Origin of the sequence: Polymorphospora sp. NPDC051019, assembly GCF_040683055.1 — a bacterium.
Classification (GTDB): Bacteria; Actinomycetota; Actinomycetes; order Mycobacteriales; family Micromonosporaceae; genus Polymorphospora; species Polymorphospora lycopeni.
This window is the reverse complement of record NZ_JBFBCH010000008.1, coordinates 229711-286297: the sequence shown is the minus strand read 5'-3', so window position 1 is coordinate 286297 and position 56587 is coordinate 229711. Positions and strand designations below refer to the sequence as shown.

The 56587-nt window shown below is 72.6% G+C and carries 41 protein-coding genes and 3 pseudogenes; 22 read left to right on the top strand and 22 right to left on the bottom strand.

The window, feature by feature from the left end; all coding sequences use genetic code 11:
* Positions 1-84: 84 nt before the first annotated feature.
* The 4 genes and pseudogenes from AB0M79_RS17540 to AB0M79_RS17525 all read right to left on the bottom strand — a co-directional run bounded on the left by AB0M79_RS17540 (position 85) and on the right by AB0M79_RS17525 (position 4285).
* Positions 85-1215 (bottom strand): histidine kinase, encoded by a 1131-nt coding sequence (locus tag AB0M79_RS17540; protein ID WP_364214295.1) that lies wholly within the window; start codon positions 1213-1215, stop codon positions 85-87.
* Positions 1216-1413: 198 nt separating this feature from the next.
* Complete coding sequence (locus tag AB0M79_RS17535) at positions 1414-1968, bottom strand: GNAT family N-acetyltransferase (RefSeq protein WP_364214292.1); 555 nt, start codon at positions 1966-1968, stop codon at positions 1414-1416.
* Between the two features lie 167 nt (positions 1969-2135).
* Positions 2136-3608 (bottom strand): annotated as a pseudogene (locus tag AB0M79_RS17530) (APC family permease); the annotation flags it as partial.
* Between the two features lie 50 nt (positions 3609-3658).
* Entirely contained in the window at positions 3659-4285 is a 627-nt protein-coding gene (locus tag AB0M79_RS17525; RefSeq protein ID WP_364214246.1) for a GPP34 family phosphoprotein, read from the bottom strand.
* 169 nt (positions 4286-4454) lie between these two features.
* On the opposite strand from AB0M79_RS17525, the gene hrpB reads away from it, so the two are divergent.
* Positions 4455-7010, top strand: a complete 2556-nt coding sequence (gene hrpB, locus AB0M79_RS17520) for an ATP-dependent helicase HrpB (RefSeq protein WP_364214243.1) — start codon at positions 4455-4457, stop codon at positions 7008-7010.
* 28 nt (positions 7011-7038) lie between these two features.
* On the opposite strand, the gene AB0M79_RS17515 is transcribed toward hrpB, so the two are convergent.
* A complete protein-coding gene (locus AB0M79_RS17515; RefSeq protein ID WP_364214240.1) occupies positions 7039-7761 on the bottom strand; it encodes a protein phosphatase 2C domain-containing protein in 723 nt (240 codons plus the stop codon).
* A gap of 268 nt (positions 7762-8029) precedes the next feature.
* Between AB0M79_RS17515 and AB0M79_RS17510 the strand changes: the two genes are divergently transcribed.
* Complete coding sequence (locus tag AB0M79_RS17510; RefSeq protein WP_364214237.1) at positions 8030-10711, top strand: glycoside hydrolase family 9 protein; 2682 nt, start codon at positions 8030-8032, stop codon at positions 10709-10711.
* A 484-nt stretch (positions 10712-11195) separates the two neighbouring features.
* Here AB0M79_RS17510 and yidD read toward each other — a convergent pair whose 3' ends face one another.
* From yidD to AB0M79_RS17485, 5 genes are all read right to left on the bottom strand, one after another.
* The gene (gene yidD / locus AB0M79_RS17505; protein WP_364214289.1) at positions 11196-11444 is read right to left on the bottom strand and encodes a membrane protein insertion efficiency factor YidD; all 249 of its coding nucleotides are present in this window, start codon (positions 11442-11444) and stop codon (positions 11196-11198) included.
* A 332-nt stretch (positions 11445-11776) separates the two neighbouring features.
* Positions 11777-12034, bottom strand: coding sequence for a UBP-type zinc finger domain-containing protein (locus tag AB0M79_RS17500; RefSeq protein ID WP_364214234.1), 258 nt, complete (start codon positions 12032-12034; stop codon positions 11777-11779).
* On the bottom strand, positions 12034-13605 hold the full coding sequence (locus tag AB0M79_RS17495; RefSeq protein WP_364214231.1) for a Na+/H+ antiporter: 1572 nt from the start codon (positions 13603-13605) through the stop codon (positions 12034-12036). Before AB0M79_RS17495 ends, AB0M79_RS17500 begins: the two co-directional genes overlap by 1 nt.
* A gap of 54 nt (positions 13606-13659) precedes the next feature.
* Positions 13660-15075, bottom strand: coding sequence for an NADP-dependent succinic semialdehyde dehydrogenase (locus tag AB0M79_RS17490; protein WP_364214228.1), 1416 nt, complete (start codon positions 15073-15075; stop codon positions 13660-13662).
* 10 nt (positions 15076-15085) lie between these two features.
* Entirely contained in the window at positions 15086-15352 is a 267-nt protein-coding gene (locus AB0M79_RS17485) for a DUF6343 family protein (protein ID WP_364214225.1), read from the bottom strand.
* 120 nt (positions 15353-15472) lie between these two features.
* Between AB0M79_RS17485 and AB0M79_RS17480 the strand changes: the two genes are divergently transcribed.
* Genes AB0M79_RS17480 through AB0M79_RS17455 form a run of 6 tightly spaced genes read left to right on the top strand, consistent with a single transcriptional unit; the run spans position 15473 to position 21700 of the window.
* On the top strand, positions 15473-16504 hold the full coding sequence (locus tag AB0M79_RS17480) for a ketoacyl-ACP synthase III (protein ID WP_364214222.1): 1032 nt from the start codon (positions 15473-15475) through the stop codon (positions 16502-16504).
* Complete coding sequence (locus AB0M79_RS17475; protein WP_364214219.1) at positions 16501-17304, top strand: glycosyltransferase; 804 nt, start codon at positions 16501-16503, stop codon at positions 17302-17304. The genes AB0M79_RS17480 and AB0M79_RS17475 overlap by 4 nt, the downstream gene beginning before the upstream one ends.
* Positions 17304-18779, top strand: a complete 1476-nt coding sequence (locus tag AB0M79_RS17470; RefSeq protein WP_364214217.1) for a class I adenylate-forming enzyme family protein — start codon at positions 17304-17306, stop codon at positions 18777-18779. The genes AB0M79_RS17475 and AB0M79_RS17470 overlap by 1 nt, the downstream gene beginning before the upstream one ends.
* Positions 18776-19537 (top strand): glycosyltransferase family 2 protein, encoded by a 762-nt coding sequence (locus tag AB0M79_RS17465; protein WP_364214214.1) that lies wholly within the window; start codon positions 18776-18778, stop codon positions 19535-19537. Before AB0M79_RS17470 ends, AB0M79_RS17465 begins: the two co-directional genes overlap by 4 nt.
* Positions 19527-20756 (top strand): cytochrome P450, encoded by a 1230-nt coding sequence (locus tag AB0M79_RS17460; RefSeq protein ID WP_364214211.1) that lies wholly within the window; start codon positions 19527-19529, stop codon positions 20754-20756. Before AB0M79_RS17465 ends, AB0M79_RS17460 begins: the two co-directional genes overlap by 11 nt.
* Positions 20753-21700: an NAD-dependent epimerase/dehydratase family protein gene (locus AB0M79_RS17455; RefSeq protein ID WP_364214208.1), complete on the top strand. Its 948-nt coding sequence runs from the start codon at positions 20753-20755 to the stop codon at positions 21698-21700. The genes AB0M79_RS17460 and AB0M79_RS17455 overlap by 4 nt, the downstream gene beginning before the upstream one ends.
* Before the next feature lie 338 nt (positions 21701-22038).
* Here AB0M79_RS17455 and AB0M79_RS17450 read toward each other — a convergent pair whose 3' ends face one another.
* From AB0M79_RS17450 to AB0M79_RS17435, 4 genes and pseudogenes are all read right to left on the bottom strand, one after another.
* Complete coding sequence (locus AB0M79_RS17450) at positions 22039-22569, bottom strand: hypothetical protein (RefSeq protein WP_364214298.1); 531 nt, start codon at positions 22567-22569, stop codon at positions 22039-22041.
* A gap of 174 nt (positions 22570-22743) precedes the next feature.
* Positions 22744-22956: pseudogene (locus tag AB0M79_RS17445) on the bottom strand (hypothetical protein); the annotation flags it as partial.
* Between the two features lie 556 nt (positions 22957-23512).
* A complete protein-coding gene (locus tag AB0M79_RS17440; protein WP_364214205.1) occupies positions 23513-34288 on the bottom strand; it encodes a LamG-like jellyroll fold domain-containing protein in 10776 nt (3591 codons plus the stop codon).
* Positions 34289-34399: 111 nt separating this feature from the next.
* Positions 34400-34864 carry a hypothetical protein gene (locus tag AB0M79_RS17435; RefSeq protein WP_364214203.1) on the bottom strand — a complete coding sequence of 155 codons (465 nt, stop codon included), beginning with the start codon at positions 34862-34864 and terminating at the stop codon, positions 34400-34402.
* Between the two features lie 302 nt (positions 34865-35166).
* Here AB0M79_RS17435 and AB0M79_RS17430 point away from each other — a divergent pair, with 302 nt between their 5' ends.
* The 7 genes from AB0M79_RS17430 to AB0M79_RS17400 all read left to right on the top strand — a co-directional run bounded on the left by AB0M79_RS17430 (position 35167) and on the right by AB0M79_RS17400 (position 41079).
* Positions 35167-35529, top strand: a complete 363-nt coding sequence (locus AB0M79_RS17430; RefSeq protein ID WP_364214200.1) for a YciI family protein — start codon at positions 35167-35169, stop codon at positions 35527-35529.
* Positions 35526-36770, top strand: coding sequence for a DUF6596 domain-containing protein (locus AB0M79_RS17425; protein WP_364214197.1), 1245 nt, complete (start codon positions 35526-35528; stop codon positions 36768-36770). Before AB0M79_RS17430 ends, AB0M79_RS17425 begins: the two co-directional genes overlap by 4 nt.
* A gap of 57 nt (positions 36771-36827) precedes the next feature.
* Positions 36828-37142 (top strand): hypothetical protein, encoded by a 315-nt coding sequence (locus AB0M79_RS17420; RefSeq protein ID WP_364214194.1) that lies wholly within the window; start codon positions 36828-36830, stop codon positions 37140-37142.
* Entirely contained in the window at positions 37114-38568 is a 1455-nt protein-coding gene (locus AB0M79_RS17415) for a HAMP domain-containing sensor histidine kinase (protein ID WP_364214191.1), read from the top strand. The genes AB0M79_RS17420 and AB0M79_RS17415 overlap by 29 nt, the downstream gene beginning before the upstream one ends.
* A complete protein-coding gene (locus AB0M79_RS17410; protein WP_357537934.1) occupies positions 38565-39224 on the top strand; it encodes a response regulator transcription factor in 660 nt (219 codons plus the stop codon). The genes AB0M79_RS17415 and AB0M79_RS17410 overlap by 4 nt, the downstream gene beginning before the upstream one ends.
* Before the next feature lie 75 nt (positions 39225-39299).
* The gene (locus AB0M79_RS17405) at positions 39300-40559 is read left to right on the top strand and encodes a phosphotransferase (protein ID WP_364214188.1); all 1260 of its coding nucleotides are present in this window, start codon (positions 39300-39302) and stop codon (positions 40557-40559) included.
* A 49-nt stretch (positions 40560-40608) separates the two neighbouring features.
* A complete protein-coding gene (locus AB0M79_RS17400) occupies positions 40609-41079 on the top strand; it encodes a hypothetical protein (protein ID WP_364214185.1) in 471 nt (156 codons plus the stop codon).
* Between the two features lie 308 nt (positions 41080-41387).
* Here the strand turns inward: AB0M79_RS17400 and AB0M79_RS17395 are convergent, their stop codons facing one another.
* A complete protein-coding gene (locus AB0M79_RS17395; RefSeq protein WP_364214182.1) occupies positions 41388-41897 on the bottom strand; it encodes a GrpB family protein in 510 nt (169 codons plus the stop codon).
* Between the two features lie 118 nt (positions 41898-42015).
* Between AB0M79_RS17395 and AB0M79_RS17390 the strand changes: the two genes are divergently transcribed.
* Positions 42016-43152, top strand: a complete 1137-nt coding sequence (locus AB0M79_RS17390; protein ID WP_364214179.1) for a hypothetical protein — start codon at positions 42016-42018, stop codon at positions 43150-43152.
* A 39-nt stretch (positions 43153-43191) separates the two neighbouring features.
* On the opposite strand, the gene AB0M79_RS17385 is transcribed toward AB0M79_RS17390, so the two are convergent.
* The 3 genes from AB0M79_RS17385 to AB0M79_RS17375 all read right to left on the bottom strand — a co-directional run bounded on the left by AB0M79_RS17385 (position 43192) and on the right by AB0M79_RS17375 (position 46490).
* Positions 43192-43947, bottom strand: coding sequence for an SDR family NAD(P)-dependent oxidoreductase (locus AB0M79_RS17385; protein ID WP_364214176.1), 756 nt, complete (start codon positions 43945-43947; stop codon positions 43192-43194).
* 96 nt (positions 43948-44043) lie between these two features.
* Positions 44044-44865, bottom strand: a complete 822-nt coding sequence (locus AB0M79_RS17380) for an EcsC family protein (RefSeq protein ID WP_364214286.1) — start codon at positions 44863-44865, stop codon at positions 44044-44046.
* Between the two features lie 518 nt (positions 44866-45383).
* Positions 45384-46490: a hypothetical protein gene (locus AB0M79_RS17375; protein ID WP_364214173.1), complete on the bottom strand. Its 1107-nt coding sequence runs from the start codon at positions 46488-46490 to the stop codon at positions 45384-45386.
* Positions 46491-46993: 503 nt separating this feature from the next.
* Between AB0M79_RS17375 and AB0M79_RS17370 the strand changes: the two genes are divergently transcribed.
* The 3 genes from AB0M79_RS17370 to AB0M79_RS17360 are packed head-to-tail and all read left to right on the top strand — an operon-like array spanning position 46994 to position 49095.
* A complete protein-coding gene (locus tag AB0M79_RS17370; RefSeq protein ID WP_364214171.1) occupies positions 46994-47914 on the top strand; it encodes a PAC2 family protein in 921 nt (306 codons plus the stop codon).
* 41 nt (positions 47915-47955) lie between these two features.
* Positions 47956-48765, top strand: coding sequence for an exodeoxyribonuclease III (locus AB0M79_RS17365; RefSeq protein ID WP_364214168.1), 810 nt, complete (start codon positions 47956-47958; stop codon positions 48763-48765).
* Positions 48766-48786: 21 nt separating this feature from the next.
* A complete protein-coding gene (locus AB0M79_RS17360; RefSeq protein ID WP_357537948.1) occupies positions 48787-49095 on the top strand; it encodes an antibiotic biosynthesis monooxygenase in 309 nt (102 codons plus the stop codon).
* Between the two features lie 67 nt (positions 49096-49162).
* Here the strand turns inward: AB0M79_RS17360 and AB0M79_RS17355 are convergent, their stop codons facing one another.
* Both AB0M79_RS17355 and AB0M79_RS17350 read right to left on the bottom strand, forming a co-directional pair.
* Positions 49163-49774 carry a class F sortase gene (locus AB0M79_RS17355; RefSeq protein ID WP_364214165.1) on the bottom strand — a complete coding sequence of 204 codons (612 nt, stop codon included), beginning with the start codon at positions 49772-49774 and terminating at the stop codon, positions 49163-49165.
* Positions 49775-49779: 5 nt separating this feature from the next.
* Positions 49780-50331, bottom strand: coding sequence for a hypothetical protein (locus AB0M79_RS17350; RefSeq protein WP_357537950.1), 552 nt, complete (start codon positions 50329-50331; stop codon positions 49780-49782).
* Positions 50332-50581: 250 nt separating this feature from the next.
* Here AB0M79_RS17350 and trmB point away from each other — a divergent pair.
* Both trmB and AB0M79_RS17340 read left to right on the top strand, forming a co-directional pair.
* Positions 50582-51199: pseudogene (gene trmB, locus AB0M79_RS17345) on the top strand (tRNA (guanosine(46)-N7)-methyltransferase TrmB); the annotation flags it as partial.
* 77 nt (positions 51200-51276) lie between these two features.
* Positions 51277-53784, top strand: a complete 2508-nt coding sequence (locus AB0M79_RS17340) for a DUF3516 domain-containing protein (protein ID WP_364214162.1) — start codon at positions 51277-51279, stop codon at positions 53782-53784.
* 137 nt (positions 53785-53921) lie between these two features.
* On the opposite strand, the gene AB0M79_RS17335 is transcribed toward AB0M79_RS17340, so the two are convergent.
* Positions 53922-54428: a GNAT family N-acetyltransferase gene (locus AB0M79_RS17335; RefSeq protein ID WP_364214159.1), complete on the bottom strand. Its 507-nt coding sequence runs from the start codon at positions 54426-54428 to the stop codon at positions 53922-53924.
* Between the two features lie 274 nt (positions 54429-54702).
* Between AB0M79_RS17335 and AB0M79_RS17330 the strand changes: the two genes are divergently transcribed.
* Positions 54703-55347: a hypothetical protein gene (locus AB0M79_RS17330; protein ID WP_364214156.1), complete on the top strand. Its 645-nt coding sequence runs from the start codon at positions 54703-54705 to the stop codon at positions 55345-55347.
* Between the two features lie 85 nt (positions 55348-55432).
* On the opposite strand, the gene AB0M79_RS17325 is transcribed toward AB0M79_RS17330, so the two are convergent.
* Positions 55433-56266 (bottom strand): IclR family transcriptional regulator, encoded by an 834-nt coding sequence (locus AB0M79_RS17325; RefSeq protein WP_364214153.1) that lies wholly within the window; start codon positions 56264-56266, stop codon positions 55433-55435.
* Positions 56267-56587: the final 321 nt, after the last annotated feature.

The window sequence follows — 56587 nt, the reverse complement described above, 5'->3', positions numbered from 1 at the left end:
TCGTGCCGTTCCGCGACTACCTCGGCTGGCTCGCCGCCCAGGACCGCGCCGCCGCCCGCGAGGCGTGGCCGACATCCCCCGGCATCAGCCCGGCCAGGGAAGCCGGGCCGCCAACTGGAAGACGAGTTCGCCGTCCGGGGTACGGCGGACGCCGTGCTCGAGCCACCCGCCGCCCAGGCCGACCCGCTCGGACAGACCGGCCAGACCGACCCGGGCTCCCGGCACCACCGGCCCGCCGACGGGCACCAACCGGTTGCACATCCGTACGCGCAGTTCGCCGTCCGGAGCACGGTCCAGCCGTATCCGCACCTCGCTGCCGGGCGCGTGCTTGCGGGCGTTGGTCAGCCCCTCCTGCAGCACCCGGTACGCGGTCCGGCTCGCCGCCGCCGGCAGGGCCACGTCCGGCAGCAGGTTCTCGACCTCGACCACGGTGCCGGCGGCCCGGACGGCGGCGACGAGCCGGTCGAGATCGGCGAGGCCCGGCTGCGGACGCAGCCCGTCGGCGGTGTCGGGCGCGGCCCGCAGCACCCCGAGGATCTCGCGGAGGTCCTCCAGCGCCTCGTGCGCGCCGACCCGGATCGTCCGGGCCGCCCGGGCGATCTCCTCCGGTGACAGGTCCGACCGCACCTCCAGCGCACCGGCGTGCAGGCTGACCAGGGAGATCCGGTGGGCGAGAACGTCGTGCATCTCGCGGGCGATGCGCTCGCGCTCGAGCACGCGTACCCGGTCGAGGTGCAGCCGGGCCTCGGCCTCGGCCCGCTCCCGCAACACGGCGTCCTTCTCCCGCTGTGCCCGTACGACCGTGCCGACCGCCACCGCGATCGACAACAGCGCGACGTGGAGGGCGTTGGCACCGAGAATCCCCAGGTCCGGATCCGGCCGGTGGAGCGAGTACGGGACGAAGGCGACCACGTGCAGCCCGGCGACGGCGAGGCTGACCGGCCACCGCCGGTTCGCGGTGACGGTGTAGACCGCGATCAGGACCGCGGCGCCGACGAACTCGGTGATCGGCATGATCGCCGCGAGCAGCAGCGCGACCCCGACCGGCCAGCGGCGCCGCCACCACAGGGCGAGACAGCCGACCCCGGAGAGGACCAGCGCGAAGAAGAGCGTGGCGCCGGTCACGGTGCCCAGGATCTCGGCCGTACCCGCCGCCTCCATGGCGACCAGCGCGGCCACCCCGATCGCGGCGAGGTCGACGACCGCCTCGCGCAACGTGCGGCGGCGCCGGCGGCGCCCGCCGGGAGTCCGCGGCCCCTCCCCCGGCACGCCGGTCACGACCGTGCCGTCGCCCGTTTCCTCCACAGGCACGACGGTATGCCGGCCGCGCTGCCCGGAACAGTCGCCGAAAGTAGATCGGCCCGGCTCCGCAGGCGGCGGGACCGGGCCGATGCCGACGGGTGGCGCCGGTGGCTAGCGGGCCGGCGGTGGCTGCGGGCGCCGCCACATCGGCCAGAACGGGGTGCCGTCGGGCACCCGGAACGGCTCGCCGACCGCGTAGCCGTGCCGTAGGTAGAGGTCGCGGCTGCGGGCGCTGCTCGCCTCCAGGTAGGCGGGCATGCCCTTGGCGTCGAGCCGGGCGTGGTGGTGGCGCAGCAGCGCCGACCCGCTGCCGGTGCCCTGCCGGGCCGGCGCCACGGCGAGGAACGCCAGGTGGTGGTGTGCCTCGTGCGGGTGGTTGGCGTCGAACAGGTCGTCGAGGTGCAGGAACCGGTCGGTCCACTCCCCGCAGACCCGCTCCACCCGGACCTCGTAGTCGACCGGGGGTGGTGGCGGCTCGCCGTCGCGGGGGAACCACACCGCGACCGCCGACCGGTCGCCGGTGACGTACACCAGGCCGAAGGTCAGGGCGTACTCGACCAGGATCTCGAAGTTGCCGGCGAGCACCGCCCGGCGGGCGGCACGGTCGGGCACCAGCCAGTCGGAGACCGGTAGCGGCGCGAACGCCTCGGCGATCAGGGCGGCGATCGCGGGCGCCTCGTCGGCCGCGGGCCGTTCGGGGGCGGGGGCGCTCACCGCGTCGTCCCGCTGCTCGCCGGATCGTCGGTGCTCGCGGGTCCGTCGGTGCTCGCGGGTCCGACGGCCGGGGTGGTCCGGTCGCCCGGCGGTGCCCCGCCGCCGGCCCCCTGGAGCGGCAGCAGCGCGGTGGCGCGTTCGGCGCCGAGCCCGATGGTGGCGTACACGTCCGGCCGCCGGTTGCGCAGCGCCAGGCCCCAGCCGGTGCCGACCACGGCCGCGACCAGATAGACCGACGGGAAGATCCAGCGCAGCGGCGAGTCGGGGCCGACGCCGAGCAGGTCGGCGAAGTTGGCCAGCGCGGTGAGCGCGATGACGGCCAGCGCGACGGCGGCGAGGCCGGGCGCGAAGACGCGCCGCCACAGCGGCTCGCCGGACGGCTGCCGGACGAAGAACACCACCACCGACACCGAGGTCGCGGTGATCAGCAGCAGCAGGCCGAACCCGCCGACCGTGCCGCCCCAGAAGAAGAGCTGGACCAGCGGGTCCCATCCGGCGACGGCGTACATGAGGATGACGGCCAGCCCGAGCGCGGTCTGGGCCACCGAGCCGCCGCGCGGGGCGCCGGTACGCGGGGACGTCTGCCCGAAGACGGCCGGCAGGACCCGTTCGCGGCCGAGCGCGAAGGCGTACCGGGCGGTGGTGTTGTGGAACGAGATCATGGCGGCGAGCAGCGAGGTGAGGAACAGCGCATGTCCGATATGGACGATCGGTTCGCCGAGCCGGGCACCGGCCAGGTTGAAGATGACCTCGGTGCCCTCGGCCCGGGAGACCTCGACGATGCGGCCGGGGCCGGTCGCGACGGTCATCGCCCACGCCGACAGCGCGTAGAGGCCGCCGATGATCGCCACCGACAGGTACGTGGCGACCGGCACGGTCCGTCCGGGGTCCTTGCTCTCCTCGCTGAAGACGACCGCGGACTCGAAGCCGCTGAAGCCGGTGGTGGCCAGCACCAGGATCGCGCCGACGCCGGGGACGAGGAGGTTGCCGGGCGCGAGGGTGTCGAAGGTGAGCTGCCCGCCGGCCGGCCGGAGCAGGTTCGCGGCATCGAAGACGAGGATGATCGCGATCTCGGAGAGCAGCAGTACGGCGAGCACCATCCCGTTGACGTCGACCCGCAGCACGCCGAGCGCGCCGACGACGGCCCACGCGACGAGGGCGACGACCCACCACTCGGTCCGCAGTCCGAACCACTGGTCGATGACGGGTGCGGCGGCGGCGCCGATGGCGCCGTACAGGCCGACCTGCAGCGCGTTGTAGGCGATCAGGGCGACCCAGGCGGCGCCCACGCCGAAGGGCCGGCCGAGCCCACGGGCGATGTAGGCGTAGAAGGCGCCGGCGTTGGCGACCCGGCGGGCCATCGCGACGTAGCCGACCGAGAACAGGCCGAGGAGTACGGCGACGACGAGGAAGGCGAGCGGGATGCCGGTGACGCCGGTGACGGCGTACCCGGTGGTGACCAGGCCGGCGACCACGGTCAGCGGGGCGGCGGCGGACAGGACGAAGAAGATCACGGAGGGGATGCCCAGCCGGTTGCGGGCGAGGGCGGACGAGACGTTGCTCGGGCGGCTCCGGGTTGTGCTCAGGGTCATTGGACTGCTCCGTTTACGGGGGAGGACGGCGGATGTCCATCGCGGCGGATCTATTGGCGGTGGCTGAGCACCGCCGCTCCGACGGCCGCCTCGGTGTGCGCGACGAGTTCGCGCAGCGGCGGGGTCAGGTCGGTGAGCAACCGGTCGACGAGGCGCTGCGCCTCGGACCGGCCGTGCCAGAGCACCTCACGGGTGAGGTTGGTGGCGCCGACCAGGCCGAGCAGCGCCAGGTCCGCCTGGTCGGCGGCCTCGCCGCGGTCGACCAGGGCCCGCAGACGGGTCGCCGGCCACGCCGCGGCGTTGATGTCGACCGGCAGGTAGGCGGTCGTGGTACGCAGCAGCCGCCGGAACTCGTGGCGGCGTACGACGCCGGAGCGGGCGAGCCGCTCACCGACCGAGCCGGCCGCGCCGTGCCGCAGGAAGTCGATCCAGAGCCGGATCTGCCGGTGCTGTGCCTCGCCGGCCAACTGGTCGAGCACCGTGTGGGCGAGGGCGTCGGGCGGCGGGCGCCGGTCGACGATGGTCAACTCGCCGGACTCCACTGTGATCCGTCCGAAGAGGAGCAATTCGCCGAGGAGCGCGGCGGCCAGCCCGATCCCCGTGGCACCGGGGTTCAGGCGGGGTTTTCCGGTGGCGTCGTCGTGGACGATGAGGAAGAACTCATCGGCGAGTAGCACAGTTCTCCTCTCGATACGGTATGTCACGACCGGACGCCGCCAAGAAGGATGCATCCCATGTGGACAGATGTGCAAGCCCGGTAACCAGCTGGTTACATTCAGACCGGACTGACCTGGGGGTGCCCATAGCGTGGGAAGTGGCCGTATCGGCATCCGGGACAATGAACGGATGCTGAGCGCCCGGATGCCCGATCTGCCGGTCCGCGCGGTGCTGCCGGCCGTGACCGGGGCACTGGAGCGGGCCGGCAGCGCCGTGCTGGTCGCCCCGCCCGGCACCGGCAAGACGACCCTCGTGCCGCTGGCCCTGGCCGGTGCCGGCCGGGTCGTGGTCGCCGAACCGCGCCGGGTCGCCGCCCGCGCCGCCGCCCGCCGGATGGCCGACCTGCTCGGCGAACAGGTCGGCGACACCGTCGGCTACACCGTGCGCGGCGAGCGGCGGATCGGCCCGCGCACCCGGGTCGAGGTGGTCACCACCGGCGTCCTGGTACGCCGGCTGCAACGCGACCCCGAACTGCCCGGCACCGACGTCGTGCTGCTCGACGAGTGCCACGAGCGGCATCTGGACACCGACCTGGCGCTCGCGTTCACCGTCGACGTACGCGCCACGCTGCGGCCCGACCTGCGGCTGCTGGCGACCAGCGCGACCGCCGACGCCCGGCGGCTGTCCGCCGTGCTCGGCCCGGACCGGCCGGCCCCCGTGGTGGTGGCGGAGTCGGCACTCTTCCCGGTCGACGTGGTCTGGACACCGCCCGGCCCGGTCGACCCGCCGCACGGGCTGCGGGTCGACCCGCGCCTGCTCGACCACGTGGCCGCCACCGTCCGGGTGGCGCTGCGCGACGACACCGGGGACGTGCTCGTCTTCCTGCCCGGCACCGGCGAGATCGCGGCGGTCGCCGGCCGGCTCGGCGACCTGCGTGGCGACGTCGACGTGATCGCCCTGCACGGCCGGCAGTCCGGCCGCGAGCAGGACGCGGCGCTGCGGGCCGCTGCCCGCCGCCGGGTGATCCTGGCGACCGCCGTGGCCGAGAGCAGCCTGACCGTTCCCGGGGTCCGGGTCGTCGTCGACGCCGGGCTGGCCCGGGTGCCGCGTACCGACCACGCGCGGGGGCTCGGGGCGCTGGTGACCGTACCGGCGTCGCGGGCGGCGGCGACCCAGCGTGCCGGCCGGGCCGGTCGGGAGGCGCCCGGCCGGGTCTACCGCTGCTGGCCGGCCGCCACGCACGAGCGGCTGCCCGCGCACGCCGAGCCGGAGGTCGCGGTCGCCGACCTCACCGGGTTCGCGCTGCAACTCGCCTGCTGGGGCGCCCCGGACGGGACCGGGCTGGCCCTGCCCGACCCACCGCCGGAGGGCGCGCTGCGGGTCGCCACGGCCACCCTGGCCGCGCTCGGGGCGGTCGACGCCGACGGCCGGGTCACGCCGCGCGGGCGCTCGATCGCCGCCGCCGGTACGCATCCACGGCTGGCCCGGGCACTGCTCGACGGGGCCGGCACGATCGGCGCGCGGCGGGCCGCCGAGGTCGTCGCGCTGCTGTCCGACGAGGGTCCGGCCGGCTCCGGCGACGACCTGGTGACCGCCTGGCGGCGGCTGCGTACCGGCGCCGACCAGGCGGCGACGGCCCGGTGGCGCACCGAGGTACGCCGGTTGACCGCCGCGCTCGGGTCCGGCATACCGGACCCCGACAGCCCGGCCCCCGCATCCGCCGACGGTGGCCCGGCACGACCGAGCGGCGGCCCCGGCCCCGTACCCGACGATCTTGCCGCCGGGCTGCTGGTCGGGCTCGCGTACCCGGAACGGCTGGCCCGGCTGCGGCCGGGCGCCACCATGACGTACCTGATGGCCGGCGGCACCGCCGCGGACCTGCCGCCGGGGTCGGGCCTGGCCGGGACGCCATGGCTGGCGGTCGCGGTGGCCGACCGCTCCCCCGGGCGGGGCGGCGCCCGGATCCGGCTGGCCGCCGCCATCGACGAGGCGACCGCCCGGGAGGCCGGCGCGGCCCAACTGAGCCGGGAACGGGAGGTCGGCTGGGTGGACGGCGACGTGGTGGCCCGCGACGTGGAGCGGCTCGGCGCGATCGTGCTCGCCGACCGGCCGATCGCCCGGCCGGACCCGGCGGCGGTCGGCGCGGCGCTGCGCGGCGGGCTGGAGCGTGCGGGGCTGACGCTGCTGACCTGGACACCGGCCGCGCGGGCGCTGCGCGAACGGCTGGCGTTCTGCCGGCTGGCGCTGGGCGAGCCCTGGCCGGCGGTCGACGACGCGGCGCTGCTCGACCGGGTCGACGCCTGGCTGGGCCCGGAGCTGGCCGGTGCGGTCCGGCGGGCCGACCTGGCCCGGATCGACGTGGTCGCGGCGCTGCGCCGGCTGGTGCCCTGGCCGCAGGCGGCCCGGCTGGACGAGGTCGCGCCGGAGCGGCTGGCGGTGCCGAGCGGGTCACGGGTCCGGGTCGACTACACCGATCCGGCCGCACCGGTGCTCGCCGTCAAGCTCCAGGAGACGTTCGGCTGGGCCGACGCGCCCCGGCTGGCCGACGGCCGGGTTCCGGTGCTGCTGCACCTGTTGTCGCCGGCCGGCCGCCCGGTCGCGGTGACCCGTGACCTGGCGTCGTTCTGGCGCACCGGCTACCGGCAGGTGCGGGCCGAGTTGCGCGGCCGCTATCCGCGCCACCCGTGGCCGGAGGATCCGACCACGGCCGAGCCGACCGGGCGGACCCGCCCGCGCCGGGGCTGACCGGCGGTCCGTCCCCGGGGTCGAGGGGTCATTCGACGATGTCGGCGACGACCACGGTGATGTTGTCCGGGCCGCCGGCGCGCAGCGCCAGGTCGACGAGGCGGCGGGCGCACTCCTCCGGGTCGGGATAGCCGTTCAGGGTCTCCGCGAGGGTGCCCTCGCGGACGACGTTGGACAGTCCGTCGCTGCACAGCAGCCACCGGTCGCCGGCCCGGGGGGCGCTGACGGTGTAGGCGGGGACGACCGGATCACCCTGGAGGGCCTGGGTGACCACGGCCCGGCGCGGGTGGTTCATCGCCTCCTCCGGGGTGATCACGCCCTCGTCGACGAGCATCTGGACGAACGTGTCGTCCCTGGTCACCTGCTCCAGGACCCCGCCGCGCAGCAGGTAGGCGCGCGAGTCACCGACGTGCGCGAGGGCCAGGCCGGTGCCGGTCGCCGACATCAGCAGCGCGGTGAGGGTGGTGCCCATCCCCTCGCGCCCCGGGTCCTCGACCACCGCGGCCCGGATCCGTTCGCCGGCCAGCTCGACCGCCCCGCGCAACGCGTCGACGAGCCCGTCGTCGGGGGTGGGCACGTCCAGCGGCGTGACGGCGGCGATGGCGATCGCGCTGGCGAGGTCACCGGCCGCCATTCCGCCCATCCCGTCGGCGACGGTGACGAGGAACGGGCCGGCGTGGACGGAGTCCTGGTTTGCGCTCCGGATCAGTCCACGGTCGCTCACCGCCGCAGAACGCAGCTTCAGGGTCATGGCAGGCAGCCTGCCAGGAGGAGGGCCACCATGTCTCTAGTGAATCACCGTGCGTCTTGTCGATCGAGGACATCTCACATGTGAAATCGGACAAAACATCCCGCTCTCCCCTCGACGGGCGCACATCCAGTAACGTCGATTGACAGGTCGGAAATGCGCTGGCAACATCGGACCGAGGCTGGGAGCGCTCCCAGCTATCGCCGCCCGCAGCGCCGGCCGGGCCCGTCGGTGGCCGTCGCGGGCACCACCCGCCACCGGAAGGACCGCCGTGCCCCGCACCCGAAACCGTCCCCGAAGCCGCCCCCGGCGCACCGCCACGACCCTCGCCGGCACCGCCACCGCCGCCGCGCTCGTCCTCACCGTGGCCGCCGCCCCGGCCGGCGCCAGCCCCACCGCCCCGCACCCCGCCGGCCCGCCGCCCGGCACCGCCCAGGAGGAGCCGCCGGAGCAGATCGAGAACGGCGACTTCAGCAACGGCACCGCCGGCTGGTTCACGTACGGGACCACGTCGAGCGGGATCGTCGACGGGCGGCTGTGCGCCGACGCCCCCGGCGGACTGGTCAACCCGTGGGACGGCGGGATCGGGCAGAACGACGTACCGCTGATCGCCGGGGAGACGTACGCGCTGTCCTTCGAGGCGTCGGCCGACCCCGGCGCGACGGTACGGACGACCGTGCAGCTCGGCGGCGAACCGTACACGTCGTTCCTGGTCCGTGACGTGGCGCTGACCGCGCAGCCGCAGCGGTTCGAATACACCTTCACCGTCACCGAGGACACCGAACGCGGCCAGGTCGCCTTCCAGATCGGCGCCAACCCGCACGACTACACGGTGTGCCTCGACGACGTGTCGCTGCGCGGCGGCGAGGAGGAGCCGCCGTACGAGCCGGACACCGGCCCCCGCGTGCGGGTGAACCAGGTCGGCTACCTGCCCGGCGGCCCGAAGCACGCGACCCTGGTCACCGCCGCCACCGAGGCCCTGCCGTGGACGCTGGCCGACGCCGCCGGAACCGTGGTCGCGCAGGGCACCACCACCCCGCGCGGCGTCGACCAGGCGTCGGCGCAGAACGTGCACACCATCACGTTCACCGGCCACACCGCGCCCGGCACCGGCTACCGGCTGACCGCCGACGGCGAGACCAGCCACCCGTTCGACATCACCGGCGACCTCTACGACCAGCTGCGCTCCGACGCGCTGCAGTTCTTCTACGTCCAGCGCAGCGGCATCGAGATCGACGGCGACCTGGTCGGCGCCGAGTACGCCCGGCCGGCCGGGCACCTCGGTGTCGCCCCGAACCGCGGCGACATCGACGTGCCGTGCCAGCCCGGCGTCTGCGACTACCGGCTCGACGTACGCGGCGGCTGGTACGACGCCGGCGACCACGGCAAGTACGTCGTCAACGGCGGCCTGGCCACCTACCAGCTGCTGAGCGCCTTCGAGCGGACCAAGACGGCGGCCGGCGCCGGCGGTGGTGCCGCGCTCGGCGACGGCACGCTGCGGGTGCCCGAGCGCGGCAACGGCGTGCCGGACATCCTCGACGAGGCCCGCTGGGAGCTGGAGTTCCTGCTGCGCATGCAGGTACCGGCCGGCAAGCCGCTGGCCGGGATGGCCCATCACAAGATCCACGACCGGAACTGGACCGGGATGCCGCTGGCCCCCGAGGACGACCCCGAACTGCGCGAGCTGCACCCGCCGTCGACCGCGGCGACGCTCAACCTCGCCGCCACCGCCGCCCACGCCGGCCGGCTCTACGCCCCGTACGACGCGGCGTTCGCGGCCCGCGCGCTGACCGCGGCGAAGACGGCGTACGCGGCCGCCAAGGCCAACCCGACCCGCTACGCCGACCCGAACGACGGCAACGGCGGCGGCGCCTACAGCGACGGCGACGTCAGCGACGAGTTCTACTGGGCGGCGGCCCAGCTCTACCTGACCACCGGTGAGGCCGGCTACCTCGCCGACCTGACCGCGTCGCCGCACCACACCGGCGACGTGTTCGACGCCAACGGCTTCAGCTGGCCCTCGACGGCCGCGCTCGGCCGGCTCGACCTGGCCACCGTCCCCAGTGGACTTTCCAGCGCCGAGCGGGACCGGATCCGGGCCTCCGTGGTCGCCGCCGCCGACGCCCACCGCGCCACCCAGGCCGGCCAGGCGTACGGGCTGCCGCTGCCCGGCGCGGCCGGCAGCTACTTCTGGGGCGGCAACGGCAACATCCTCAACAACGGGGTCGTGCTGGCCACCGCGTACGACCTCACCGGCGACGTCGGATACCGCGACGCGGCCGTCCAGACGATCGACTACATCCTGGGCCGCAACGCGCTCAACCAGTCGTACGTCACCGGTTGGGGCGAGAAGGCGTCCCGCAACCAGCACAGCCGGATCTTCGGCAACCAGCTCGACCCGGCGTCGCCGAACCCGCCGGACGGATCGATCGCCGGCGGCGCCAACGCCAGCCTCGACGACCCGTTCGCGGCACAGTTGCTGGCCGGCTGCGCGCCGATGTTCTGCTACGTCGACGACATCGCCTCGTACGCCACCAACGAGGTCGCCATCAACTGGAACTCGGCGCTGGCCTGGATGGCGTCGTTCCTGGCCGACCAGGGCGCGGCGGAGCAGCCGGCGCCGAGCACGTGCCGGGTCAGCTACGTCAACTACGGCATCTGGCACGGTGGGGGCGGCTTCACCGCGCAGGTCACCATCACCAACACCGGTACGACGCCGGTCGACGGCTGGACCCTCGGCTTCGCCTTCAGCGGCGCGCAGAAGGTCCGGGAGGCGTGGATGGCCGGGGTGACCCAGCAGGGCGCCACGGTCACCGTCCGCAACGAGACCTACAACCGCCGCATCCCGCCCGGCGGCACGGTGACCTTCGGCTTCAACGCCACCACCACCCCCGCCCTCGCCAACCCGTCCCCCACCCTGTTCACCCTCAACGGCACCCCCTGCACCACCTGACCCCGTAACCCCGCCCGCCACACCACCCACCCGCCCCCGCGCCGCCCCGCCCCCGCGCCGCCCCGCCCACACGCGCCCCCGCCCCCGCACGCACCCAGCACCTGCACGCGCCCGGCACCCGCCCCGCACGCGCTCGCGCTCGCGCCGGCGCCGCGTTGATCAAGGACTGGTTGCCAGGATCGTGTCCTGGTTGGTCCCAAAGATCCCCTTGATCAACGCGGCGCGGCGGGGCGGGGCGGCGCCGGGGGCGGGGCGGCGCCGGGAGCGGGGCGGCGCCGGGAGCGGGGGGCAGGGCGGCACGGGGGCCGGGGAGCGGGGCGGTGCGGGGGCGAGGTGCTCCTATGGTGCGTGATCCGGCCGCCACCCCCGGCCCTTCGTGACGTGGCGGTGTGTGGTGATCGTTAGCTGTTCCGCTGCGTTCATGCGGCGTGTCGAACCGCTGGGCAACTGATGATCACAGGTGCCCTGGCGGGCCGCAGGCGGGTCAGCCGTAAGCCGGCGGGACCGGGTCGGGAGTGCCGTACGGCACGTCGGAACGGCACCGGCGGACCCGGGCCGCCGCCAGTTCGCCGCCCACCGCGAGTCCGAAGCGGTCGACTGCCTCCAGCCCGTACGCGCTGCACGTCGGGGTGAACCGGCAGCGGGTCGGCAGCCGGTGCGACAGCCACCGCCGGTAGCCGCGGATGGCGGCGAGGCCGGCCCGGTCGACCGCGCCGGGTCGGAAACCCGACACCGGAGCCGGTGACGTCCGCGCCGTGGTGGGCCTGCCCGGCCGCGCCGGGGTGGATGGGCCCGGCCGCACCGCCGCGGACGTACCCGGTCGGGCCGGGACGGGCGGGCGACGGCGGGTCCGGGTCGACCGGACCCGGCCGGCGACACCGGCGGTGGCCGAGCCGAGCAGGAGCAGGCCGGAGAAGAGGCCGAAATTGCAGGACGGGAAGTCGCAGCTACAGACGTCGCAGCCGTCGAGCCAGTCGCGCTTCCTGCGCCGCCGCCGGTTGTCGCGGCGTCGTACATGCATCATCGCGTCATGATGCGCCAGCGGCACAAGGGGGCGGCGGACAGCTACCCCAGCATCTGGTCGACGTAGCACCAGCGCCACGACTGGCCGGCCTCGAACGAGCGGATCACCGGGTGGCCGGACTCGTGGAAGTGCGCGGTCGCGTGCCGGTACGGCGACGAGTCGCAGCAGCCGACGTGCCCGCAGGTCAGGCAGAGCCGCAGGTGCACCCAGTCGGTGTTGCCGTCGCGCAGGCAGTCCTGGCAGCCCTGCGTGGTCTGCGGCCGCGGTGCGCCGGCCTCGGCCAGGTGGGCGCAGGTCATCACGGGGTCCTCTCGCGCAGCAGGGATTCTTCGAGGTCGAGGTCGCGCAGGGTACGGACGAGGACCTCCTCGGGAATCCGCCCCTCGTCGCGGGCGGCCCGGAAGACGTCCCGTTCGGCGGCGATCATCTCCTGCCGCAGTCGCCGGTACGCCGCCGACGGGGTCTCCCGGTCGCCGCCGCCGATACGTTCCCAGGCGGTGTTGGTGCGCTCGTCGACCAGCCCGCGCAGCCGGTCGACGACGCCCGCCGGGGCGCCGTCGGCGCAGGCGTCGAGGCGTTCCCGGGCGGCCTGGCCGGCATGGTTCTGCACCTCGGCCTCGACCAGCGCGTCCTTCGTCGGATCGTCGGGTTCGAGGCGGAGCCGGCGAGCGACGACCGGCAGGCTCGCCCCCTGGAGTACGACGGTCACCACGATGACGGTGAACGCGATCCAGATGAACAGCCCGCGCGGGTACGGCGCACCGCCGGCCAGGCTCATCGGCAGGGCGAGGGCGGCGGCCAGGGTGACCACGCCGCGCATGCCGGCCCACCCGATCAGGGTCGGCACCTTCGCGGGCGGCCGAGGGTCGCGGCGGCGGATCCGGGGCACCAGCCGGGCCACGTAGGTGGCCGGGTAGACCCAGACGAACCGGATGGCCAGCACGGCGGCCAGCACCGCCCCGGTGACCACGGTGGCGGTCACCGGTGCCGTGTCGATGTCCCGGACGATCTCCCGCAACTGGAGCCCGACGAGCAGGAAGACCAGGCCCTCGAGCAGGAAGTTGACCAGCCGCCAGAAGGCGTGCATCTGGAGCCGGGAGGCGGCCGAGAGCAGGACCGGCAGTTTGTGGCCGAGGGCCAGCCCGGCGACGACGACGGCGACGATGCCGGAGGCGTGCAACAGTTCGGCGATCAGCGCCACGCCCAGCGGGGTGAGCAGGGACAGCGCGTTGTCCAGCAGCGGGTCCTTGATCGCCCGGTGGACGCGGCCGATGAGAACGGCGGCGACCGCCCCGATCAGTACCCCGCCACCGGCGTCGCGGGCGACCTCGACGGCGATCTCGCCGACGGTGACGGCGGTGCCGGCCATCGCGGCGATCGAGACCCGCAGCAGCACCAGCGCGGAGGCGTCGTTGATCAGGCTCTCGCCCTCCAGGATCGTGACGATCCGCCGGGGCAGGCCGATCCGGCGGGCGACCGCGGTCGCGGCGACGGCGTCGGGCGGCGCGACGACCGCGCCGAGCGCCACGCAGGCCGCGAACGGTACGTCGGGCAGCAGGGCGTGCAGCACGAACCCGACGGTGAACGCGGTGACGACGACCAGGCCGATGGCGAGCAGCAGGATCGGGCGCAGGTTGTAGCGGAACGCCGGCACCGAGGTCTCCAGCGCGGCGACGTAGAGCAGCGGCGGCAGGATGCCGACGAGGACGAGTTCGGGGTCGAGTCGTACGTCGGGAAAGCCGGGCACGAAGGACAGGGCCAGCCCGAGGACGACGAGCAGGATCGGTGCGAGCACGCCGAGCCGGCGGGCCAGTGCCGCGCCCAGCACCGCGGTGCCGAGCAGCACGACGGCGTCGACGAGCACGTGCATGGGTGGAGCGTATTGCCCGAAACGCCCCGGTGGAGGCGAGTCGGCCGGGCCACCTCACTCGCTGTGTGCGCCCGCGCCGGCTCCGGCCGACTTCCCCTCGCCGACCCACACCGTCTTGACGTTGCAGAACTCGCGGATGCCGTGCGCGGACAGTTCGCGGCCGTACCCGGAGTTCTTGACCCCGCCGAACGGCAACTGCGGGTACGAGGTGGTCATGCCGTTGACGAAGACGCTGCCGGCGTCGAGGTCCTCGGCGAACCGCTCCTGCTCCCCCGCGTCGGTCGTCCACGCGTTGGCGCCCAGCCCGTAGCTGGTGCCGTTGGCCAGCTCGACCGCCTCGTCGTACGACGTCACCCGGAACAGGCCGGCGACCGGCCCGAAGACCTCCTCGGCCCACATCCGCATCGGCGGGCGCAGGTCGGCGACGACGGTCGGCGGATACCACCAGCCGCCGCCCTCGCCACGCTGGCCGCCGCACAGCACCCGGGCGCCCTTGGCGACCGCGTCGGCGACCTGCTCCTCCACGCTGTCGCGGCCCCGGTCGGTGGCCAGCGGCCCGACGTCGGTGTCGGCGGCCATCGGGTCGCCGACCTTCAGCGCCGACATCCGGGCGACGAACTCGTCGCAGAACGCGTCGTATACGTCGGCGTGCACGATGAACCGCTTGGCGGCGATGCACGACTGGCCGTTGTTCTGGCAGCGGGCGGTGGTCGCGACCTGCGCCGCCAGCGCGATGTCGGCCGACGGCATGACCACGAACGGGTCGCTGCCGCCGAGTTCGAGCACGGTCTTCTTGATCTGCCGGCCGGCGGCGGCGGCGATGGCCCGGCCGGCCGGCTCGCTGCCGGTCAGCGTCGCGGCGCGGACCCTCGGGTCGTCCAGGATCGGCTCGACGGCGTCCGAGCCGACCAGCAGGGCCTGGAACGCGCCGGCCGGGAAGCCGGCCCGGCGGAAGAGTTCGTCGAGGAACAGCGCGGTCTGCGGCACGTTCGAGGCGTGTTTGAGCAGGCCGACGTTGCCGGCCATCAGCGCCGGGGCGGCGAACCGCATGACCTGCCAGAGCGGGAAGTTCCACGGCATGACGGCCAGTACCGGCCCGATGGGCCGGTAGCGGGCGTACGCCTTGACCGCCCCGACCTGGGCGGCGTCGGCCGGCTCGTCGGCGAGGTACGCCTCGGCGTGCGCGGCGTAGAAGCGGGCCGCGTCGGCGCACTTGGTGACCTCGGCCTTCGCGGCGGCCAGGGTTTTGCCCATCTCGGTCGTCATCAGCCGGGCGACCTGGTCACGCTCGGCGTCCAGCAGGTCGGCGGCGGCGGTCAGCCACCGCGCCCGCTGCCCGAAGGACGTACGACGCAGGGTGTCGAACGCGGCGGCGGCCCGGCCGATGGCGGCGTCGACCTGCTCGGACGTCATCGGGTCGAAGGTCTTCAGCACCTGTCCGGTGGCCGGATTGGTCGTGGCGATCGACACGTCGTGCTCCTCACTCGAACAGCGAGTAGTTGCCCCCGGGATCCTCGCGGCGGCGGGCGCGGCGGCGGCGCTGCACGACGACCAGGTCGATCGCCGCGACCACGGCCAGCAAGGCCAGCACCACGGCCAGCCACGGCACGTCCGAACGGGCGGCCAGAAGGGCCAGGACGGCGCTCATCGCCAGACCGAAGCCGGCTAACACCAACCGCAGGTTCAGGGCGGTGTACGGCCGGTCGTGGGTGCCCCGACGCCCCCGGGGCTGGGCTTTCGTGGCCATACGGTTGGTCTACCCGAGCCCTGTCCCGGCTAACCTCGCTGGTCACCGGGTGGGCGGTACCAGCCAGAATGAGCACCGCTACTCATCCACCGGACCGCCGCCCATCGGAAAGCTGACCAGATGATCGATCGCATCCCGCCCCACAGCCACGCGCAGTCGCGGGTCGGCATCACCGCGGTCGGCGCCAGCCTCCCCGAACGGGTGCTCGCCACCACCGACCTCGAAGAACAGGTCGCCACGGCCAGCGGATTCGCGCTGCCCAACCGGATCTTCACCACGATGACCGGCATCGAACAGCGCCGGATCGCCGCCGACGACGAGTACGCCTCCGCCCTCGCGGTACGCGCCGGCCGCCAGGCGCTCACGGCCGCCGACCTGGAGCCGGCCGACATCGACCTGCTGATCTTCGCCTCGGCGACCCGCGACGTCGTCGAGCCGGCGACCGCCCACATCGTGCAGGCCGAACTCGGCACCCGGGCGCACGCCGTCGACCTGACCAACGCCTGCAACAGCTTCGTCAACGGCATCGACGCCGCGCGCGCCTTCGTCCTCGCCGGCCGGGCCACCCGGGCGCTGGTCGTCACCGGCGAGACCCCGACCAGGTCGATGCGCTGGCAGCTCGCCGACCTGGCCCAGGCCCGTGCCGCGTTCGCCGGCTTCACGTTCGGCGACGCCGGGGCCGCCGTCGTCGTCGAACCGGTCGCCTCCGGCGGCATCCTCGACGTCGACACGGAGACGCACTCCGAGCACTGGACGGTCGGCGGGATCGACGGCGGCGGCTCCCGGTTCCCACGCGGCGACGAGCACACCTACTTCCGCGGCGACGGCCACGCCCTGCGCGGCGTCTTCGAGAAGATCGGTACGGCGATCCTGGACCGGGTCCGGCACCGGACCGGCCTGGGCTGGGCCGACTACACCAAGGTGCTGGTGCACCAGGTGACGGTCCCCTACCTGGACCGGTTCGTCGAGGTGACCGGGGTGCCGAAGGAGAAGCTCGAGGTCACCGTCACCGGCCTGGGCAACATGGCCAGCGCCACGCTGGGCGTGCAGTTGGCCCGGGTCGACCCGCACCTGCGCCCCGGCGACCGGGTGCTGTTCATCGGCCTCGGCGGCGGCGTCAGCGTGATGACGATGGTCTGGGAGAAGTCGTGACCGAGCGCAGCGAGGGAACCGGCAGGGTCAGCCCGGACAGCGGTGGCGCCGAGCGGAGCGAGGCGACGCCGCTGTGGGTCGTGGTGCCGGCGTACAACGAGGTGACCCGGATCGGGGGCACCCTCGACGCGCTGGCCGCCCAGACCGACCTCGACTTCACGCTGCTCGTCGTCGACAACGGCTCCACCGACGGCACCGCCGACGTCGTACACCGGTTCGCGGCGACCGCGCCGGTGCCCGTACTGCTGATCCGGGAGCCGGACAAGGGCGTCGGCTGCGCGGTCGACACCGGTTTCCGGCACGCGATCACGCACGGCGCGCTGCTGCTGGCGCGTACCGACGCGGACTGCCTGCCGGCCCCCGGCTGGGTCGCCGCCGCCCGAGCCGCGCTGACCGCCGGGGCCGGCATGGTCTGCGGCCGGATCAGCGCCCGCCGCGACGAGCACGGGCCGCTCGGCCGGGCCGGATTCCGGATGGTGGTCGCGATCGCGGCGGCGTTCGGCCGGCTGCGGCCGGCCCACCGCGAGGCCGGCTACCTGGCGCCCTACCGGATGCACGCCGGCAACAACATGGCGATCACCGCCGCCCTCTACCTGGCCTGCGGCGGCATGCCCCGCCGCCCGTCGCCGACCGACCGCACGTTCCTCAACCGGGTGCGCCGCACCACGCCCGCGATCACCCGCAGCCGCACGATGGTGGTGGCGAACTCGACCCGCCGGCTGCGGGCGTACGGCCTGCGCCGTTCCGCCCGCTGGTATCTCGACCGGGGCAGCGGCGACCTGACCCCGGACCCGCGCTGATGCTCGACGAACTCGCCGCCGCGCTGCGCCGGCACCCGGACCGTCCGGCGGTCCTGGCCGCCCGCCGGTCCGGCACCACCCGGGTACGCGCCACCCGGGGCGACCTGGCCGGGCTGGCCGACCGGTACGCCGCCGCCCTGCACCACCGTGGGCTCACCGAGGGCGACACGCTCGGGGTGGCGGTCCGCCCCGGCCCCCGCGCCCTGTCGGTGATGCTGGCCGCGTTCCGGCTCGGGCTGCGGGTCGCCGTACTCGACCCGTCGGCCGGCGCCGACGTACTCACCGCCCGGCTCCGGCTGGCCGCCCCGGCGCTCGTGGTCGCCGACGCGGCCGCGCAGGCGGTCGCCGGCTGGGCCCGGCCGCTGGCCCGCCGCGCCCAACTCGACCTGCCCCGGCTCGACACGATCGCCCCGGTGGCCACGGTCGGGCGGCGGCTGCCGTTCACCGCCCCGGCGCTCGGTGGGCGGGGCGGCCCGACACCGGACCGGTCCGGCTCCGACGGCGACGCCGTCGTCATCTTCACGTCGGGGACGACCAGCGCACCCCGAGCGGTCGTGCACACCCGGGCCAGCCTCGCCGCCGGCATGCGCCAGGTCGTCGACCTGGTCCGGCCGCGCGCCGACGAACCGGTCCTCGGCGGCATGTTCTTCGTGCTGGTGCCGTCGCTGGCCAGCGGCGCACCGGTCGCCCTGCCGGCCCGCTCGCCGAAGGTGCTGGCCCGGCAGATCGTCCAGGTGAAGCCGCAGGCCAGCTATCTCACCCCGCCGCAACTGCGGGCGCTGCTCGCGGAGACGCCCCGGCTGTCCGGACGGTTCTACTCCGGGTCGGCGCCGGTCAGCGCCGCCCTGCTCGACCGGGTGAAACGGGCCGGGGCGAGCGAGGCGTGGGGCGTGTACGCCCTCACCGAACTCTTCCCGGCCGCCGCCGTCGAGCAGGCCGAGAAGGCGGCGTTCACCGGTGACGGCGACCTGGTCGGCGCCCCGCTGCCGGGGGTGCGCGCCCAGGTCGACGACGGTGGACAGTTGCTGCTGTTGGGGCCGGGGCAGGCCGACCGCTACCTCGGGGCGGAGCCGCACGATTGGGTGGCGACCGGTGACGTGGGCCGGGTCGAGGACGGCCGGCTCGTGCTCGCCGGGCGCTGCAAGGACATGATCCTGCGGGCCGCCGAGAACATCTACCCCGGCCTGTACGAGCCGGCGCTGCACGTGCCCGGCGTCAACCTCGCCGTCCTGGTCGGGGTGCCGGCCGGGGACGGCGACGAGCGGCTGGTCGCCGTCGTCGAACCCGAACCCGGCACCGACCCCGGCAAACTGCGCCGGGCGCTCGCCCCGGTGCTGGACCGGATGGGCGCCGCCCGGCCGGACCGGGTGGTGTTCGCGGCCGTACCGACCGCCGGCCGGTCCCGCAAACCCGACCGGGCCGCCGCGTCCGCACTCGCCGCCGCCCGCCTCGCCGACGCCTCGGAGCAGCGGTGAGCCGGCGGCTGTGGGTGGTGGTGCCGGCGTACGACGAGGCCGGCGCGATCGGCACCACCCTGACCGCGCTCGCCGCGCAGACCGACCCCGACTTCGCGCTCGTCGTCGTCGACAACAACTCCACCGACGGCACCGGTGACGTGGTTCGCCGGTTCGCGGCCGGCGCCCCGTTCCCGGTCGACGTGGTGACCGAACCCCGGCCGGGCGCCGGCACCGCCGCCGACACCGGATGCCGGCACGCCATCGCGGCCGGGGCGACGCTGCTGGCGCGTACCGACGCCGACTGCCGGCCGGCCCCGGACTGGGTGGCGACCGCGAAGGCGCTGCTCGACTCCGGTGCCGAGATGGTCTGCGGGCGCAGCGTGCCACGCCGCGACGAGCGGCCCAGCTTCGCCGAGCGGCGGCTCTTCCCGGCCGCCGTACGCGCCGCCGGTGTCTACGGCCGGTTCCGGCGTACGCACCGGGCGGCCGGCTTCCGTGCGCCGTACGTGCTCTGCCACGGGCACAACCTGGCGCTGACCGCGGACCTGTACGTGCGCTGCGGCGGCATCCCCCGGATCACGCTGCGGGACGGCGCCGACGACCTGGCCCTGCTCAACCGGGCCCGCCGGCACACCGACCGGATCGTGCGGGCGGAGCACCTGGTGGTGGAGAACAGCCTGCGCCGGCTGCGGGCGTGGGGGCCGCGCCGCACCCTGCTCTGGTACTGGGACCGCCGCTGGCAGCCGACCGAACCGGAGGGTGACCATGTCCGCTGACCAGGCCGTCGCCGCCCCGTCCGGAGCCGAGTCCGCCCGCCGGGCCGGCCGGGCACGGCGCCGGGACCGGCTCGTCTACCTGCGCAGCCATCCGGTCCTGTTCACGCTGCTCGCGGCGACCAGACGCGCCCCGGTCCGGCGGATCGGCCGGACCGTGCTGGTGCACGGGACCAGGGCCTACCTGGACGCGCTGACCCGGGTCCCACTGGACCGGACCGCCGAGGGCACCACCGGCGGCACCGCCAGCCGGCTCGCCGAGGGCGGGCTCCTCTTCGACCAGGAGGGCACCGTCCACAAGGGAGCAAGGCGGAGTCTCGCCGACGACCTCGGCAGCGCCGGCGTCGTACGGCTCCGCCCGGTCTGGACGGCGGTGCTCGAACGCCGGCTCGCGCCGCTGGCCACCGGCGGCACCGTCGATCTGGTCGACATCACCGCCGAACTCGCCGGGGCGACCACCGCCGCCCTGCTCGACCTGGACACCGACCCGCTGGTGCTGGCCGACGCCGCCCGGCACGCCGCCGCCACCGGGGCCGGCCAGCACATGCCCGGTCCGCGCCTGCCGGGCGCCGCCCGCGCCGCCCGGCTAGCCGCCGACGCCCTCACCGACCTGGTACGCGACCACGCCGCCACCCGCGCGCGGTGTCCCGCCGGTGCCGTGCCGCCGGTCGCGGGCGATGGTCCCGCGCGCACGGCTGGCACCGGGACCGCTGCCGGTGGCGAGGGTGCCGCCGGCCTGGCCGCCATGCTCGCCGTCGCCGCGATCAACACCACCGTCGCGGCGATCCCACGGGCGGCCGCCTGGTGCGCCGACGACGACCTGTGGCACTGGGCCGACGACGCGGCGACCCGCCCGACGCTGGTCGCCGAACTGCTCCGTGTCACCGCCCCGACCCCGCTGCTTCCCCGGGTCGCCGCCGCTTCCGGCACCGTCGACGGCTGCCCCGTACGCGCCGGCGACCGGCTCGCCCTGATCGCCCGACACGCCGTCGACGCCCACCGCACCGACCCGTCCCGCGACAACCCGGCCCCGCCGCAGGTGGCGCAGCTCGTCTTCGGCGCCGGCCCGCACGCCTGCCCCGGCGCGGCACTCGCCCGCGCCCAGCTCGCCGACACCCTCGCCGCCCTGACGCCGTACCGTCCGAAGGTCGTCCGGGCCCGTGCCGACCGCCGGGCCGCGCTGCCCGGCTGGGCGGTGCTGACCGTACGGGCGACCCGGTGAACGGGCTGCGGATCGCCGTCACCGGCGCCAGCGGGTTCTGCGGTGCGGCGGTCGCCCGGGCAGCCGCCGAGGCGGGCGCGACCGTGGTCTGCCTCGGCCGGCGCCCCGGCCCGGTCGGCCGGCACGTCCACTGGGACGCCGCCCGGGACCGCCCCGACCTGACCGGCACCGATGCCGTCATCCATCTGGCGGCGGCCGTCGGCGACACCGGCGGCGGGCCGGCGGTCGAGGCCGCCTACCGCGCGGTGAACGTCGACTGCACCGCCCGGCTGCTGGCGGCGGCCGGTGAACGGCCGGTGGTGTGGGTGAGCAGTGCCAGCGTCTACGACCCCCGGCTACGCGTCGAGGCGATCACCGAGGACCATCCGGTGACCGGCCAGCGCACCCCGTACGGCCGTACCAAAGCCGAGGGGGAACGGCTGGCGCTGGACGCCGGTGCCGTGGTGCTCCGCCCCCGGGCGGTGTACGGCCCCGGCGACCCGCACCTGCTCCCCCGGCTCGTCCGGGCGGTACGCCGGGGCCGGGTCATGCTGCCCGGACGCGACGTCAGACTGAGCCTGACCGCCGTGGAGAACCTGGCCGACGCCTGCCTCGCCGCGCTGGGCTGGCCTGCTGGGGCGTACAACATCGCGGACGCGACGCCGTACTCGCGGGATGCGGTGGTCCGCGACGGGCTGGCCGCGCTCGGCCATCCGGTACGGGTCGCGCACCTGCCGGTGCCGCTGACGATGGCGGCGGCAGCTGTCGTGGAGACGATCGCCCGCCTGCCCGGCACCGGCCCACCGACCCTGACCAGGTACGCCGTCGACCAGCTCGCCCACGGCGTCGTGCTGGACACGACCCGGGCCCGGACACAGGGCTGGACACCCAGCCGCTCGTTCAGCGACTTCGTCGCCGAGCCGGGATTCCCCGCGTGGGCAGGGGGTGCCACCAGCAAGCTATGAGGGGAAGTCCGCGTCCATTCCGCCACGTCACCGCCAGCCGACGGACGCTGGTTCGTGACCACCGGAGGAAAGGCCGCGAAGCCCGATGGTTGGCCTGCCCCGACTGCTGGCTCGCCCGGTGGCCCGGATCGCGGAACCGCATGGCGCAACGCCTGAAAAACGCTGTGCCAACGACGACGAGAAGTCGCCGTTCTATCGACCCTTACAGGAGTTTTACGTCAGGGGTGCGCCATTACCGGCGCCGATGCGCGGCACATTTCCGAATTCGCAAGGAGCAGACCACCCAAGGTCACATTACGCACCGACACAACGGCCAGCACCGACAGTCGGATACATACTCAGATGTCACGACGGATCGCAATTAGCTCATCCCTATCTTCACCCAGAGCCTCAAGAATGCAAATTGCATACTCTGCTCGACCACGAACCCGCTCCTTCCTCAACTCTTCATAGAGGAGCGGAATCCCATCACGTGCAGCATCTCGACACTCAAGCTCCAGATCAGGTCGACCAGACAACACCTCGACATGTTCCGATTCTCCAAGAACAAGAACCATTAACAGATAAAGAAGACCCCATCTGGCAGCATCCGTCAACAGCTCCTCATCGAGGGCAGCAAGTATCATCGAAACAACAGGCACCGCAGATTCAAACAACATCGACTGCACCTCGATGTGATTGCGCAGCCCAGCCCCGTCGGCCTCCTCTTCAGTCTGGGCAGCCACCAATGCAGCAAAACTGCTTGGCACATGCCTGGCCCCCTGATCGCATCCGCACCTCAGCCCGGACCAGTCGAACCTGGCGGCGATTCGCCGCCACTTTTTGGAAGTATCCTCTACACTAAAAACATCATTCCACTGTGGATCCACGAATCGCTGCCGAGAGAGAAGTGCGCCAGACTCTACTTCCCACATCGCCCCGTCGGCGTCACCATCGACAGCTAGGACGCGCCGCCCGTCAGGACTAAAGGACACTGCCCGAACCCACCCATTGAGCCCGGCACAGACAGCCTGAAGGCTACCATCATTCGTGTTCCACACACGGACCATCCGATCCATTCCGGCCGATGCCAAGCGAGACGAATCAGAACTGAAGGCGAGAGTCAAGACCGAATCGAGGTGACCTTCAAGAATCTTTGGTCGACCTGCAGAGCGAAGATTCCATAGACGGACCTCCGCATCTCCACCAACCGCCACGAGTCGCGAATCCTCACTGACGCCAACGGCCCGAGCCGGAGTGCCTCGCTCAGCCAACATTGACACAAGCTGCCCAGTCTCGACGTCCCATTTCGTAACCCGGCCGTCTTGAGCGCACACAACAACGGCACCCCCGAGCCGATCCCAGGCCAGAGCTCGGAGCGCATCACCGAAGCCATCCGAGCGCGCTGCCACATTGATTGAGGAGACCAATTCTGAGGTCGAGACCCGCCAGACTCTGACTACTCCTTCGAGATGGCCAGCAGCAATCCGATCCCCTGCAATGTCCCACGCTATCGACAAGATACGCCCCGCAGACGCAATCTCAAGGCTCTCGAATCCTCCACCTCTCCGCCAGAGTTGCAGCCCACGCCGCCCACCGAACGCTAGAGTCTCGGCACCCGAATTGATTGCCAGCGCATCGACCTGCCCCTGAGATAGGTCGAACCCAACATGACCTTCCCCAGAAGACCCATCCCACACCCAAGCTCGCAGGTGATCGTTGACTCCTGCCACCAGGAAGGAGAAAGGGTCGATGGCCACAGCGGTAAACGCTGGGGACTGCGTCCTCTCTCTCACCAAAGCCTCCCTTCCGCCACAGCAAGCCTACAGCAGGTCATTGAAACAAAGTGCCGGGCGGGAACTGCTCGACGAGGTAATCGGGTTGACACTTCCTGCAGATCGGCTTTTGCCTCTTCGCGAAGGGGCTAGCTGTAACTATCTCATACGACTCAGTGAACGCCACTCGCGACGAATCTCCTCCCAAAGCGTTTACCACGTTCCCTTCGGCACAGTACCCAGCCCCCGAGCACGCCACAGCAATTTCACCAGTGTCGATATTAACTCCCGCCGACCAGGTTCGGTCCATCGGCTGCGTCGCAACCCCTGGCCCGTTATTGCCCTTCATGATCTTATCGAGATAGTCACGGGCAAGGTTCCGTCGCCCCTCCAAATCCCAGGCGCCCTGCGCTGCCCCCGTGGTTCCCACAAAGGGAACGTTTTTCGCGCTCGGTGGGCCACGCGTACTGGGCGAGCGCGGATTACCATAACCCGGTCCACATCCTGGGTTAGTGTTGTGCACAAGGACAGGCGCTTCTTCAGCCAGCACATAGTACGTGTGGATATCGGCGACGGTGAGGTCGCGCATCTCTTCGCTGCCACGGTGGTTGGTGACGGCCGCGACTGTGGGGCGCGTGTCGCCAGGGCCGACGGTGGCGAGTTGAGCCTCGGTCTTCAGCTCAGCCGCATCGATCCACTTACCACGACTGTCGTCCCAGAAGGGGTGGTTTTGGGTGGTCTTGAGGACGGTGGTCTCGCCGTCCTCAGTCTCGATGGTGAGGTCGGTGAGTTCGTGGTCGGTGTTGCGGTGAAGTTGAGTGACGGGCTTGGCGAGGGTTACGCCGGTTTCGGGGTCGGTGGCAAGGACCTGGTCGCCGATGTTGATGTCCTCGATGGGACGGACGCTGCCGTCAGCCATCAACACCCTGGTCGACGGGTCGAAGCTGTGTTGCGGAACCGCGCAACTGCCACCACTGCCGCTGTCGTTCGACCTGGTCGCGGCCGGTGGTCCGCCACCCCCGCTTCCGCTGGTGGTGCCGCCCCGGACCGGGGTCGGGTTGGCGCCGGCCTTGCGGTTCGCGCCGCCCAGGCCGGGAATCATGCCGGCGAGCATCGCCTTGGCGTCGAAGCGGCCGGTGGTCAGCACCTGGTCGAAGGCGTCTGAGATGCCGTTCTCGACGGCCTCGGTGGCCAGCCGGCCGAGGACGCTGTTGCCGATCCTGGAACCGACCGCCGCCGCGACCTTGCCGGCGACCATGCCGCCGGCACCGCCGGCCAGGCCGGACAGTGCGCCGGTGGCCATGGAGCCGAGGGCGTCACCGATGGAGTGGATGTCGCCCTGGGCGGCGTCCTTGGCCAGGTTGATCACCGCGCCGGCGCCGACCATACAGGCGACGGCACCCACGCCGGCGGTCACCGCCGTGCAGGCGAGGCCGGCCAGGATCGCCCCACCGATGGCGGCGACCTCGATGATCATGTCCTTGTTTTCTTTGACCCACTTTGTCGCTGCGTTCACCCCGTCGGAGACGGCGGCGACGGTTTTCTTGACCACCCGGGTCGCTTTCGCCACGACCTTCTGGTGGGCCTGCTTGACGGTGTTGTAGACCTTGGTCGCCTGTTTCTTCACCGCCTGGTACTTCTGGGCCACGTATTTCCGGCCGGTGTCGACGGCTTTCTTCACCGTCTTCGCCACCTTGGTCGCGGCTTTCTTGACCTTGTTGACCACGGTCGCGGCGACCCGGGCGACCGCCTGGACCTTCTGTGACACGTAGGTGGTGACCGCCCGGTAGGCCGAGGAGACGTACGTCGTCACCCGGGAGACCGTTGCCTTCACGGCCTTCTTGAAGGCCTTGATCGGGTTGCCCCAGTGGCCGGTCGGGTCCGTGGTCGTCAGCGGGTTGCCGTCGCCGTACTGGTAGCGGTTCGCCGCGATGGACGCCGGCACCGGGCTGACGTTGGCCGAGTCGCGGGTGTCGAACTGGCCGGTGTCGGTGTTGTACCACCGCGCCCACATGTTGACGCGGTCGGTCGTGGTGTCGGTCCACTCCGACTGGTAGCCGAGCGAGCCGACCTGCCCGGCCGACGACACGACGGTGCCGAGCGGGTCGTAGGTCGTCGACCCGGACAGGGTGGTGCCGGTCGCGGTGAACTGGGCGATGACGTCGGTGTGCAGGTCCGTCCACACCAGGCGTTGGGTGCCGCCGGCCTGCGTGCCGATCAGGTCGCCGGCCGGGTCGCGGACGTACGTGGCACCGCCGTCGGCCGCCAGGTCGTTGCCGAGTCCGGCGTACGCGAATCCGGAGCGCAGCACCCGGCCGAAGGCGTCGTAGTCGTACGACTGGGTCGTGCCGCCGGCCTGCTGGGCCCGTACCTGGCCGAAGGCGTCGGTGCTCGTCGTACGGGTACCCGACCCGCCGGACACCGTCGCCAGCGTTCCGCGCGGGGTGTACGAGTAGCTGTCCCCGGCCGCGGTGAGCAGCCGGTTCCGCTGGTCGTACGTGAACAGCCGCGAGCCGTTCTGCACCCGGTTGCCGGCCTTGTCGTACGCGTACACCGTGGTGGTGGTGCCGTCGTTCCACGACGTCAGCCGGTCGGCGAGGTCGTAGGTGTACGTGTTCGTCGCCGCCCCGGTGAACCCGGTCGTCGTCTTCGAGACGATGTTGTCGTTGGCGTCCCACCCGTACTCGACCTTGGCGATCGAGGTGCCGGACGGGGTCTTCAACTCGTCGGTGACCGGGCGGTGCCGGGCGTCGAAGGTGAAGTTGCGGGAGTTGCCCGACGAGCCGTACGTGATCTTCGAGACCTGGGACAGCGCGTTGTACGTGTTCGTCAGCGCGACCCCGGCGGTCGGGTTGTCGACCGTCGACAGGCGGCCCGCGCCGTCGTAGGTGAACGAGGTCGTTCCGGCGGCGTCGGCCCGGGAGGCGAGCCGGCTGTCGGCGGTGTAGGTGTAGGTGGCGTTGCCCACCGGACCGGTGATGGTCAGTGGCAGGCCACGGTCGTCGTAGGTGATGTTGTTCGTGCCGGCGGGCGCGGAGAACGACGTCATCCGGCCGGCGACGTCGTAGCCGAACTCGCGGTCCTCGGTCGTCGCCTCGGCCCCGGCCCCGACCTGGGCGGTCAGCAGCCCGAGGTCGTCGTAGGTGTTGGTGACCGTGACCCCGCCCGGCGAGGTCTGGGTGACCGGCCGGCCGGCGGCGTCGTACGCGGTGACGAAGGTGCGGTCCGCCGTCGACGGGTGGGCGGTCGTCGCCGGCTCGACCTGCCACTCCGGCAGGTTCCACGAGTTGTACGTGGTGAAGAAGGCGTTGCCGCGGCCGTCGGTGAAGCGGGTCCGGTTGCCGGCCAGGTCGTAGCCGAACGTCGTGTGGATGTCGTCCGACCCGGATATCGGCTGGATCTCCTCGACCAGCATGCCGGTGGCGTCGTACTCGAAGGAGATGGTGGTGCCCTTGGGGTCGGTCGCGGCGACCACGTTGCCGTTCTTGTCGAACTCGCTGCTCTGCGTCGACAGGACCGTCCCGGCCGCGTTGTGCGCCCTCGTCTCCAGCGGCCGGCCGGCGAGGTCGTAGGTGAGGCTGGTGTAGGTGCCGTCCGGCAGCGTCGTGCGGGTCTGCCGGCCGGCGCCGTCGTAGGTGTAGGTGGTGGTCTGGTTGGCGCCGTCGGTGGTGGTGAGCCGCTCACCGATCGCGTTGTAGGTGGTGGAGCTGGTGACGCCGGTCGGCGACGTCACCTGCGACAGCCAGCCGTTGGTGCCGTACGCGTAGCTGGTGGTGTGGTTGGTGCCGGTCTGCCGGACCACCTGGGTCGTGGTGAGCTGGCGGCCGAGGTAGTCGTACGTCGACGAGGTGACCGCACCGGTCGGGTCGGTCTGCGACAGCAGGTCGCCGACGTGGTCGTAGGTGTAGGTCGTCTCGCCGTCGTTGGGGGCGGTCACCTTCGCGACCCGGCCCATCTGGTCGTAGACGTAGCTGGTGGTCTTACCCAGCGGGTCGGTGGCCGAGGTGAGCTGCCCCATCACGTCGTAGGTGCGGGTGGCCTGCGCGACGATGGGCGTCGACGAGCCGGGGGCGGTGTAGCTCGGCAGCGTCTCCGACACCACCCGCCCGGCGGCGTCGTAGCCGGTGACCCCCCAGTTGCCGTTCGGGTCCTTGGTGTCGGTGATCTCGCCGAAGGTGTTGTAGCCGACCCAGGAGATGGCGTTGGCGAGCGTGGCGGGCTGCCCGTGGACCTCGGCCAGGACCGGCGGGGCGGTGGTCTTCACCGCGCGGCCGGCCTCGTCGTACGAGTGGTAGGTGGTGTTGCCGTTCGGGTCGGTGACCGCGACCGGGTTGCCGTCCTGGTCCAGGCCGTACGTGGTACGGATGGTGCCGGCGCCGGCGGCGGGCGCGGTGCCGTTGTAGAGCGCGGTCACCTCGGTGCCGTTGAACGCCTTGCCGTACGTCTGCACGTCGCTGATCGAGCCGGGCCACCGTTCGCCCTGCTGGCCGTTGTACTTCGACCGGCCGATCACGAACGCGCCGGTGGACGGCCACGACGATGTCTTGGCGGTGGTGGCCTCCAGGGTGCCGTTGACGTAGAGGCGCAGTTCGCCGGCGGTCGCGTCGTAGACGCCGGTGAGGTGGGTCCAGGTGTTGACCTGCGGGACGCTGGTCGACATCGCCCGTACCGGGTTCGGGTTGTCGGTGTCGGTCTCGGACGTCGACATCGACCACTTGTTCGAGTATGTGTGGTATTGCAGGAAGAAGCCGCTGGTGCGGTTGCCCTCCTGGCTGACCGCGGTGACGTTGGCGTTGGTCGCGGTCAGCTTCACCCAGGCCGAGACCGTGTAGCTGGTGCTGGTGTCGACCGACGGGCCGACGGTGGTCAGGAAGTTGCCGCCGTTGAGGGTGACCGCGCCACCGCGTTCGTTCGACCAGGTGACGGCGGCGTTGGCGGTGGCGGTGTTGCCACCGGCGGAGTCGCCGGCCCTGCCGCCGGTGGTCTCGTCGAGCCGCCAGCGTCCGGTCGGCGCCGCGCTCGTCGAGGTGTACGTGGCCTGCGAGACGAGGCGTCCCATCGGGTCGTACGCGGCGTCGGTGATGCCGAGCGTCGTGCCGGCCCGGGACAGGCGGGTGGAGACGACGTTGTCGTTGCGGTCGTAGGTGCGGGTGGTGGTGCGGTTCAGCCCGGTCGGGTCGACGGTCGAGGAGACCTCCCGGCCGGCGGCGTCGATGGTGAAGTCGACGGTGGTGGCGCCGTTGTTGGTGACCCGCCTGACCACGTTGCCGGCCGCGTCGTAGGTGTTCTGCTCGACCACGAAGGTGCTGGTGCCGTCGGTTCTGGTGGTCCGTGCCGGCAGGCCGTTGTCGGTGTACGTGTATTCGGTGGTCCAGCCCATCGCGTCGGTTTCCGAGGCGAGCCGGCCGGCCGGGTCGTAGGCGTTGGTGGCGACCGTCAGGTCCTGGGCCGGGTCGGGGTCGTTCGGGTCACCGGTGAAGCCGACGATCTTCGTGGTCAGCAGGTTGCCCGCGGCGTCGTAGGTGTTGCGGGTGACGCCGTCGTCGGGTTCGATCTCCTCGACGATCCGGCCGTGCGGGTCGTACTCGAAGGTGGTGGTGGCGCCGGCCGCGCTGGTGTACGTCGTCTCCTGCCCGTGCGTGTTGTACGTGTACGTCTCGGTGCGCGCCGCGTCGCCGCCGGTGGTGTCGGCGGTGGTCCGTTCCACGACGTTGCCGTCGACGTCGTACCCGAGGGTGGTCCGCGCGGTGTGCACGGCGCCGGTGACCCGGTTGGTGACGGCGGGTTCGGTCTCGGTGACCATCCGGCCGAGCGCGTCGTAGGTGTACGTGGTGGTCAGGCCGGCCGGGAACGTGTCGGTGATCTCGGTTTCGGTGAGCGTCCGGCCGAGACCGTCGTACGTGTAGCGGATGACCTTGCCGGCCGGTTCGGTCACCTCGGCGACGTCACCGCTGGCGTAGTAGACGACGGACTGGGCGGTGCCGGCCGGGGTGGTCGCCGTCCTGGGCAGGCCGGCGGGCGCGAACCCGCCGTCGTGGGCGCCGACGGTGGTGCCGTCGGTGTACGCCGTGGTGGTGACCCGGGCGAGCGAGTCGGTGACCGTGGTCCGGTTGCCCTTGGCGTCGTAGCCGAACGTGGTCAGGTAGGTGTTGTCGGTCGCCGACGCCGACCTTCCGTCGCGGACGGTGAGCAGCAGGTCGTTGCGGGCGTCCGGGGTCAGCGTCGTCGACGTCGCGTCGGGATAGTAGGTGAAGTAGACCGACGAGCACCGGTTGGCGGCCTGGTCCTGGCAGGTGATCGACTGCCGGGTGTTGCCCCGTACGTCCTGCAGGGTCTGCGTCCACACGCCGCGCGGGTCGTAGACGAGGTTGCCGAAGCCGCCGACGTCGTAGCCGTAGCGGGTCACGTTGCCGAGCGCGTCGGACTGGGCGATGATCCGGTTCCCGTTGACGACGTCGTAGCTGTAGGACGTCTTCTCACCGGTGGGTCCGGTGACCTCGACGGTCGACACCGGCATCGGGATCGCCGTGGCGACGCCGGAGACCATGGTGAGCGCGACCGGGGCGGTCTGCTTCGACGCCTCGAAGTGCGCCTGGACCTGGGCGGTGGAGAGCTGGCTGTTGTAGAGCGCGACCTCGGCGATCGAGCCCGGGAAGTAGCCGGCGGACGAGGTGCCGTGGGTCGGCCAGCCGCCCTGCCACTTGCCGGCGCCGACGAAGGCGTAGCTGGCGTAGGTGGCGAGCATCGGCTTGTTCGCGGTACCGACGAGGGCGCCGTCGAGGTAGACCGACTGGGTGCTGCTGCCGCCGGTGAGCACGACGTGGTGCCACTTGCCGTCGTTGACGCTGCCCGAGGAGGTGATCGGCACGGTCCCCGTCGTGTTCCAGAAGTTGCCGCGCAGCTTGCCGTCGGTGCCGACGTAGAGGGCCGGGGTCCAGTTGCCGGATCCGGCGATGTCGTCCATCGGCATGCCCTGGTAGCCGAACAGCACGCCGCCGACGTTGTTGCCCGACGGCATCTTGAACCACATCTCGACCGAGTTCGGGCCGGTCGTAGGTACGGCGGTCTCCGGCAGGGTCACGTACGACGAGGTGCCGTTGAACGAGGCGGCCTTGCTGTCGGCGAACGGCCCGTCGACGCCCAGCGTGACGTTGTTGTAGGTGGCGGTGCCACCCCGGACCTCGTTGACCGCGTCGCTGACGCCGACCTCGCCGAACCGCCAGTACTGGGTCGGCTTCGAGCCCAGGACGGCGGCCCGGTAGACGTCGCTGCTGCCGCTGACGGTCGGCGTACCCATGGTCCAGGTGCCGCCGTTCTCGTCGGTCACGGACGCGACCTTGCCGGTGGCCTTGTCGTACGCGACCTGCGCGGTGATCCCGCCGGACGGGCGGACGATCCCGTTCAGCACGTGGTGGGCGGTGCTGCCGCCCTGCTGGATGGCGGCCACGTTGGCGGCGGTCAGCGTCTGGTTGAAGAACGCGACGTCGGAGATGGTGCCGTTGAAACGGGAGACCCCGGCCGCCTGGTTCGAGCGGGCGTGGTTCGGCCAGGTGCCGCCGACGAATCCGGCGCCGACGTAGACGCTGTTGGCGCCGCCGTCGGCCCACTCGGCGATCGGTCCGGCAAGGGTGCCGATCGCCACCCCGTCGAGGTACAGCGTCTGCGTGGTGCCGGCGCCGGCGAGCACCACCTGGTGCCACTGGCCGTCGTTGACCGCGCCGGGCGAAACGATGGGGGTGGCGGCGCCCTGCCAGAACTGGCCGCGCAGCTTGCCGTCGCTGCCGATGTAGAGCGCCGGCACGTAGTTGTGCGCGGTCGTGCTGTTGGTGATCGGGTCCCGGCTGTAGCTGAACAGGACCCCGTCGGTGCCGGTGGTCTTGAACCGCATCGCGACGGACTGGTACTCGCCGTCGCTGATCAGGTTGCCGGGCAACTGGACCGAGGACGTGGTGCCGTCGAAGGCAGCGGCGGTCGCGGTCGAGCCCGGCAGTCCGTTGGCCTGGCCCAGGGTCACGTTGGTGTAGCCGGCGTTGTCGGCGCCGGCGTTGCTCAGCACCCGGCTGGCGGCCACCGTCGCCCCGGTCGCCTCATCGAAGCGCCAGTACGAACTCGGCCCGCTGTTGAGCACGGTGTTGGCGTACTGCGAGGTGGTGTCGGAGGTGTAGGTGGTGCACTCGGTCGAGCCGGTCGGCGGGCAGACGGCCGCCAGCCGGTCCTCGGTGCCGTAGGTGTACTGCCAGGTGGTGACCGTCGTGGGGTTGCCCGGCACCACCGGGTCGGTCGTGACGGTCGAGACGTGCGGGTGCGCCGATCCGGCCGGCGTCGTCCAGGCGAGGTTCAGCGACCGCCCGGACGCCGAGGTCAGCTTCGTCGCCCGGCCCGATCCGTCGTACGTGAGGGTCAATGCCCGGCCGTTGGCGTCGGCGATGGAGGTGACAGCGAAGGCGCCGGCGCCGCTCGGCTGCCCGAACGTGTAGACGGTGGCGTCCTTGTCGGTGAGCGTGTAGCCGGTCAGGGCGCCGCCACTGGCGCGGACCTCCTTCAACGTCGCGAACCGGCCCGGCTGCGGGGTGAAGCTGCCGTCCGCGTTGCGCCCGAACGGCACCTCCTGCCCGCTCGGGTATCTGACCAGGACCGACTGCACACTGTTTGCGGCGTCCTTCACCTCGGTCACCCGTACGTCGACCACGCTGGACCAGCCGGTGCCGAAGGCGTTCGCCCGGCGGGTGTCGAGGCTGTTGTAGCTACGGGTGATCGACAGCGACGGGCCGACGGTCGCGATGCTCGCGTCCGTCGCCGACGTGGTGTAGTTGCCGATGCTCGGGTCGAAGCCCTTGCCGGCGTTCTGCGCCAGGCCGGAGGTCACCAACGGTTGCGGGACCCGGGTGCTGAACGCCAGCGCCGGGTAGATGGTGCTGTTGCTCACCTTGTCGTTGACCTGGACGGTGTAGAGGTATTTCTTGTTCCAGGCCAGGCTTCCGGCCGGGACCCGCCATGCCTGGCTGCCGACCCAGCCGGAGTTGGCGACCTGGGCGCCGGTGCTGCCGTCGAAGACGACGAAGTGGTAGTTGAAGCCCTTGCTCGGCCACTTGTCGGGGTCGTGCACCCGGGCGACCAGTTCGGGGGTGAGGGTCTGCAGTACGGCGTTGTTGCCCGGGTAGCGGACGTCGACCTGGGGGGCGTGGTTGTAGGTGTAGTCCAGCTCCAGGTAGGGCATGTAGTCGCCGCTGGAGTAGTTCGCGGAGGTGAACCGCTTCCAGCCGTTCGAGTCGGTCTCGGAGGCGGTCAGGGCCAGGCCGTGGTTCGCCCCGCCGGTGCCCCAGTCGTTGAAGGTGGCCGGGTTGAGCACCGCCCGGACCCACTTGCCGACGCTGCGGTTGCCGCTGGTGTTGGTGCACGACGGCCCGTGGTCGTTGACCGTCACCTGGCCGATCGGGTCGGTCATCGCCGGCGTGGACGCCAGCCCGGCGTTGGTCAGGCCGGCGACGGTCCACGGCCCGGTGACCCGGTGCACGTAGAACGGCAGGAAGGCGGAGCAGTTGGAGGCCCACGTCTGGTAGAGCCAGATCCGCGCGCCGGTGATCCGCAGGCCGTTGAAGCCGTCGTTGCGGTAGTCGTCGAAGTGGATGAACGACCGGGCCTTGACCGTCCCACCGTTGTAGGTGCCGACCGGCAGGTTGTCACCGTTCTGGTTCGTCGTGTTGGCGTCGTTGTCGACGTAGACGTCGCCGGTGGTGTCGGTGTGCGCGGTCGGGTCGACCCGGACCGGGTAGACGCGGTCGGGGTGGTTCAGCCAGGCGGCGTCGGCGACCACCCGCAGCGCCGGGCCACCGTCCACCGTGGTCAGTTCGTAGCGGACGGCACCCTGGGCGGCCGCGCCGGACCGCGGGTCGATCCGGGAGTCCTCCATCCAGCCGCTCGGGATCCAGGCGACCACCGATCCCTTGGCGTTGAGCAGCTCGACCGATCCGTGCGCGTCCAGTCGTGGGGTGAGGCCCTTCAACCGCAGCGGGAACACCCAGGACGAGCCGGCGGCCGGTGACTTGAGGACCAGGGTCTCCTTGACCCCGGAGGCGATCGCGGCCAGTTCCAGGTCGGTGTCCGGCAGCACGTCGCGGTACGTCGCGGTGCCCCCGTCGGTCTCGGGCACGCCGACCTGGGCGCCCTGGAGGCTCCAGGCCAGCACCTCGCCGGTCGGCAGGGTGAGGGAGGCGAGTTCGGTGTCCGCCGCGGCGCCCCGGCTACGGGCGGACGACTTCCCGGCCACCGCGATGCCGACGCTGTTGGCCTTGACGTGCAGACGGCCGTCCGACCGCTCGACCAGGGTGGGGTCGATGGGCTGCCAGGAGCCGTCCGCCGTCCGGTAGTTGACCGGGTCGGTGTAGGTGCGCCGGGTGATCGACCCGTCGGCGTTGCGGAAGACGTCGGTTCGCGCGGTGGACTGCTTCGGCTGCCGCTTGCTGGTCTTCGGGTCGAAGCGGCTCTCGGTGCTGGGCGTGGTTTCCGGAGCGCTGTCCACCTCGTGCGGCGTGTACGGCGCCAGCGTTCCGGGCGCCGGGGCGGGCACCCGGCCGGCGCCTCCGGCGGCCCGGGTGGCATCCGCCGACACGTAGTGGTCGGGCGGGGTCGAGTCGCCCTGCCTCTGCACCGGCATCCCGAGGAACGCCCGTGCGCCGTCGGCCCAGGAGGGACGTTGCGCGAACCAGGACAGCCACGACGTCGGGAACGATCCCCCGGCGGGGACCGCACCGGGTGGCACCGCCACCGTTAGACCGAAGACCACAGCGACGATCAGCGCGCCCCGCCGCAGCGCACGCCCACCCCAACGCGGCACGAAGACTCCCCTTTTGTCGAAGGCCCGCGGGGAGTCTTCGGGAAGATCGAGAGCGGCACAAGTCCCGTTTTCTCAAAATACGGGACGCCAGTTATGCGCTCCGGGGTCGCCTCATGCCATTTCCGTGACCAGTCGCCGAATCACACTTCGGAGATCATCTGGTGCACCGGCTTCCACAACGGACACGTTGTCGAGGGATGCACCGCCCCCGATCCCCACGAATCGCACATTCGGGAACCTCGGGGCAATAGACTGCAAAGCAGCAACGGGCGCGTCACCGACCGTTATCACCGTGTCGCACCGACTCTGCGCCAAACTCGCCAGGAAAGTTCCCGCGTTCTCCGCCGTCTGTGGACCGTCCACCTCGAGGAACTGGACCTTGACAAGAGTCTCCACGGATGCGTCCTGCATCCCCGACCAGATCGGCGCCGCCTCCGGGCTCTGCACCCCGGACGCACCGGTCAGCAGGCAGGCGGTGACGTCGCGGTACTCCCGCGCCCGTGGCTCCGATTCGGGTTCCGGCCACAACACCCAGGTCAGCAGGGCACCCACGGCCACGACCAGCGCGACCGACAACGCGACCACCACCCGGCGTGGCGGCCGGCGCCAAGGCCCGGCCGGCGACGTACGACTCTTCGTCTTCGCGGCGATCCGCGCACCGCGACCCACTCCACCACCCAGCACGGCCAGCACCCTACCGGCCGGCGGACCGATCCAGCCGCCGTCGACCGCCCCGGTCGGCGCACCCGGGCGCGCGGCGGTGGGCCGTCGGGGACCCGGCGGAGAATTTTCCGGCGAGGATGTCGAGGACGGCTGGCCGGCTCCGTTCACCAGGTGACAGCGCGCCGGCCGCGGCGCTCACGACCAAGGAGCGAACCATGAAGTACCTGCTGATGATCTACGGCAACCAGGAGAAGTGGGACTCGATCCCGGCCGAGTCGTGGCCGGAGGAGATCGCCAAGCAGGACGCGTTCAACAAGAAGTACCAGCAGACCGGTGAGCTGATCGGCGCGTACGGGCTGGCCGACGCCGCGGCGGCGAAGCTGGTCCGGCGTGCCGACGGCGCGCCCGCGGTCACCGACGGCCCCTACCTGGAGACCAAGGAGTACATGGCGAGCTTCTACCTGCTGGACTGCGAGAGCGAGCAGCGGGCGTACGAGATCGCGGCGGACATGCCGTGGGCCCACCTCGAGCCGGTCGAGGTGTGGCCGGTCCTGCACGAGGCACCCGCCGACCTGTGACCGCCGATCGGGGGGTCGAGGGCCTGCTGCGCGACCTGGCGCCGCAGGTCCTCGGCGCGCTGGTCCGCCGCTACGGGCAGTTCGACCGGTGCGAGGACGCGACCCAGGAGGCCCTGATCCGCGCCGCGCTGCGGTGGCCGGCCGAGGGCGTACCGGAGAATCCGCGCGGGTGGCTGGTCACGGTCGCCGCGCACCGGCTGCTCGACGAGGTACGCGCCGACCGGTCCCGGCGGGGCCGGGAGGACGCGGTCGTGGCGGCGACGCCGCAGTCGGAGTTGCTGGGCCGGCCGGCGGACGCGGATCGGGACGCCGACCGGGACGACTCGCTGAAGCTGCTGTTCCTGTGCTGCCATCCGGCGCTGTCGCCGCCCAGTCAGATCGCGCTGACGCTGCGCGCGGTCGGTGGCCTGACGACCGCGCAGATCGCGGCCGCGTTCCTGGTGCCGGAGCCGACGATGGCGCAGCGGATCAGCCGGGCGAAGCAGACCATCCGGGCCAACGGCGGCACGTTCGCGATGCCGTCCGGGGCGGACCGCGCGGCTCGGCTGGCCGCCGTCCTGCACGTGCTGTACCTGCTGTTCAACGAGGGCTACACCGCGACGAGCGGGCCGGATCTGACCACACCCCGGCTGTCCGACGAGGCGATCCGGCTCACGAGCTGGCTACGGCGGTTGCTGCCGTACGACGCCGAGGTGGCCGGGCTGCTGGCGCTGATGCTGCTCACCGAGGCCCGCCGTCCGGCCCGTACGGCACCGGACGGCGCCCTGGTGCCGCTGGCCGAGCAGGACCGCGCCTCCTGGGACCGCGAGCTGATCGACCGTGGGGTGGCGCTGGTGAGCGGGGCGCTGGCGCGCGGCCCGGTCGGGCCGTACCAGGTGCAGGCGGCCGTCGCCGCGCTCCACGACGAGGCCGAGACCCTCGACGCGACCGACTGGCCGCAGATCCTCGCCCTGTACGACCTGCTGGAGCGGCTCGCGCCGGGGCCGATGGTCACCCTCAACCGGGCGGTGGCCGTCGCCATGGTGCACGGAGCCGCCGCCGGTCTGGCCCTGCTCGCGGAGCTGGCCACGGACACCCGGCTGGCCCGGCACCACCGCCTCCTCGCGACCCGCGCCCACCTGCGGGAGCTGGCCGGTGACCGGACCGCCGCGGCCGCCGACTACCGGGCGGCCGCCCGGCTCGCCACCAGCCTGCCCGAACGTCGTCATCTGACCACCCGGGCCGCCCGGCTCGAACCATGAGAGAACTCTCATGAAGCCTTCATCCGGCGGTCATCCCGATCCACCAGCCTGTTGCCGGTGAGTGCGCAGAAGGTGGCCACCGGGGTGGGGCTGGCCGCACTGGCCGCCCTGTTCGTCGGCGTCGGGCTGCCGGCCCTGCTGCCTCCCGCGGCTGTTCCGGAGATCCGCATCGTGGTACCGGTAACGGAGAACGCCGAGATGGGGACGGCGGACGAGGCGGAGCCGGACCCCACCGGGCAGGTGCCGCCGGCCACCGGAGGGGACGACGATGACGACGACGGGGGCGGATCCCGGCCCGGCGGTGGATCGGGCGACGACGGTGAGGATGACGACGACTCCGACGATGACGACGACGACGGAGACGACGACTGAGCTGGCCGGGCCGCCCGCCGGACGATCCTGGCGGCCCACCGTCGGCCTGCGTACGCGGCTGCTGGGCTGGGCCCTGGTCCTGCTCACGGTGGCCAGCCTCAGCTCCGTGGTGGTGATCCGGCAGGTACTGCTCAACCAGCTCGAGAACCGGATTGGTGCCTACCTGGGCCAGGAGGTGAGCGAGTTCCGTCGGCTCGCCGCCGGCCTCAACCCGGCGACCGGACAGCCGTTCGGGGCCGACCTGCGCGCCATCGCCGACACCTACCTGCTGCGCAACGAGCCGCAGGAGGGCGAGGTCATGCTGATCTTCGTGGAGGGGACGTTCTACCGGTCCTCGGCCGACGCCCCGTACGACCTCACCCGCGACACGGCGTTGACGGCCCGCTGGGTCGCGCTCACCACCAGCGCCTACGGCGAGGTCGAAGGCGGGCCGGCGGCCCGGGCCCGGTGGCTGGCCGTACCGGTCCAGATCGACGACGACGTACGCGGGCACTTCGTCGTCGCGCAGTTCAGCGGTGGGCCACGGGCCGAGATCGACCGGGCGGTACGGACGATGGCCCTGGCCTGTGCCCTGGTGATCGTGGTGGTGGCGGCCGGCGGCTACCTGGCGATGGGGCGGGCGCTGCGCCCGTTGCGGTCGATGACCGAGACCGCCCGCGACATCGAGGAGACCGACCTGTCCCAGCGGATCGCCGTCACCGGCTCCGACGAGGTGGCGGATCTCGGCCGGACGTTCAACGGCATGCTCGGCCGCCTTCAGGGGGCGTTCGCCGCGCAGCGGGCGTTCATCAGCGACGCCGGGCACGAGTTGCGTACCCCGATCACCATCGTCCGTGGGCATCTGGAGCTCATGGGCGACGATCCGGTCGAGCGGCGGGAGACGGTCGCGCTGGTGACCGACGAACTGGACCGGATGAACCGGATGGTCGACGACCTGCTGATGCTGGCCCGTGCCGAGCAGCCGGACTTCCTGCGCCCCGAGGAGGTGCCCATCGCCCCGATGATGGCCGAGGTCTACACCAAGGCGGCCGCGCTCGGCGAGCGGGACTGGCGGCTCGGCCCGGTCGCCGAGGTGACCCTGCGGGCGGACCGGCAGCGGCTCACCCAGGCGCTCATGCAGTTGGCGCAGAACGCGGTGCAGTTCACCGGCCCCGGTGACCGGGTCGAACTGTCCGCCCGGGCCGAGCACGGCCGGCTCCTGCTGGCGGTCCGGGACACCGGCATCGGCATCGCACCGGAGGACCGGGAGCGGATCTTCCAACGGTTCGCCCGGGCCGAGCCGGGCCGGCAACGCGCGGAGGGCGCCGGTCTGGGCCTGGCGATCGTGTCGGCGATCGCGGCGGCGCACGGCGGTACGGTCGCCGTCGACAGCATTCCGGGCGCCGGCTCCACGTTCACCCTCGTCCTGCCCGGGGTCGGGGCATGAACCGGATACTCGTCGCCGAGGACGAGCCCCGGATCGCCTCGTTCCTGGAGAAGGGGTTGCGCGCCGCCGGCTACGTCACCACCGTGGTCACGAACGGCACGGACGCCGCCGCGTACGTACGCGACGGCGCGTTCGACCTGATGATCCTCGACCTCGGTCTGCCCGGGCAGGACGGTCTGGCCGCGTTGGCCCAGCTCCGCACTCGCGGGGAACGGATCCCGGTGATCGTGCTGACCGCCCGGCACGCGGTCTCCGACCGGGTCACCGGGCTGGACCTGGGCGCGGACGACTACATGACCAAGCCGTTCAGCTTCGAGGAGTTGCTGGCCCGGGTCCGGGCCCGGTTGCGTGACCAGGGCCGGCCGGCCGCCACCGAACTGGTCGCCGGGCGGGTACGGATCGACCTGATCCGTCGTACGGTGACCGTCGGGGACCGGGCCGTGGAACTGACCGCCCGGGAGTTCCTGCTCGCCGAGACCCTGATGCGCCACCCCGGTCAGGTGCTCAGCCGGGAGCAGCTCCTCGACCGGGTCTGGGGGCTCGGCCACGACCCGGGGTCCAATGTGGTCGACGTCTACGTCGGCTATCTCCGGCGCAAACTCGGCGGCGATGTGATCCAGACCGTCCGGGGAATGGGGTACCGGCTCGTCCTCTGAGCCGTCCCGCCCGGATGAGACGACTCTCATGGCGGCCTCACCGGTCGCTCAGCCGTGATCGGGACCCTGAGGGTCATGATCAGACCCGACCTGCTGACCGGCCCCGACGCGGGCGAGTTCCTCCGGGCCGCCCTGGCCGGGGCCGGCGCCGAACTCCTGTCCTGGCGCACGCGTCAGGTCGAGCACCAGCCCGGCCGGGGTGCCACCGCCGCGTACCAGGTCCGGGTGCGGTGGCCGGACGGGCGTACGACCGAGGAGCGGTTCGCGGCCTGCACCCGTACCCCGCCCGAGGGCACCCTGCTGCTCGACGACGGTGACACCCGGCTGGCGGTGTGGCGGTTCCCCCACGACCCGTACCTTCCGGGCCTGAGCGCCGCGTACGACCCGGAGGCCGTCGCGGGGGCGCTGGCCGACCTGGATCTGGGCGGCGGCCCGGTGCGGCTGACGGTGCGCGCCTACCGGCCACGGCGACGGGCCGTCCTGGAGGCGGTCAACGACCGGGGCCGGGTCTTCGTCAAGGTGGTCCGGCCGGCCCGGGTCGCCGCCCTGCACGAGCGGCACCGCCTGCTCGCCGCCGCCGGGGTGCCGGCGCCGCAGAGTCTCGGTTTCACCCCCGACGGGCTGCTGGTCCTCGCCGCGCTGCCGGGGCGGACTTTGCGGGAGGTGCTGCGTGGCCGCAACGCTCCGCTGCCGGACGGGGAGCAGGTGCTGGACCTGCTGGACCGGTTGCCGGCCGAGCTGACCCGGCAGCCGCGCCGGACGTCGTGGGGCGAGCGGGCGCGGCACTACGCCACCGTCGTCGGCTCGGCGCTGCCGGCGGAGACGGAGCGTTGTACGGCACTGGCGGAGGCGATCGGGAACGAGGGCGGCACCGGGCCGACGGTGCCGGTCCACGGCGACTTCTACGAGAGCCAGCTGCACGTCCTGCACGGCCGGATCAGTGGACTGCTGGATGTGGACACGGCGGGGCCGGGCGACCGCCTCGACGACCTCGCCTGCCTGCTGGGGCACCTGTCGGTGCTGGCCCAGATCGACCAGGCGCGGTCCGGTGCGATCAACCGCCTGGGCGCCCGCTACCTGACCAGCTTCGCCCGCCGGGTGGACCCCGCCGACCTGCGCTACCGGGTCGCCGCGGTGGTGCTCTCGCTGGCCACCGGGCCGTACCGGGTGCAGGAGCCGGGTTGGCCGGCGACCACCCGGCGCCGGTTGGACCTCGCGGAACGCTGGCTGGCCAGTGCCCGTGCGGTCGGGACCGGTGCCGGTCCGGGGCGGATGAGGGATCTCTCACCGGCGGGTCAGAAACCCCTCATCCGGGTCCCGAACCCTGGTACGTGAGCAGCGCTGTTCAAGAACGAACGATCCTCCCGACAGAAGGAGTTGCCCGATGCGGATCAAGAGATCCTGGAAGATCGTCGCGGGGGCCGGTGCCGCGGCCGCCGTACTCGGCCTGGGTGCCACCGCCGCCATCGCCAGCGACGGCATCGACCTGAAGGACCGCACCACCCCGACGGAGAACGTGCGGATCAGCGACCCGGGAAGCGTGCCGGTGGCCGACGACTCACCGGAGTCGGCGGACAGCTCGGCCGAGTCCCCCTTCGACTCCGCCGACTCCCCGAACGACAGCCCGGACGACCCGGGCTGGACCGAACCGGCGTCGGCGGACTCCCCGTTCACCCCCACCTCGCCGGCCGACTCCCCCGCGTCGGCGGCGTCGGCGGCGTCGGCGGCGTCCGTCGCCTCGGCCGCGTCCGCCGCGTCACCGGTCTCGGCCGCTTCGGCGGACTCCCCGGCGTCGGCCGCCTCCCCGGCGTCGGCCGACTCGGGAGATTCGGGAGACTCGGCCGACTCGCCGTGATTCCGGTACCGCTGACGAGCCGGCGGCTGGTCACCGCCTGACGGCGTGCCCGGGGACCGGTCGGGCCCCGGGCACGCCCCACCACCGTCAAGTCATGATCGTCTGCGGTTGAGGCATTCCGGGTACGGCGTGTCAGGTGCCTGGGCCGCAGACGATCGAGACGCGGCCGGGCGGGATACCGCTGTCGAGGTTCACAGCGAATTCGGCGTAGGAACAGCGAATTCGCTGTGGGCCGAAACAGCAACCTCGCCCCGGGACCACGCTGCTGCCCCCGCGGACCGCACGGATTCGACCACGGCAACAGCCAGCTACCGAGCCCCACGGATGAAGCCGGCCTTGCCGGCTCGGTAGCGCGGCCGGTCCCGGTCGTTCTCGGCGGCGAGCCGCCGCTTGAGGGCGGCGTACGCGTCGCGCGCCCCGGCGTCGGCGCGCAGGTGGTCGCGGAAGGCGAGCCATTCACGCCATCCGTCGGAGCGCCGCTCGACCACGTGGAGGTGGTGCGTGCGGCGGGCGATGTCGGGGTGGCACAGCGACCATTTACGGTTCTCGGCGTCGCCGGGTTCGGGGGCGTGGACCCAACCGATACCGGCCAGCGCGGGCAGGACGGGCGCGAGGTCGGCGTGGTCGTCGGTGACGGCCAGCATGTCGATGATCGGCTTGGCGGCGAGGCCGGGTACGGCCGTACTGCCGATGTGGGCGATCGGGTCGGTCAGCAGGTCGCCGAGTACGGCTTCGAGCCGTAGCCGCTGCTCCTCGAAGGACGCGGCCCAGGTGGGGTCGTGGTCGACGATCGTGATCCGGTCCAGTCGCTCGGGCATGGCGACATCCTGCCGCAGTCGTTCCGCGGGGCGGCACGACGCGGGCCGGTGCCACGACGGCCGCGCCAGCATCGAGTCGTATCCGCGAGTCGGGTTCGGTGCCCGAGAGGAGACGACGATGGTGCAGACGACTGCCTGGGTGCCCGGTACGACCGGCCCCGTGATCGGCGTACCGGCCTGGGGCGGTGCCCGTTGGGGCGGCAACGGCGGGGTGGACAACGGGCGTGGCCCGTACGGTCACACCGCGCCGCCGCCCGGTGTGACGTCCGGGGCGGCGCTCGGTGCGGCGTACTGCGGGGTCCTGCCCGTCCTCGCGGCCCAGGGCCGGGGCTACGGCTACCTGACGAAGATCACGAAGGCCGGCACGCTGGTCGACGCGACCGGCGCGAACTCGGGGACGGTGACCGTGAACGCGGCGACCGGCACGGTGGGCGTGACCGTCACCCGGGCCGGCGCGGTCCTGCAATACCTGGACATCGTCGGGCAGTTGTCCATCCGGGCCCGCGACGTCACGGTCCGGTACTGCCGGATCGACGGCCGCCCAATCACCGGCACCGGCAAATACCTGGTGTCCACACAGGACGCGAATCCGGGGCTGGTCATGTCGTACTGCGAACTGCTCTGCGGCCAGGCGATGTCGGCGGCGTTCCCGCCGTACGGCGGTTACACCGCCCGCTACAACGCGGTGCACGAGGTCAGCAACGACGCGTTCAAGGTGGGCCGCGACGCCCTGGTCGAATACAACTGGGTGTACGGGCTGCGCAAGGCGCCCGGCGCGCACGCGGATCCGGTGCAGTGGACGTCGGGCGACAACATCGGGGTGCTGTTCAACCGGCTGGACTGCTTCACCGGCGCCGCCGACGCGCCGTCGCCGGAGGTGATCGACTTCGCCAACGGCACGTTGCAGGTGGGGACGATGAGCGGCAACGGGTCGTGGTTCCTGATGACCGACAACTACTGCAACGGCGCCAACTACGTCATCCGGGTCGGCAACCAGAGCCCGCAGAACGGCTACACCACGCAGCACGCCTTCTGGTTGCGGAACCGCTTCGGCCGGCAGTTCATCGCCGGGCCGGTCTACGACTCGATCCAGGCCAGTGCCGACCAGGTCTTCGACGACACGAACGTGTGGCATCAGAGCGGGCGGACCTACCGGCGCACCGGGAACCCGCCGGTCTGGTACTACAGCCATGTCGTCACGGCCGGCCAGCCGGTCAGCGACTGGACGCCGGTCAGCATGGGTCGCTACCCGTGACGGCGGTCCGGCCCGGGGACGGCGGCCCGCGGCCGGCCGTCAGCGCATGTGCAGCCAGCCGCCGTCGACCGGGAACGACTGGCCGCTGATGAAGTGGGCGCCGTCGCCGGCGAGGAACACCATCAGAGGTACGAGGTCCATGGCCGGGTTGCCGAGCTTGCCGCCGATCGGGATCTGGGCCGACATCATCGCATCGTGCCGGGCGAGTTCCTCGGCGTTGAGGCGGCCGCGGTAGTCGTCGTACATGCCGGTCCACATGGCCGGCGCGACCGCGTTGACGGTGATGTTGTACGGCGCCCACTCCTGGGCGACGGCCCGGGTCCAGACGTGTACGGCGGCCTTGCTGGCCGAGTAGGCCGCCTGCTCGGGTACGCCGACGATGCCGGACCGGGAGCCGAAGTTGATGATGGCTCCGCCGGCGTCCTTCAGGTGGGCGAAGGCGGCGGCGTTGGTGTTGCGGGTGCCCTTGGCGTTGATGTCGAAGACTGCGTCCCAGTCGGTGTCGGGGATCTCGGCCGACGGCCCGCCGCGCTCGACGCCGGCCACGTTGACCAGCACGTCGAGGCCGCCGAGCAGGCTGACGACCTCGTCGAAGACGGTCGTGACCTCGGCCCGGTCGGACACGTCGCAGTGGCGCCGGACGATGTGGTCGGGAGTGGTCCCGGCGGTGCCGAACTGCCGGTCGAGGGCCGCGACCCGGGCGCCCTCGGCGACGTATCCGGCCACCACGGCGGCGCCGATGCCCTGGGCGCCGCCGGTCACGATGATGCGTCTGCCGTCCAACTGCCCCGCCATGGCCGCTGCCCCCACAGGTCTGCCCGGACTACCTCCGCCCGTAATGTCGTACCACGCCCGTGACCGTGGGTGACTTCAGATTCACCAGGTGCAGTGTCAGGGGTGGCGCTGGTGGGGAAGCTGGCCGATCGCCGGCTGCCGGTAGAGCGCCTGGGCGCGCCGGGCGAGATCGGTGGTCGCCGACGAGTTGGCCCAGGTGCCGAGGATGATCGCCGCGCCGGGGATCATCTTGGCGAAGAGCTTCTTCGCGGCCTTGACCCCGGCCATCTGGGCGAGCTTCATGCCGAGCTTGAGCGCCACCTGCCCGACCGGGGTCTTGGTTCCGCTCCGGAAGAGCGCGCCGGCCTTCTCCCGGCCGGCGGCCACCCCGAGCGCCATCCGGGCGGTCTCGGCGACCTTGTGGACCTTCTGCAGGACGAGCAGGTCGGTGGCCCGGTCGGGATGGGCCGGGTCGACGCCGTACGCGGCGGCGATGTGCAGCACCATCCGGGCCTGGGTCCAGGCCAGCACCCCGACGTCGACGACGGCACCGGGCAGACCGGTGGCGCCGGAGACGGCACCGGAGAGCCGGGCCAGGTTGATGAACTTCTTCGCCGCCTTCTGCGCGACCACGTCGGGGTGCAGGCCGGGCTGCTGGAGGTGCACCCGCTCGACCCAGCGGCGGGCCTCCGGACCGAGCCGGCGGACGGCTTCGAGGGCCAGGTGCTCGGGGGCGTACTGCGGGTCGGCCCGCATCTTCTCCCACAGGCTGGCCGGCGGGGCGGCGGTCCCGTCGTCGGCGGCGGGGTCGTCGGGGGCGCCGGCGGGCGGGGCCGCGACCGGGACCGTGGCGTATCCGGCGGCCCGTGGCGCCGGAGCGGGTCCGCCGGCCGCCGGGTAGGCGGGGGGCGTGGCGGGCGGCGGCCCCCACAACGGCATGGCCGGCCCGGCGTCCGGGGCCGGCGGCGGCGACCCCGGGACCTCGGCGGCCGGCACCGGCTGGGCGGCGGGCGCCGGGGCGGCCGGCACCGGTGCTGCCCCGCTGGCCGGTCCCCCGGTGGCCGGCGGTGCCGGCTCCGCCGGGGCGGGTGCCGGCGGCTCGGGCCAGAGCGGCTGGTCGGGCGGCAGGGAGCCGGCGGGGCGGGGATCGGTCACGGGAGCACTCCGGGGGGACGGACGGGCCTGACGCGGCACCACCGTCAGCGGCGCCGCGTCAATCGTGACAGAAGCGAGCGAAGCCGATGCTGGTTGGCCGGGTTGGCGAGCTGGCGTCGCCCCTGGGCGACCGCCCGCTGCCCCTGCGGACTGCTGATGAACGATCTGATGCGTCGGGTCAGTGACATGTCGGCCTCCTGCCGGTCGGGTAGGAGGCTTCTACCCGTACCGCCGGCCGGCCACACGTCGGCCCGGTCACCGGACGCCGGTCCCGGTGACCCGGCGTCCGGTGGACCGTCCTTCTAGGACCGGTCGATGATGGCGTCGACGACGGCGGTGGCGTTGCCCTCGTGCTTGGCGTAGTGCTCCGGGAACGCCGACACCTGCACGGTCTGGGCGGCGACGGTGAGCCGCATCTGCTCCCAGCCCGGCACCCGGGCGAGTGCCTTGTAGAACTGGGTCGCCGAGTAGGTCGGGTCCATCAGCTTGGCGACCGGACCCCAGCCGGTGCTGGTGCGCTGCTGGAAGAGGCCGACGGAGTCGTGGTCCCAGCCGGTGCCCTGGTGGGTGTAGTTCTTCGACTCGGGCAGCACCTCGCTGGCGCGGTTGAGCAGGTTGCTCTCCTGCATCGCGGTCGCGACGGCGATGATGTGGGCGCGGCGCGGCATGTCCAGGTCGTGGCCGGCCCGGACGATGGCGAGGGCGTTGTCCATCTGGACCTGGGACAGGCCGGCGACGGGGGCGACCCGTTCCGGGATGGCGGGTGCCTCGGCCTCGACCGTCTCGGCCGGCGTGTCCTGCCCGTCGGAGGTGTCGGAGGTGCCGGCGGCCCGGCCGGACGCGCGGTCGTCGCCCGACTCCGCCTGTCGGGTGGTGTCGGCGGCGTCGGCGCCCGGCTGGCGTTCGAGCGAGCGCGAGGCGGGCTGGCCGGCCCGGGAGCGGACCTCGTCGGCGCGGGTCTGGGCGGCGGCGACGTCGGAGGGGAGCCGGCGCTCGACGGTCGCGGCGCGGGTCTCGGCGAAGGCGACGAGGCCGAGGCAGCAGATGACGCCGATGGCCAGGGCGAGCCGGGTCGGGCTCTGCCGGCCGGCCAGTTCACGGACCCGGGGGTTGTCGAGGACGGCTTCGACCCGGGGGTGGTTGCGCAGGGCGCGCACGCGCGGGTCGGTCCGTACGGCGGTGAGCATGGCTCCGGTGTGGACACGGAAGCGCTCGACGGTCCGGTCGGACCGGGCGACCAGCTCGTGGAGGGTGTCGCTGGACCGGTCGAGCAGTTCCCCGAGGGCCTGCCGGGTGCGCCGGGTCGGGGTGGGTGCGCCGGTAACCGGATCGACCGAGGGGACCTCGGCCGAATGGTCAGTGGTGCCTGCGGCGCCGGACTCGGTTTCAAGTGTGTGGTCGTCACGCATCCGACGAGGCTAGGCACAACGATCAGCAACTACGCAGAGTGATCTTGTGGCGCTCATCACAATTTTGATCGATGAATCGGTCAGCCGCCAACACGCGCGAACGCCAGGTCAAAAAGCCCGCAAGACCGGCATCCCGGGAAAGCTGCACTTTGCACAGCCAGGCAGGCATTTACCTTCGAACCATCCAGCACGGAGAGCGACGAGCACCCCCCTCCCCCATTCGGTCGACCACCGGTGGCACGACCCGCGCCGCCCGGGTCCACCGCGCGGGGCAGTCCGGCCCGATCACGCCGGAACCGTTGCTACGCAACGCGTTCGACAGGTGAGCAATGTGTAGTCGGATTCGCCCCCGTCCGACCCGCCGCCGTCCCGACGGGGTCCGCCGGAACCCGGATGAGGGAGGGGACGCGGCACGGTCCGATGGAATGCACGAGGATGGGGTCAGCGTTTCCACCGGCGGGGTTGCCGCCCCGCGACACGCCCTCAAGAGGAGGTTCTGACCGGTGCTCGATCCACACGAGTTGTACGAGCTCACCGAAGACCTGCCCGAACTGGGCGAACCGGTTCTGGTGCAGGCGCTCACCGGGTTCGTCGACGCCGGCAACGCGACCCGGATCGCCCGAGAGCACCTGCTCGGCACCCTCCAGGGTCGGGTGCTGGCCACCTTCGACATCGACCAACTGCTCGACTACCGCTCCCGGCGACCCACGATGATCTTCGTCGAGGACCACTGGGAGAGCTACGACGAACCGCGCCTGCGGCTGCACCTGCTCGACGACGACGCCGGCACCCCCTTCCTGCTGCTGACCGGCCCGGAGCCGGACCTGCAGTGGGAACGGTTCAGCGCCGCCGTCATCGCGCTGGTCGAGCGGCTCGGCGTACGGCTCACCGTCGGGCTGACCGCGATCCCGATGGCGGTGCCGCACACCCGGCCCACCGGGGTGACCGCGCACGCCAGCCGCCGGGAACTGATCGCCGGCCACGAGCCGTGGCTGCAACGCGTCCAGGTGCCGGGCAGTGCCGGCCACCTGGTCGAGTTCCGGCTGGCCGAGCAGGGCCGCGACGCGATGGGCTTCGCCGTGCACGTACCGCACTACGTGGCCCAGGCCGAATACCCGGCGGCGGCCGAGGTGCTGCTGACGTCGGTGTCGCGGGCCACCGGCCTGCTGCTGCCGACCGAGGGGCTGCGTACGGCGGCCGAGGTGGTGCGGGGCGACATCGACCGGCAGATCACCCAGACCGACGAGGCCGGGGCGCTCGTGCACGCCCTGGAGGAGCAGTACGACGCGTTCACCCGGGGCCGGCAGGGCACCAACCTGCTCGCCGACCAGACCGGCCCGCTGCCCACCGCCGACGAGCTGGGCGCCGAGCTGGAGCGTTTCCTGGCCGAACAGACCCGCCCGGGCGACTCGCCGAACGGCTGACCGGCACCGCCCGGTGCCGGCCGATCGGGCAGGCTGGGGACATGCGTCTGGCGACCTGGAACGTCAACTCCGTCAAGGCCCGGCTCCCCCGCCTGCTCGACTGGCTGGCCACCACCCGCCCCGACGTGCTCTGTCTCCAGGAGACCAAGTGCGCGGCGACCGCGTTCCCCACCGCCGAGGTCGGCGAGCTGGGCTACACGGTGGCCGCGCACGGCGACGGCCGCTGGAACGGGGTGGCCGTGCTGTCCCGGGTCGGGCTCGACGACGTCACCCGCGGGTTCCGCGACGAACCCGGCTTCCCCGACCCGGAGGCCCGTGCGGTCGCCGCGACCTGCGCCGGGGTCCGGGTCTGGTCGGTGTACGTCCCCAACGGCCGCACCCCCGACTCCCCGCACTTCCTCTACAAGCTGACCTGGCTGGCCGCCCTGCGCGACGCGCTCGCCGACGATCTGGCCCGCGGCCCGCTGGCGGTCTGCGGTGACTTCAACGTCGCGCCCACCGACGCCGACGTCTGGGATCCCGCGCTGTTCGTCGGCTCGACCCACGTCACCCCGCCGGAACGGGAGGCGCTGGCCGAACTGCGCCGGCTCGGCCTGACCGACGTGGTGCCGACCCCGATGAAGGGCCCGCACCCGTACACGTACTGGGACTACCGGGCCGGGATGTTCCACCAGAACAAGGGCATGCGCATCGACCTGGTCTACGCCTCCGGCGACCTGGCCGCCCTGGTCGGCGGCGCGTACGTCGACCGGGAGGCCCGCAAGGGCAAGGGCCCGTCCGACCACGCCCCGATCGTGGTCGACCTGACCGAGGGTGGCACGCCGCCCACGGCACCCGCCGCCGGGCCGTGAGGCCACCCGTAGGGTGGAGCCATGGCTGTCGTGAAGATCAACGCGATCGAGGTGCCCGAGGGTGCCGGCCCCGAACTCGAGCGCCGCTTCGCCGCCCGGGCCGGTGCGGTCGAGAACTCCCCCGGCTTCCTCGGCTTCGAACTGCTGCGCCCGGTCGCCGGCGAGTCCCGCTACTTCGTCTACACGAGGTGGGAGTCCGAGGAGGCATACCAGGCGTGGGCCGGCGGGTCGGCGCGGGAGGCGCACGCCGGCGAACGCGCCAAGCCGGTCGCCACCGGCGCCAACCTGCTCGAGTTCGAGGTCGTCCAGCAGGTCCCTGCGGCCTCCTGACCCGGGCCCGCCGCACCGGCCGGGCACACCCGGCCGGCCCCGGCGCCGGGCCGGGCGCGCGACCGGGTCACGGGTCGCGGGTGTCGACCAGCGACGCGAAGACGACCACGTTGTCGACGTAGCCGATGCCGCCGCCCCGGAACTCGCCGCCGCAGGTGATCAGCCGCAGGCCGGGGCGGGCGTAGTCGCCGTACACCCGCTCGGCGGGCAGCTTCTTCTTGTCGAAGCTCTCCACCGAGTTGACCTCGAAGATGCCGACGCTCCGGTCCCGCCGGGTCACCTCGATCTTCGCGCCGGGGCGGATCCGGGGCAGCTCGTGGAAGATCGACGGGCCGTCCCGGGTGTCGGCGTGCCCGACGATGATCGCCGGCCCGAACTCGCCCGGGGTCGGGCCGCGGTCGTACCAGCCGGCCTGCCGGTGCCGGTGCAGCGGCGGTACGGCGATCGAGCCGTCGTCGGCGAGGCCGAGGCCGTGCACGTCGGCGCGGATCTTCAGGGACGGGATCGCCAGCCGGATCGGGCGGCTGGGTTCCATCACCGGAAACTCGCGCGGCGGCGGCTTGTCCGGCCCGGCGAACAGGTTGTGCAGCAGTCCGGTCTCGGACAGGCCGGCGGCGGTGACGACCAGCCCGACGATCACGACCACCGCGGCCAGACGCGGCCGGCGCAGCTTGAACACGGTGGTCAGGCCCGTTGCCGGCGGGAGGTGAAGACACCGAGCGCCACCCCGGCCGCGACGGTGGCCAGTCCGGCGCCGAGCAGCAGGCTGCCGGGGTTGTCGCCGGCCGTGCCGCCGAAGCCGGTGGCCGGGCCCTCGCTCGGCCGGCCCGGCTGGACCACGTTGAGCACGGCGGTGGCGACCCGCCCGTCCGGACAGGTCAACTTCACCCGGTACGGCCGCGCCGACCGGTCCTCGGGCACCGTCGCGGCGGCGGTCAGCAGGTCGAGCTGCGGCTCGACGGTGACCTTGTCGGCGAACGCGTCCGACTCGACGGTCGCCGGCTCGGTGTTCTCCCGGCAGCTCGCCCGGATGCCGACGAGGTAGCCGGCCTCGACCGTGCTCGGGTTGAGCTCGACGTAGACGTCGGCCGCCCACGCCGGGGCCGGGGGTGTGAGCAGGAGCACCGGTGGCAGTAGCAGCGCGGCGGCGGCCACGCCGGACAGGACGGCGCGCCGGCCCCGGCCGGGACGCGACAGGGGGCTGGGCATGCCGGTGCCCACGCTCCGCTCGGTCATCTGGGGACCCCTCCGTCGGGCAGCGCCGGGCGGGGGTGTCCGGTGTCTGCCGTACCGGGTGATTTTCGCATCCCCCGGCCGCCGGACGCACCCTTCGGATGCGTACGCTCATCTGTCTGTGACCTTCCTCGACGTGAGCCCACCGGCAACCGCACCGGACCGGCCACCGGCCGACGCCGGGCCGGCCCGGCAGCACCGCGTGGGCGGCGGCGGGACGTCGGTCCGGTCGTTCCACACCCGGCAGGGCCGGATGACGACCCGGCTCGACGACGCGCTCGACCACGGGTGGCCGCTCCACGGGCTGGTCGTCGGCGCCGGGCGGCTCGACCGGGAGGCGCTGTTCGGCCGCCACGCCCCGCTGGTGCTGGAGATCGGTTCCGGGATGGGCGACGCGACGGCGGCGATGGCGGCGGCCGACCCGCGGCGCGACTACCTGGCCGTCGAGGTGCACGTGCCGGGCATCGCCAACCTGCTCGCGCTGGTGCGCGAGCGCGGGCTGACCAACGTACGGATCGCCCGCGGCGACGCCCTCGACCTGGCCCGCGACATGCTGGAGCCGGACTCGCTGGACGCGGTGCACGTCTACTTCCCCGACCCGTGGCCGAAGCTGAAGCACCACAAGCGGCGGCTGATCCAGCCGGCGCCGGTCGCGCTGCTGCGCAGCCGGCTGCGGCCGGGCGGGGTGCTGCACTGCGCGACCGACTGGGCGCCGTACGCCGACGCGATGCTGGCGACACTGGACGCCGACCCGGGGCTGGTCAACACCGCCGAGGGGTTCGCGCCGCGGCCCGCGCACCGGCCGCTGACCAAGTTCGAGCACCGGGGCGTACGCGCCGGCCGGCAGATCTTCGACCTGGTGTTCCGCCGCGTCGCGGAGCCTGCCGTGACCGGCCCGGACCGCCCGGCTGGCGAGGGGTTGCGCATTTCGGGCACCATGGACCGGCCATGACGCTGACCACCCGGATCCCCGCCGCCCCCGACCCCGACACGCTCTTCGACGCTTTCGCCGGCTGGGCCGACAGCCGCGGCTTCGCCCTCTACCCGCACCAGGAAGAGGCGCTGATCGAGATCGTGTCCGGGGCCAACGTCGTCCTCAACACCCCGACCGGCTCGGGCAAGAGCCTGGTGGCGGCCGGGGCCCACTTCGCCGCGCTGGCCGACGACCGGGTGTCGTTCTACACGGCGCCGATCAAGGCGCTGGTGTCGGAGAAGTTCTTCGACCTGTGCGAGGTCTTCGGCGCCGAGAACGTCGGGATGCTGACCGGCGACGCCAGCGTCAACGAGGACGCCCCGATCATCTGCTGCACCGCCGAGATCCTGGCCAACATCGCGCTGCGCGACGGCGAACGCGCGGACGTCGGCCTGGTCGTCATGGACGAGTTCCACTTCTACGCCGAGCCGGACCGGGGCTGGGCCTGGCAGGTGCCGCTGATCGAACTGCCGCAGGCGCAGTTCGTGCTCATGTCGGCGACGCTGGGCGACGTCACCCGGTTCGAGGACGACCTGACCCGGCGCACCGGGCGGGCGACCGCCGTCGTGAAGTCGGCCGAGCGGCCGGTCCCGCTGATGTTCTCGTACGCGATGACGCCGCTGCACGAGACCCTGGAAGAGTTGCTGAGCACCAAGCAGTCCCCGGTCTACGTGGTGCACTTCACCCAGGCGGCGGCGCTGGAGCGGGCGCAGGCGCTGATGAGCGTCAACGTCGCCACGCGGGCCGAGAAGGACATGATCGCCGAGGCGATCGGCAACTTCCGGTTCACCGCCGGCTTCGGGCGTACGCTGTCCCGGCTGGTCCGGCACGGCATCGGCGTGCACCACGCCGGCATGCTGCCGAAATACCGGCGGCTGGTGGAGACCCTGGCCCAGGCCGGCCTGCTCAAGGTCATCTGTGGCACCGACACCCTCGGCGTCGGCATCAACGTGCCGATCCGCACCGTGCTGTTCACCGGACTGTCCAAGTACGACGGTGTCCGGACCCGGCTGCTCAAGGCCCGCGAGTTCCACCAGATCGCCGGCCGCGCCGGCCGGGCCGGCTTCGACACCATCGGCACCGTGGTGGTGCAGGCGCCCGAACACGTCATCGAGAACGAGAAGGCGCTGGCCAAGGCCGGCGACGACCCGAAGAAGCGGCGCAAGGTGGTGCGCCGCAAGCCGCCGGAGGGGGCGATCGGCTGGGCGCAGCCCACCTTCGAACGCCTGGTGGCCGCCGAACCCGAGCCGCTGACGTCGAGCTTCCAGGTCAGCCACTCGATGCTGCTCAACGTCATCGCCCGGCCCGGCGACGCGTTCGTCGCGATGCGGCACCTGCTGACCGAGAACCACGAGGACCGGCCCGCCCAGCGCCGGCACATCCGGCGGGCGATCGCCATCTACCGGGCACTGCTCGCCGGTGGCGTCGTCGAACGTCTCGACACCCCCGACGAGGAGGGCCGCTCCGTACGGCTCACCGTCGACCTCCAGTTCGACTTCGCGCTCAACCAGCCGCTGTCGCCGTTCGCGCTGGCCGCGATCGAACTGCTCGACGCCGAGTCGCCGTCGTACGCCCTCGACGTGCTGTCGGTCATCGAGTCCATCCTCGACAACCCCCGGCAGGTGCTGTCGGCGCAGCAGTTCAAGGCACGCGGCGAGGCCGTGGCGGCGATGAAGTCCGAGGGGATCGAGTACGAGGCCCGGATGGAGCTGCTGGAGGAGGTCACCCACCCCAAGCCGCTCGCCGAACTGCTCGACGCGGCGTACGAGATGTACCGGCGCGGCCACCCGTGGGTCGCCGACTACGAGGTCTCCCCCAAGTCCGTCGTCCGCGACATGTACGAGCGGGCGATGACCTTCGTCGAGTACGTCGGCTTCTACAGCCTGTCCCGCTCCGAGGGACTGGTGCTGCGTTACCTCGCCGACGCGTACAAGACGCTGCGGCAGACGGTGCCCGAGGACGCCAAGACCGAGGAACTGGTCGACCTCATCGAGTGGCTCGGCGAACTGGTCCGCCAGGTCGACTCCAGCCTCATCGACGAATGGGAGCGGCTGCGCAACCCCGCCGAAGAGGTGGAGAAGGTCCTCGACGAGCGGCCGCCGGCCGTCACCCGCAACCTGCGTGCCTTCCGGGTCCTGGTCCGCAACGCCCTGTTCCGCCGGGTCGAACTGGCGGCGCTGCGCCGGTGGGACGACCTCGGCGAACTGGACGCGGCCGACGGCTGGAACGCCGACGCCTGGGCGGACGCCGTCGAGCCGTACTTCGACGAGCACGAGTCGCTGGGCACCGGCCCGGACGCGCGCGGCCCCGCGCTGCTGCTGATCGAGCAGGGGCGCGAGCGGTGGACCGTACGGCAGATCTTCGACGACCCCGAGGGTGACCACGACTGGGGCATCAGCGCCGAGGTCGACCTGGCGGCGTCGGACGAGGCCGGCGCCGCCGTCATCCGGATCACCGAGGTCGGCCCCCTCCAGACGGTCTGACCCCTCCCGCTCCCGGGCTCCGCGCCCCGCGCCCGCCTTGTCGCCGATCAAGGACTTGTTGTCGGCGACAAGGGACATACCACCCACGACATCTCCTTGATCGCCGCGTCGCGGCGGCCCGGCCACTGCGGTCCGGGTCAGCGCTCCTCGCCGCCGAGGACATAGTGGCGCAGCTTCACCGGCGTTCCGTCGGGGGTGGTCCAGTCGGCGTCTTCGGTGTGGGAGTGCCGCCAGCCGTCGGCTTCGTAGAAGGCGACGGCGGCGGAGCGGCGGTCGTCCGTGACGTTCAGCGTCAGCTGGTGGCGGTGCTCCGCCGCCCACGAGCGCGCCCGGTGCAGCAGCGCGGTGGCGACGCCGCGGCGGCGGGCGGCCGGGGTGACGTAGAGCCGGGACAACTCCGCGCCGGGACTCGGCATCTGGTTCCCGGTGGCGTCAGGGGCGCGTTGGACTGCGACGTGGCCGGCGATGGTGCCGCGCGGGCATTCGGCGATCCATGCCCGCAGCAATCGTGCCGGGGTGAGCCATCGGTGTGGATCCGTGGGCCAGTTCAACGGGTAGGCGTCGGCGTCATGGACGGCACGGAGCGCTTCGACGCAGGCGTCGAGGTCGGTGGCCTCCCGACGCCGGATCACGACTTCGTACATCAGGCCATCCTCGTGTGGCGAGCCGACCACGTTGCCATGGGCGGTGGCGGTCTCCTCCCGCCCGGGTCGCGGTGATCGTCTGCGGCTCAGCCCCTCCGGGCACGGCGTGTCGGGTGCCCGAACCGCAGACGATCGAGGCCGACACCGTACCCGTCCGAACCGGGTCACCGGGCCGTGAAGAGGGGGTCGATCGGGGGCGAGAAACCCTGGGCGAAGCGGCGCCAGTCGATTAGAATGTATGTACTAATCCGCCCGCTGACCTGGGAGGACTTCAGTGAGCCCGACCGCCACCGACACCCCTACGCCCTACGCGACACTGCTCGGTTTCACCCGCTACGTCGATCGCACCGGCCCCGCCAAGGCGACCTTCGTCGGTGGGCTGCGCCGGCAGCGGGCCAGCCGGTCCGGGTTCAACCCGCACGGTCAACTCGTCAAGGCGCTGAAGACCGACATCGCGTTCCACACCGGGGGCACCCACCTGTCCGCGGTCGTCGATCTCGTCAAGCCGCGCTGGCGCCCGCTCTACGAGGCGCTGGTGCCCGGCGCGCTGGCCTGGTTGCGGTCGCTGGACGAGCCGGACACCGTCCAACTCGCCCAGACCCACGACGCCCTCGGCATGCTCGGCGGCCTCCCCGTGAAGATCAACCCCCATCTCGGGCTGCGCTACGCCGACGGCCGCGCCGAGGCGGTCCGGCTGCACCTCGACGAGCAGCCGCCCAGCAACGAGGCGGTCATCGCCACCCTGCACCTGATGGCCCGGCACATGGGCCAGGTCCTCCCGCACGCCGAGCCGGTCCTGGTCGACGTGCGGCGGGGGGTCGCACACCGCCGCGACACGAGCGTCAAGACCGATCAGGTCGAGCGCTGGCTCGCCGGTGAGGCCGCCGCCTTCGCGGCCATCTGGACCACCGCCGCCTGAGCGCCGTCCCCACGATCTTGCGATTGTCGCCCGCCGCCTGGGCGGCACCGCAGGATCGCGGGGACGCGGTACGGAATGCGCCGGGTCAGGCGGCGCGGTAGCCCAGTTGGTCGGAGATGCGGGCGGTCGCCGCCAGCAGCGCCTCGGTCGCGTCGACCGTGTCGGGCCGGAAGCGGTCCTCCGGGCCGGAGACGCCGATGACCGCGGCCACCCGGCAGTCGTGCCCGAACACCGGCGCCGCGATCGAGGCGGCGCCGGTCCGGCACTCGCCGTACGAGGTCGAATAGCCCAGCGAACGGATGCTCGCGATCTCGGCCCGCAACCGCACCGGGTCGGTGATGGTGCGGTCGGTGACCCTGGCCAGCCGGCGCCGGCACAGATAGGCGCTGATCTGCACGTCGTCGAGGAAGGCCAGGAACGCCTTCGACGGGCCGCCGGCGTGCAGCGGATACGGCACGCCGACGTCGAGTTCGAGCCGCACCTCCTGGTCGGGGACCGCCTGGTCGACGTGGAGGCGGGTGTCGCCACGCCGCAGCGACAGCGTGGCGGTCTCGCCGGTGAGGTCCGACAGCCCGCGCAGTTCCGGCCCGGCAGCCGTACGCAGATCGGTGCGGGCCAGGTAGGCACGGCCGAGCGCCACCGCGGCGTGCCCGAGGGCGTAGCGGTGGGTGGTGGGGTCGAGGACGATGAGGTCCCGGCTGCGCAACGCGGTCAGGATGCGGTGCACGGCGGCCTTGGTCAGCCCGAGCGCCGTGGCGATCTCGGTGACGCCCAGGTCGGCCTGGCCGCTGCGGCCGAAAAGCAGGAGCACGTCCATCGCCCGCTCGACGGCGGCGATGGAACGCGACTGGCCGACGGCTCCACGGTCCGGCGCGGAGCCCCACTCGGCCGCGCTGCCAATGGTTGCGCCGGTCGGCACGTTGCGCGCTCCTCACTGGACGGACGACCCCGCGCCCGGCGCGGACCCGAGGACCCTCGGTGCGAAGGTGTCACACGCGATCAACCGCCGCCTCGGCCCCACGTCGACCCTATTCGAACAATTGTTCGACCGCCAGCTCCGTCCCGTCGGACGGACGTGGCAGGCTGGTCCCGTGACCGAGCGCAGCGAGGGAACCAGCAGGCTCAGCCCCAAGTCACGTGACCGCCGAGCGGAGCGAGGTGTCACGTGACCGAGCGCAGCGAGGGAACCGACAGGCTCAGCCCCAGGTCACGTGACCGCCGAGCGGAGCGAGGTGTCACG

Bases quoted from the DNA above. Each gene is read 5' to 3' on its own strand.
- hrpB (WP_364214243.1), top strand. From the start codon at position 4,455: ATGCTGAGCGCCCGGATGCCCGATCTGCCGGTCCGCGCGGTGCTGCCG.
- AB0M79_RS17515 (WP_364214240.1), bottom strand. From the start codon at position 7,761: ATGACCCTGAAGCTGCGTTCTGCGGCGGTGAGCGACCGTGGACTGATC.
- AB0M79_RS17500 (WP_364214234.1), bottom strand. From the start codon at position 12,034: ATGACCTGCGCCCACCTGGCCGAGGCCGGCGCACCGCGGCCGCAGACC.
- AB0M79_RS17495 (WP_364214231.1), bottom strand. From the start codon at position 13,605: ATGCACGTGCTCGTCGACGCCGTCGTGCTGCTCGGCACCGCGGTGCTG.
- AB0M79_RS17485 (WP_364214225.1), bottom strand. From the start codon at position 15,352: ATGGCCACGAAAGCCCAGCCCCGGGGGCGTCGGGGCACCCACGACCGG.
- AB0M79_RS17480 (WP_364214222.1), top strand. From the start codon at position 15,473: ATGATCGATCGCATCCCGCCCCACAGCCACGCGCAGTCGCGGGTCGGC.
- AB0M79_RS17470 (WP_364214217.1), top strand. From the start codon at position 17,304: ATGCTCGACGAACTCGCCGCCGCGCTGCGCCGGCACCCGGACCGTCCG.
- AB0M79_RS17460 (WP_364214211.1), top strand. From the start codon at position 19,527: ATGTCCGCTGACCAGGCCGTCGCCGCCCCGTCCGGAGCCGAGTCCGCC.
- AB0M79_RS17430 (WP_364214200.1), top strand. From the start codon at position 35,167: ATGAAGTACCTGCTGATGATCTACGGCAACCAGGAGAAGTGGGACTCG.
- AB0M79_RS17415 (WP_364214191.1), top strand. From the start codon at position 37,114: ATGACGACGACGACGGAGACGACGACTGAGCTGGCCGGGCCGCCCGCC.
- AB0M79_RS17410 (WP_357537934.1), top strand. From the start codon at position 38,565: ATGAACCGGATACTCGTCGCCGAGGACGAGCCCCGGATCGCCTCGTTC.
- AB0M79_RS17405 (WP_364214188.1), top strand. From the start codon at position 39,300: ATGATCAGACCCGACCTGCTGACCGGCCCCGACGCGGGCGAGTTCCTC.
- AB0M79_RS17400 (WP_364214185.1), top strand. From the start codon at position 40,609: ATGCGGATCAAGAGATCCTGGAAGATCGTCGCGGGGGCCGGTGCCGCG.
- AB0M79_RS17395 (WP_364214182.1), bottom strand. From the start codon at position 41,897: ATGCCCGAGCGACTGGACCGGATCACGATCGTCGACCACGACCCCACC.
- AB0M79_RS17390 (WP_364214179.1), top strand. From the start codon at position 42,016: ATGGTGCAGACGACTGCCTGGGTGCCCGGTACGACCGGCCCCGTGATC.
- AB0M79_RS17385 (WP_364214176.1), bottom strand. From the start codon at position 43,947: ATGGCGGGGCAGTTGGACGGCAGACGCATCATCGTGACCGGCGGCGCC.
- AB0M79_RS17380 (WP_364214286.1), bottom strand. From the start codon at position 44,865: ATGCCGTTGTGGGGGCCGCCGCCCGCCACGCCCCCCGCCTACCCGGCG.
- AB0M79_RS17375 (WP_364214173.1), bottom strand. From the start codon at position 46,490: ATGCGTGACGACCACACACTTGAAACCGAGTCCGGCGCCGCAGGCACC.
- AB0M79_RS17365 (WP_364214168.1), top strand. From the start codon at position 47,956: ATGCGTCTGGCGACCTGGAACGTCAACTCCGTCAAGGCCCGGCTCCCC.
- AB0M79_RS17360 (WP_357537948.1), top strand. From the start codon at position 48,787: ATGGCTGTCGTGAAGATCAACGCGATCGAGGTGCCCGAGGGTGCCGGC.
- AB0M79_RS17350 (WP_357537950.1), bottom strand. From the start codon at position 50,331: ATGACCGAGCGGAGCGTGGGCACCGGCATGCCCAGCCCCCTGTCGCGT.
- AB0M79_RS17340 (WP_364214162.1), top strand. From the start codon at position 51,277: ATGACGCTGACCACCCGGATCCCCGCCGCCCCCGACCCCGACACGCTC.
- AB0M79_RS17335 (WP_364214159.1), bottom strand. From the start codon at position 54,428: ATGTACGAAGTCGTGATCCGGCGTCGGGAGGCCACCGACCTCGACGCC.